Origin of the sequence: Exiguobacterium sp. s194 (assembly GCF_018618275.1) — a bacterium.
In the GTDB taxonomy this organism is placed as follows: Bacteria; Bacillota; Bacilli; order Exiguobacteriales; family Exiguobacteriaceae; genus Exiguobacterium; species Exiguobacterium chiriqhucha.
Map to the genome: position 1 here is coordinate 229,201 of NZ_JACSLT010000004.1, position 41,286 is coordinate 270,486.

45 protein-coding genes and 2 riboswitches (1 of these 47 only partly in view) are annotated in these 41,286 nt (G+C 54.7%); of the genes, 23 read left to right on the forward strand and 22 right to left on the reverse strand.

Translation table 11 applies throughout. The annotated features are described in order from the left end of the window. Window positions 1-459, reverse strand: the 5' portion of a protein-coding gene (ypfJ, locus tag KNP85_RS06790; RefSeq protein WP_021066055.1) for a KPN_02809 family neutral zinc metallopeptidase. The gene continues 399 nt to the left of window position 1, outside the view; only the first 459 of its 858 coding nucleotides appear in the window; it begins with the start codon at window positions 457-459; the stop codon falls past the left edge of the window. Window positions 460-623: 164 nt separating this feature from the next. Here ypfJ and KNP85_RS06795 point away from each other — a divergent pair, with 164 nt between their 5' ends. Then, on the forward strand, window positions 624-812 hold the full coding sequence (locus KNP85_RS06795) for a 2-hydroxymuconate tautomerase (protein WP_012727443.1): 189 nt from the start codon (window positions 624-626) through the stop codon (window positions 810-812). Window positions 813-852: 40 nt separating this feature from the next. Here the strand turns inward: KNP85_RS06795 and KNP85_RS06800 are convergent, their stop codons facing one another. Together KNP85_RS06800 and KNP85_RS06805 are read right to left on the reverse strand one after the other, a co-directional pair. Beyond that, window positions 853-2,439: a Na/Pi cotransporter family protein gene (locus tag KNP85_RS06800; protein ID WP_214802353.1), complete on the reverse strand. Its 1,587-nt coding sequence runs from the start codon at window positions 2,437-2,439 to the stop codon at window positions 853-855. 23 nt (window positions 2,440-2,462) lie between these two features. Next, the gene (locus tag KNP85_RS06805) at window positions 2,463-3,758 is read right to left on the reverse strand and encodes an HD domain-containing protein (protein WP_058764890.1); all 1,296 of its coding nucleotides are present in this window, start codon (window positions 3,756-3,758) and stop codon (window positions 2,463-2,465) included. A 100-nt stretch (window positions 3,759-3,858) separates the two neighbouring features. Here KNP85_RS06805 and KNP85_RS06810 point away from each other — a divergent pair, with 100 nt between their 5' ends. Together KNP85_RS06810 and KNP85_RS06815 are read left to right on the forward strand one after the other, a co-directional pair. Beyond that, the gene (locus KNP85_RS06810) at window positions 3,859-4,707 is read left to right on the forward strand and encodes a lipoate--protein ligase family protein (protein WP_031199988.1); all 849 of its coding nucleotides are present in this window, start codon (window positions 3,859-3,861) and stop codon (window positions 4,705-4,707) included. Between the two features lie 4 nt (window positions 4,708-4,711). Then, window positions 4,712-5,557 carry a DegV family protein gene (locus KNP85_RS06815; protein ID WP_021066051.1) on the forward strand — a complete coding sequence of 282 codons (846 nt, stop codon included), beginning with the start codon at window positions 4,712-4,714 and terminating at the stop codon, window positions 5,555-5,557. Between the two features lie 51 nt (window positions 5,558-5,608). Here KNP85_RS06815 and KNP85_RS06820 read toward each other — a convergent pair whose 3' ends face one another. Then, entirely contained in the window at window positions 5,609-7,558 is a 1,950-nt protein-coding gene (locus KNP85_RS06820) for a glycoside hydrolase family 3 protein (RefSeq protein WP_214802356.1), read from the reverse strand. Between the two features lie 325 nt (window positions 7,559-7,883). Between KNP85_RS06820 and lipA the strand changes: the two genes are divergently transcribed. Together lipA and KNP85_RS06830 are read left to right on the forward strand one after the other, a co-directional pair. Continuing rightward, window positions 7,884-8,783: a lipoyl synthase gene (lipA, locus tag KNP85_RS06825; protein ID WP_328585781.1), complete on the forward strand. Its 900-nt coding sequence runs from the start codon at window positions 7,884-7,886 to the stop codon at window positions 8,781-8,783. A gap of 18 nt (window positions 8,784-8,801) precedes the next feature. Further along, the gene (locus KNP85_RS06830) at window positions 8,802-9,632 is read left to right on the forward strand and encodes a lipoate--protein ligase family protein (RefSeq protein WP_214802358.1); all 831 of its coding nucleotides are present in this window, start codon (window positions 8,802-8,804) and stop codon (window positions 9,630-9,632) included. A gap of 56 nt (window positions 9,633-9,688) precedes the next feature. Here KNP85_RS06830 and amyS read toward each other — a convergent pair whose 3' ends face one another. The 5 genes from amyS to KNP85_RS06855 all read right to left on the reverse strand — a co-directional run bounded on the left by amyS (window position 9,689) and on the right by KNP85_RS06855 (window position 14,533). Beyond that, window positions 9,689-11,206 (reverse strand): alpha-amylase, encoded by a 1,518-nt coding sequence (gene amyS, locus KNP85_RS06835; RefSeq protein WP_236355757.1) that lies wholly within the window; start codon window positions 11,204-11,206, stop codon window positions 9,689-9,691. Between the two features lie 198 nt (window positions 11,207-11,404). After that, entirely contained in the window at window positions 11,405-11,932 is a 528-nt protein-coding gene (locus tag KNP85_RS06840; protein ID WP_214802362.1) for a DUF2812 domain-containing protein, read from the reverse strand. Beyond that, window positions 11,929-12,261 (reverse strand): PadR family transcriptional regulator, encoded by a 333-nt coding sequence (locus tag KNP85_RS06845; protein WP_214802366.1) that lies wholly within the window; start codon window positions 12,259-12,261, stop codon window positions 11,929-11,931. Before KNP85_RS06845 ends, KNP85_RS06840 begins: the two co-directional genes overlap by 4 nt. Window positions 12,262-12,374: 113 nt before the next feature. Beyond that, the gene (locus tag KNP85_RS06850; protein WP_021066044.1) at window positions 12,375-13,502 is read right to left on the reverse strand and encodes a YfbR-like 5'-deoxynucleotidase; all 1,128 of its coding nucleotides are present in this window, start codon (window positions 13,500-13,502) and stop codon (window positions 12,375-12,377) included. Next, window positions 13,502-14,533 carry an ion channel gene (locus KNP85_RS06855; RefSeq protein ID WP_214802369.1) on the reverse strand — a complete coding sequence of 344 codons (1,032 nt, stop codon included), beginning with the start codon at window positions 14,531-14,533 and terminating at the stop codon, window positions 13,502-13,504. Before KNP85_RS06855 ends, KNP85_RS06850 begins: the two co-directional genes overlap by 1 nt. 103 nt (window positions 14,534-14,636) lie before the next feature. Here KNP85_RS06855 and KNP85_RS06860 point away from each other — a divergent pair, with 103 nt between their 5' ends. The 5 genes from KNP85_RS06860 (at window position 14,637) to KNP85_RS06880 (ending at window position 17,658) form a co-directional block, all read left to right on the forward strand. Further along, on the forward strand, window positions 14,637-15,095 hold the full coding sequence (locus tag KNP85_RS06860; protein WP_214802372.1) for a hypothetical protein: 459 nt from the start codon (window positions 14,637-14,639) through the stop codon (window positions 15,093-15,095). Further along, a complete protein-coding gene (locus tag KNP85_RS06865; RefSeq protein WP_021066041.1) occupies window positions 15,092-15,457 on the forward strand; it encodes a hypothetical protein in 366 nt (121 codons plus the stop codon). Before KNP85_RS06860 ends, KNP85_RS06865 begins: the two co-directional genes overlap by 4 nt. Continuing rightward, window positions 15,454-16,677, forward strand: a complete 1,224-nt coding sequence (locus KNP85_RS06870) for a glutathionylspermidine synthase family protein (protein ID WP_214802375.1) — start codon at window positions 15,454-15,456, stop codon at window positions 16,675-16,677. Before KNP85_RS06865 ends, KNP85_RS06870 begins: the two co-directional genes overlap by 4 nt. Then, window positions 16,674-17,087: a DUF350 domain-containing protein gene (locus KNP85_RS06875; RefSeq protein ID WP_021066039.1), complete on the forward strand. Its 414-nt coding sequence runs from the start codon at window positions 16,674-16,676 to the stop codon at window positions 17,085-17,087. The genes KNP85_RS06870 and KNP85_RS06875 overlap by 4 nt, the downstream gene beginning before the upstream one ends. A 61-nt stretch (window positions 17,088-17,148) precedes the next feature. Then, window positions 17,149-17,658 carry a hypothetical protein gene (locus KNP85_RS06880; RefSeq protein WP_214802378.1) on the forward strand — a complete coding sequence of 170 codons (510 nt, stop codon included), beginning with the start codon at window positions 17,149-17,151 and terminating at the stop codon, window positions 17,656-17,658. Window positions 17,659-17,715: 57 nt separating this feature from the next. Here the strand turns inward: KNP85_RS06880 and KNP85_RS06885 are convergent, their stop codons facing one another. Then, a complete protein-coding gene (locus tag KNP85_RS06885) occupies window positions 17,716-18,816 on the reverse strand; it encodes a globin domain-containing protein (RefSeq protein ID WP_214802381.1) in 1,101 nt (366 codons plus the stop codon). A gap of 189 nt (window positions 18,817-19,005) precedes the next feature. Between KNP85_RS06885 and KNP85_RS06890 the strand changes: the two genes are divergently transcribed. After that, complete coding sequence (locus KNP85_RS06890) at window positions 19,006-19,446, forward strand: RrF2 family transcriptional regulator (RefSeq protein ID WP_021066036.1); 441 nt, start codon at window positions 19,006-19,008, stop codon at window positions 19,444-19,446. 22 nt (window positions 19,447-19,468) lie between these two features. Here KNP85_RS06890 and KNP85_RS06895 read toward each other — a convergent pair whose 3' ends face one another. After that, entirely contained in the window at window positions 19,469-20,401 is a 933-nt protein-coding gene (locus KNP85_RS06895) for a ring-cleaving dioxygenase (RefSeq protein WP_214802383.1), read from the reverse strand. Between the two features lie 119 nt (window positions 20,402-20,520). On the opposite strand from KNP85_RS06895, the gene KNP85_RS06900 reads away from it, so the two are divergent. From KNP85_RS06900 to KNP85_RS06920, 5 genes are all read left to right on the forward strand, one after another. After that, window positions 20,521-20,730: a helix-turn-helix transcriptional regulator gene (locus tag KNP85_RS06900; RefSeq protein WP_021066034.1), complete on the forward strand. Its 210-nt coding sequence runs from the start codon at window positions 20,521-20,523 to the stop codon at window positions 20,728-20,730. Next, window positions 20,727-21,191 carry a hypothetical protein gene (locus KNP85_RS06905; protein ID WP_214802386.1) on the forward strand — a complete coding sequence of 155 codons (465 nt, stop codon included), beginning with the start codon at window positions 20,727-20,729 and terminating at the stop codon, window positions 21,189-21,191. Before KNP85_RS06900 ends, KNP85_RS06905 begins: the two co-directional genes overlap by 4 nt. 133 nt (window positions 21,192-21,324) lie before the next feature. Beyond that, window positions 21,325-22,653, forward strand: a complete 1,329-nt coding sequence (locus KNP85_RS06910) for an MATE family efflux transporter (protein WP_214802388.1) — start codon at window positions 21,325-21,327, stop codon at window positions 22,651-22,653. Beyond that, window positions 22,637-24,928, forward strand: a complete 2,292-nt coding sequence (gene gshAB, locus KNP85_RS06915) for a bifunctional glutamate--cysteine ligase GshA/glutathione synthetase GshB (protein WP_214802391.1) — start codon at window positions 22,637-22,639, stop codon at window positions 24,926-24,928. Before KNP85_RS06910 ends, gshAB begins: the two co-directional genes overlap by 17 nt. 77 nt (window positions 24,929-25,005) lie before the next feature. Next, entirely contained in the window at window positions 25,006-25,506 is a 501-nt protein-coding gene (locus KNP85_RS06920) for an SRPBCC family protein (protein ID WP_214802394.1), read from the forward strand. A 44-nt stretch (window positions 25,507-25,550) separates the two neighbouring features. On the opposite strand, the gene KNP85_RS06925 is transcribed toward KNP85_RS06920, so the two are convergent. Genes KNP85_RS06925 through KNP85_RS06940 form a run of 4 tightly spaced genes read right to left on the reverse strand, consistent with a single transcriptional unit; the run spans window position 25,551 to window position 28,529 of the window. After that, on the reverse strand, window positions 25,551-25,922 hold the full coding sequence (locus KNP85_RS06925) for a YidH family protein (RefSeq protein ID WP_021066029.1): 372 nt from the start codon (window positions 25,920-25,922) through the stop codon (window positions 25,551-25,553). A 23-nt stretch (window positions 25,923-25,945) separates the two neighbouring features. Continuing rightward, window positions 25,946-27,004 (reverse strand): threonine aldolase family protein, encoded by a 1,059-nt coding sequence (locus KNP85_RS06930; RefSeq protein WP_214802397.1) that lies wholly within the window; start codon window positions 27,002-27,004, stop codon window positions 25,946-25,948. A 50-nt stretch (window positions 27,005-27,054) separates the two neighbouring features. Next, on the reverse strand, window positions 27,055-28,035 hold the full coding sequence (locus KNP85_RS06935; protein WP_214802400.1) for a zinc-binding dehydrogenase: 981 nt from the start codon (window positions 28,033-28,035) through the stop codon (window positions 27,055-27,057). A 2-nt stretch (window positions 28,036-28,037) separates the two neighbouring features. Further along, on the reverse strand, window positions 28,038-28,529 hold the full coding sequence (locus KNP85_RS06940) for a lactoylglutathione lyase family protein (protein WP_021066026.1): 492 nt from the start codon (window positions 28,527-28,529) through the stop codon (window positions 28,038-28,040). Between the two features lie 117 nt (window positions 28,530-28,646). On the opposite strand from KNP85_RS06940, the gene KNP85_RS06945 reads away from it, so the two are divergent. Next, window positions 28,647-28,952, forward strand: coding sequence for a winged helix-turn-helix transcriptional regulator (locus KNP85_RS06945; protein WP_214802403.1), 306 nt, complete (start codon window positions 28,647-28,649; stop codon window positions 28,950-28,952). A gap of 26 nt (window positions 28,953-28,978) precedes the next feature. Here the strand turns inward: KNP85_RS06945 and KNP85_RS06950 are convergent, their stop codons facing one another. Beyond that, a complete protein-coding gene (locus KNP85_RS06950) occupies window positions 28,979-29,359 on the reverse strand; it encodes a VOC family protein (protein ID WP_021066024.1) in 381 nt (126 codons plus the stop codon). A gap of 79 nt (window positions 29,360-29,438) precedes the next feature. Between KNP85_RS06950 and KNP85_RS06955 the strand changes: the two genes are divergently transcribed. After that, window positions 29,439-29,924, forward strand: coding sequence for a GNAT family N-acetyltransferase (locus KNP85_RS06955; protein ID WP_214802405.1), 486 nt, complete (start codon window positions 29,439-29,441; stop codon window positions 29,922-29,924). Between the two features lie 9 nt (window positions 29,925-29,933). Here the strand turns inward: KNP85_RS06955 and KNP85_RS06960 are convergent, their stop codons facing one another. Genes KNP85_RS06960 through mtnK form a run of 5 tightly spaced genes read right to left on the reverse strand, consistent with a single transcriptional unit; the run spans window position 29,934 to window position 35,561 of the window. Further along, on the reverse strand, window positions 29,934-30,935 hold the full coding sequence (locus tag KNP85_RS06960; protein WP_214802409.1) for an ABC transporter permease: 1,002 nt from the start codon (window positions 30,933-30,935) through the stop codon (window positions 29,934-29,936). Window position 30,936: 1 nt separating this feature from the next. After that, window positions 30,937-32,310 (reverse strand): sugar ABC transporter ATP-binding protein, encoded by a 1,374-nt coding sequence (locus tag KNP85_RS06965; protein WP_214802412.1) that lies wholly within the window; start codon window positions 32,308-32,310, stop codon window positions 30,937-30,939. After that, window positions 32,310-33,386, reverse strand: coding sequence for a sugar ABC transporter substrate-binding protein (locus KNP85_RS06970; protein ID WP_214802415.1), 1,077 nt, complete (start codon window positions 33,384-33,386; stop codon window positions 32,310-32,312). The genes KNP85_RS06965 and KNP85_RS06970 overlap by 1 nt, the downstream gene beginning before the upstream one ends. Further along, the gene (gene mtnA / locus KNP85_RS06975) at window positions 33,379-34,413 is read right to left on the reverse strand and encodes an S-methyl-5-thioribose-1-phosphate isomerase (protein ID WP_214802418.1); all 1,035 of its coding nucleotides are present in this window, start codon (window positions 34,411-34,413) and stop codon (window positions 33,379-33,381) included. The genes KNP85_RS06970 and mtnA overlap by 8 nt, the downstream gene beginning before the upstream one ends. Then, complete coding sequence (mtnK, locus tag KNP85_RS06980) at window positions 34,410-35,561, reverse strand: S-methyl-5-thioribose kinase (protein WP_058765092.1); 1,152 nt, start codon at window positions 35,559-35,561, stop codon at window positions 34,410-34,412. Before mtnK ends, mtnA begins: the two co-directional genes overlap by 4 nt. 81 nt (window positions 35,562-35,642) lie before the next feature. Next, window positions 35,643-35,745, reverse strand: a riboswitch (SAM riboswitch). 205 nt (window positions 35,746-35,950) lie between these two features. Next, a riboswitch (SAM riboswitch) is annotated at window positions 35,951-36,052 on the forward strand. A 69-nt stretch (window positions 36,053-36,121) separates the two neighbouring features. Here mtnK and KNP85_RS06985 point away from each other — a divergent pair. The 4 genes from KNP85_RS06985 to KNP85_RS07000 are packed head-to-tail and all read left to right on the forward strand — an operon-like array spanning window position 36,122 to window position 39,087. Then, the gene (locus KNP85_RS06985) at window positions 36,122-37,279 is read left to right on the forward strand and encodes a 2,3-diketo-5-methylthiopentyl-1-phosphate enolase (RefSeq protein WP_021066017.1); all 1,158 of its coding nucleotides are present in this window, start codon (window positions 36,122-36,124) and stop codon (window positions 37,277-37,279) included. Next, window positions 37,276-37,926, forward strand: a complete 651-nt coding sequence (locus KNP85_RS06990; protein ID WP_021066016.1) for a 2-hydroxy-3-keto-5-methylthiopentenyl-1-phosphate phosphatase — start codon at window positions 37,276-37,278, stop codon at window positions 37,924-37,926. Before KNP85_RS06985 ends, KNP85_RS06990 begins: the two co-directional genes overlap by 4 nt. After that, window positions 37,923-38,540: a methylthioribulose 1-phosphate dehydratase gene (locus KNP85_RS06995; protein WP_021066015.1), complete on the forward strand. Its 618-nt coding sequence runs from the start codon at window positions 37,923-37,925 to the stop codon at window positions 38,538-38,540. The genes KNP85_RS06990 and KNP85_RS06995 overlap by 4 nt, the downstream gene beginning before the upstream one ends. A 13-nt stretch (window positions 38,541-38,553) precedes the next feature. Further along, a complete protein-coding gene (locus KNP85_RS07000; RefSeq protein ID WP_021066014.1) occupies window positions 38,554-39,087 on the forward strand; it encodes a 1,2-dihydroxy-3-keto-5-methylthiopentene dioxygenase in 534 nt (177 codons plus the stop codon). Window positions 39,088-39,124: 37 nt separating this feature from the next. Here KNP85_RS07000 and KNP85_RS07005 read toward each other — a convergent pair whose 3' ends face one another. After that, window positions 39,125-39,958, reverse strand: a complete 834-nt coding sequence (locus KNP85_RS07005) for a TerC family protein (protein WP_021066013.1) — start codon at window positions 39,956-39,958, stop codon at window positions 39,125-39,127. Between the two features lie 267 nt (window positions 39,959-40,225). Here KNP85_RS07005 and folE2 point away from each other — a divergent pair, with 267 nt between their 5' ends. Next, window positions 40,226-41,134, forward strand: coding sequence for a GTP cyclohydrolase FolE2 (folE2, locus tag KNP85_RS07010; RefSeq protein ID WP_021066012.1), 909 nt, complete (start codon window positions 40,226-40,228; stop codon window positions 41,132-41,134). Window positions 41,135-41,286: the final 152 nt, after the last annotated feature.

A 41,286-nucleotide genomic window follows, 5' to 3' on the forward strand; every position in this document is an offset into this window, starting at 1 on the left:
CGGTGCATTGAACTGTTGACTCAGGTCATCATAGAAACTCAAATCGATATACAACTTCTGATCACCCGGACAGTAGAACGGTCCGACAGCCGATCCGGCAATCCCGCACGCCGATTCGACTTGATCTTTATAGATGACGAGCGTCGGCTCCCGATACGTCAATCCGTTCTCCGCAAAAATATCGGTCCACACTTCTTCGGTATCCCTTAGCACGACCGACACGAAGTCGGCCATCTCTTCTTCCCGCGCCGAGCCTTCATACGTTCCAGAGGACTGTTCCGGTTCTCCGAGTCCGATGTTGTTGACGATATCGCCCGGATTGCCCCCGTTGAGCAGTGTGAAGACGATGACTAAGATGAGACCAAAGCCCCCACCGATTCCTGCGATGCCTTTCCCTCCGACACGTTGCCCCCGTCGATCCTCGACGTTTCGACTTGCTTGTCTACCCTTCCATTTCATCCGCCTGTTCCTCCTACGACTAGTCTGTCTTGTTCCTTACCCCGTTTTCACATATTTCGCACCTGCATTTTTTATTTGTACCGTCCGCCCAATCGATTTTCTGCTTTCCACTTGCCTCACCTTTCACTAGAATGAAAGGGAACGAACTAAAAGGAGGAAATGTGATGCCATACGTAACGGTTAAAATGCTCCCAGGTCGCACGGTCGAACAAAAACGTGCGTTGATTGAAAAGGTGACAGACGCCGTCTCCGAGACGACGAACGCCCCGAAAGAAAACATCACCGTCTTCATCGAAGAGATGGACGCGACGCACTACGGCCAAGCCGGCGTCATGCACGCAGATAAGAAGTAAACACAGCGACCGCCCTTCCATCTTGGAGGGCGGTCGTTTTTCAATCTTCCAGATTCACTTCAAATCGCTCACTCGGGACGGTCGGTTTAATCAGATGACGCGTCGCGCGCCAAACGTGATAGCCGATCCGGTCGAGCCAGAGGAGCGCCTGGACTTTTTGAATCGTCTGGTCCATCTCGAGCTGATTCGCCGCCGTCTCCTCGAGCAGTTCGGCCCGATGCGCTTTTCGATATTCAGCGAGCTGTTTCGAGGCCGTCTTCCACTGCCGCGACTCTTCCGGGGGCGTGTGATGGTTAAGCGTCTCGACCATGTCGAGTTCATGCAAGACGAGCTGACGCGCGACCAGGAAGTCCGTATCGCGGAGCGCGTCGACCGGGTCGACTTCACGCATGACGAACAGCCACCGCTCCAAGTGGTCGATTGTATGGAGCAGCGACAGATGTTGGCCGTAGTCGTTGCGTCCTCGCCCTTCTTCCAATTGAATCGTGCTCAAAAAGACACGGACGTCGCCGAGCGTCTTCTCGACGAGTTGAAGCTCGTCGTCGCGTTTACGTGCCTCGTTCAGCAACAGTTGCGTCTCTTTGGCTAAATAGCGCTCAATCTCAATCAACGAGCGCCGGGCCGCCTCGAGCGCGACCGTCGGGATGCGGGCCATATTCGGGTCGAGGAACCGGGTCAGCTTTTCCGCCCGGCTCGGGATCCACTTGAGCAACTGACGACTGAACGCCTGATGGAACGGCAGGAACGTGAACACCCCGAGCAAATGGAACGAGGTGTGGAACAAGGCGAGCCGCAACAGTTCGTTCCAATTGAGGCGATCGGCCACACCGTTCACGACACCGAACAAGAGCGGGAACGTCAGCCAGCCGATGAGTAAAATCGAGCCGTGGACGAGCACGTGCGCCAAGACGATGCGGCGGGCCGACTTCCAGCCTCCGATCGACCCGATGGCGACGACGAGACTCGTCCCGGCGCTTTGTCCAAGCACGAGCAGACAGGCTTGGGCGAGCGTCACCGTATCGGTCGCGAGCGCCGTCATCGTCAAGACGAGACCAATGCTCGAAGACTGTAATAGGACGGTCATCAGTAATCCTGTCCCAAGCAGTGCGAGTTGATGCAACGGTGTGTCCGCTTCCCAACCGGCGAATGAGAACGTGACGACGTCGCGCATCGCCTCTTGAAGTGTCCCGATGCCAACGAAAATCAGACCGAGTCCGACCATGAGCATACCGATGCGCTTGACGCGCCGTCCGATCAAACGTAGCGCCATACCGACCCCGATGAGCGGGAGCAACAGTTCGCGAATATCCACGTTATAACCTAAGAGCGCCACAATCCATCCGGTCGTCGCGCTGCCCGCGTTCGCTCCGATGACGAGTGTGAGCGCTTGGGTGAACGTCAACAGACCGGCGCTGACGAAACTGATCGTCATGAGCGTCGTCACGGTCGACGACTGGAAGAGTGTCGTCATTGTAGCCCCGAGAAACGCACCTGAAACCGGTCCCTCTGCCAACAGGTTCAAGCGTTGCCGGAGCCTTTCCCCGGCCATGTTTTTCAACGTATCCGTCAACAGCATCATCCCGAGCAAGAAGATCCCGACCCCGCCGACCAATGTGCCAACTCCCATGGTGTCACTTCCTTTTCAACGATTCACTCTCCCCGTAACGTTGACAACATCCATGTTTTTTCTGACGCATAATCTTTCAAATTGAGGAGCACGTCCTCAGGATAATAGATTTTCTCGTCTGACTGGCGCGAGTTCAAAATCGATTGGACGAGCATCGATACTTCTGAGATTTCGCGACGGTCGCCGTCGTTCATTTGCAAGTAGATGCCTTCGTATTTGCCATGCCCTTTATACAAGTCGTACGGCAGTTGACTGAGCTGGTCCTCGAGTAAGTAGTAGCGGGTCGGCAACCCGATTGACTCCATCGTCGAACGCAAGCGGTCCATGTAGCGGACGCGGTTCGCTTCCGGGAAATTCTTATACTTCAACAGGCGGCGGTTGACGAACCGGCTCGCGAGATCGGCCAAAATCGGGTCCGCCTCGTCCATCCATTCTTGGAAATAGAAATAGACGATCGTCTCATCGAGCTTCAAGTAATGCTCGAGCGTCATGTCCTCATGATTGAAAATCGGCAAGAAATGCTTCGGCGTCATCTCGAAGGCGTAGCCCGACTCGTACAGCTCTTGCGCCCGCTCGAGCACGGCTTTGAGCAACAGGTCGCTCGACCGCGTCGCCGGGTGCAAATAGACTTGCCAATACATTTGATAGCGCCGCATGATATAGTCCTCAATCGTATGCATGCCCGACTGTTTGACGACGACTTGGTCCTCATCGGGACGCAACACCCGAAGCATGCGCTCAAGGTCGAACTTACCGTAACTGACACCGGCGAAATGGGCGTCACGGAGCAGATAGTCCATCCGATCGACGTCGAGTTGCGAACTGAGGATATTGACGAGCAGTCGGTTCGGGTGTGTCTTATTGATGATGGCCGCCACTTCTTCCGGGAAGCCGACCCCCATCTCGGACAGCACTTTGTTCACTTCCGTGTCCCCGAGGATGATGCGTTCGGTCCACACCTCGTGACGGACGGCGAAGACGTGCTCGAACGCGTGCGAGAACGGACCGTGTCCGACATCGTGCAGCAGCGCCGCCGCGAGCAACAACTCCCGGTTGCGGTCATCCCACTCCGGATACTCATGGAACTGATCGATTAGCTGTCGGGCGATTTCGTAGACGCCGAGCGAATGATGGAAACGCGTATGCTCGGCCCCGTGGAACGTCAAAAACGACGTCCCGAGCTGCTTGATGCGACGTAACCGTTGAAACTCTTTCGTATTGATCAATTCCCAGACGAGATGATCATAGACGTATATATATCGATGAACCGGATCTTTGAACACTTTCGATCCTGACAATTGACCTCGTGACGTATACATGACGTTGCCCCCTACGTTTCATTAATGATTGGATTCGACTTCTAGCGCGTGGTTCCTCCCATGTTATAATGGGAAGGAAATTATTTATTGAAAAGGAATTATGTATATGACCCATCCATTATTACGACAACCGACCTACCGTGTCATTGACCAGTCTTCGCTCGGTCCGGCGTTCCAAGCCGAGCAATCGTTCGCGACGGACGATACGCTCTGTGCCTCGACCGCGACGTCAGGTGCCGTCCTGCGGGCCTGGGTTCATCTAAACACGGTCGTGCTCGGGATTCAAGACGCCCGTCTGCCCCACTTGGCAGATGGCATCCGTTTGCTTCATGAACACGGCTTCCGTCCTGTCGTCCGCAATTCAGGAGGACTGGCCGTCGTCTTAGACGCGGACGTGTTGAACTTATCTTTGATTTTACCCGAGAAAGACGGGATTCAAATCGATAGCGGCTACGAGGCGATGACGTCACTCATCCAACTCATGTTCCAAGATGTGACGAACGAGATCGTGCCTGGCGAAATCGTCGGCTCATACTGCCCGGGCAGCTTCGATTTGTCGATTGACGGCAAGAAGTTCGCCGGCATTTCCCAGCGCCGCGTCCGTGGCGGCGTCGCCGTCCAGATTTACTTGAGCGTCCGCAAGAGCGGAAGTGAACGGGCCGCGCTCATCCGTGACTTTTATGCGCAAGCCATCCAAGGTGAAGCGACGCGCTTTACCTATCCGGCCATTGTCCCTGAGACGATGGCGTCACTCGAGGATTTGCTAGGAATCCCGCTCACTGTCGATGACGTGTTGCGTCGCGCCTACACCGTCCTCGGTGGCATGAGCCGGCTCATACCTGGCACGCTCGATGAGAACGAACAAACGACGCTCGCGACCCAACTCGACCGGATGTGGAAACGCAACGAACCGATTCGCGACATTGAACAACAATTAGCAGAGGAGTGACCGCATGTTTAAAATCATAACCGATACCGGAGCCGATTTGACCCAAGACCAAGTTATCGAGTACGGCCTCGAGGTATTGCCACTCGGCGTCATCATCGACAACGAGGAATTTTTAGACGGGGAAACGATTCAACCGAAAGACGTGTACGACGCGATGCGGAACGGCAAGACACCGAAGACGTTCCAAATCGAGGCGGCCCGACTTGAGCATTGTTTCCGCCAACATCTCGAATCAGAAATCCCGTTCCTGTATCTCGCTTTCTCGGGCGAGCTCTCGGGTACATACCAGACGGCCGTCATGGTCGGCAACCTACTTAAAGAAGAATACCCGAACAGCACGTTCCATATTCTCGATACGCGTGCCGCGTCCGTCGGCCAAGGGCTGTTCGTCAAGACGGTCGCCGAGTATGGCCAAGACCATACGTATGAAGAGACGGTCGCCTACGCGACGTCGCTCGTCGGCAAAATCCGGCATTTGTTCACGGTCGAATCGCTCGAGTATTTGATGCGCGGCGGCCGTGTCTCGAAAGCGAGCGCGTTCATCGGGGATTTGTTGACAATTTTACCGCTTTTGACAGTCGAAGACGGCAAACTCGTCCCAATCGAGAAGGTGCGCGGTCACAAGAAAGTGTTACGCCGCATCGTCGAGTGGATGACCGAGTCGAAACCGCTCGTCGAGGGTGGGCATATCTTCATCGGTCACGGGGACGACCCGGTCAAAGCCGATCAGTTCGAGGCGTTGTTACGGGAACATGTGAACCCGGCGAGCGTCACGAAGACGATCGTCGGTTCGGCCATCGGGGCGCACACAGGCCCAGGCCTTCTCGTCGTCGGCTATTTCGAGGCGTGACAATCAAACGAAAAACCGCGAGCACCCTCATGGGGCGCTCGCGGTTTTAGTTTACTTGTTCCAGTTACGGAATCCGTCACCAAACTCGAGGTGCAAGTCATCTCCGAACACGCCGTTCTCAAACGTCGGTACGTCGACCGGGAGTTTGCCCGTCGGTTTCACTTCACCAAAGATGGCGCGAATGCCGGCCGGGAGGTTCGGTCCTGCCGATTTGGCATTGCCCGCCTCTGAATCCGGTCCGTTCGGGTCACCTTTGAAGCCGTAGATGATGAGCTGGGCCGGTGCATCCGGCTGAACCGCCACATCGTACGGGTTACGCAGGCTGAGCAAGACTGACTTCTTGCCCGTCTCGTTGGCGTAACGGAACACTTCGGCCGGCACGTAGTTGTCAGCCGACGTCGATTTCAGCTTGGCGCTGTTGTTCACGTTCGAGCCGACGATGATATAGTCGGCCGCGTCGAGTTTTTCTTTCAATGCCGGGTTTTGATCCAAGTGCTTCGTCGATGCCGTATAGTTCGCGGCGATGACGTTCACGTCTTTCATGTTGCCGGCGTTCTTCTCGAGCGACTTGATCGTCTTGATCATGCTGTCCGTCTGGTCTTTCGCCGGTGACAAGACGAGGACCGTCTCACCTTTTTTCGGTTTGAACGGAAGCGTCTTGTCATCGTTTTTCACGAGCGTGACGGCCGCCTCGGCGATTTCACGTTCTTTCGCTTTATGTTCGGCACTGCCGACGACCGCATTCGCCTCAGCGAGTTTCGCCTCAAGCGTCGTCGTGTCGACCGATTCTTGCCAAATGCCGCGTTCCGCTTTGAGCGTCAAAATCCGCTCGACCGCTGCATCAATCTTCTCTTCTGACAGGCGTCCATCGTCGACGGCTGCTATGACGTCTTCAAAGATCGTCTCGAGCTTCACGACGTCCGCGTTCGACCGTAAAATCGTCGGCATGAGCGCGATATCCACGCCCGCATCGAACGTCTTGATGACCGCTTCGGCTTCCGTGAAGTTATCGGCAATCGCCTGCATGTTCAAAGCGTCCGTGATGACGATCCCGTCATATCCCATGTCTTCCCGTAACACGCCCGTGATGACGTCGTCCGAGAGCGTCGCCGGGAGCGGGAATGTGCCGCGCGGCGAGTTGACGACCTCATCCTCGATTTGTGGCATCCCGATGTGTGCCGTCATGATCATATCGATGCCTTCGGTGATGGCTCGTTTGAACGGCAACAGTTCGAGACCGCGCAAATCTTCGAGCGATTTGTCGACGATCGGAAGTCCGTAATGCGAGTCGACCGCCGTGTCACCATGACCTGGGAAATGCTTCGCCGTCGCGGCGACGCCCTGGTCTTGGATCCCTTGTGTCATCGCCGAGCCGAGCTCGCCGACGAGTTCTGGGTCGCTCGAGAACGAGCGTACGCCGATGACCGGGTTGGCCGGGTTGTTGTTGACGTCTAGCACCGGACCGAAGTTGACGTTCACCCCGAGAGCGTTCAACTCCGAACCGATAATATTCCCCGCGTCGTATGCGTACTGGCTGCTCCGTGTCGCCCCGAGCGCCATGTTACCCGGCAAGTTCGTGCCCGTTCCGAGACGTGTCACGATTCCACCCTCTTGGTCAATCGTGATGAAGAGCGGTACGTCGTTGCTTTCGTCTTGTTTGACGACTTCTTGGAGGTCGTGGACGAGTTTCGTCGTCTGTTCGGTCTCGGTCACGTTTTCCGCGAACAAGATGACACCCCCGAGGTCAAACCGATCGACGACGCGCGCCACATCTGTCGCGAGTGCCGTATGGTTCGCCCCGTTCCATAATCGGAAGTCTGGCATGATCATTTGACCGAGCTTTTGTTCAAGCGTCATCGACGCGAGCTTGGCGTCCACACGCTGCTCAATCGACGTTGCTGACGTCTCCTCCGCTACGACCGCAGTCGCCATCGGGACCGATGAGACGAGTAGCGCTGTCGTTAGCCCCAGTGTCGCCGTCCAGTTCAATGCTTTGTTCATGTTCCCCACTCCTTTTTGAAAGTTTCCCCGACCCCCAAACAAAAAGGCATGGAGGAAGAAGCGTTGCCTCACCAACGCTCGTTCACCCCATGCCTGATCGTATCAGTTACATATGGTCCTTATTCAGGTGGTCAACGTCAGTATAGCAATTCAAAAAATGGGAAACAACACTTCACATGAAAGCGTAACCATTTTGAAATATATATTCTGTTTTGACACACATCCAAGCTGTATTGGCAAAGCCAATAATTTCGCTGGTTCGAATTCGTCCTCATCTTTGGTAAACTCTTTTTGTTAGGGGTTAACTTTCAAAAAGGGGGAAATCATCTTGGCACGAGGGGAACTGAAACGAAAGCCGGAATGGTTAAAGATTAAACTGAACACGAACGAGACATACACCGGTCTCAAAAAGATGATGCGCGAGAAAAATCTACATACCGTCTGTGAAGAGGCGAAATGTCCGAACATCCATGAATGCTGGGCCGTCCGCCGCACCGCGACGTTCATGATTCTTGGAAGCATCTGCACCCGCGCCTGCCGCTTCTGCGCGGTTACGACGGGCAAGCCGAACGAACTCGACTGGGAAGAACCGAAACGCGTTGCCGAGTCGGTCCGCCTCATGAACCTGAAGCACGTCGTCATCACGGCCGTCGCCCGCGACGACTTGAACGACTACGGAGCGACGGTATTCGCCGAGACGGTCCGCGCCGTCCGTGCCATGAACCCGGAGACGTCAATCGAAGTGCTCCCGTCCGATATGATGGGTGACTTCTCGGCGCTCCAGACGCTCATCGATGCCGGCCCAGACATCATGAACCATAACTTGGAGACGGTCCGTCGTTTGACACCGAGAGTCCGCGCCAAAGCGACGTACGACCGGACGCTCGAATTTTTAAAACGGTCGAAAGAACTGAACCCGGACATCCCGACGAAGTCGTCCATCATGGTCGGACTCGGCGAGACGAAGGAAGAGTTGATTCAAGCGATGGACGACCTCCGGGCCCATCACGTTGACATCCTCACGCTCGGCCAATACTTGCAGCCGACGAAGAAGCACCTCGACGTCGAGCGCTACTACCATCCAGATGAGTTCGCCGAGCTGAAAGAGATCGCGTTGGCGAAAGGCTTCTCCCACTGTGAGGCCGGACCGCTTGTACGTTCCTCGTATCACGCGGACGAACAAGTCCACAAGGCACGTCGTCACACGATGTTGCCAATCGACTAAGAGAAAGAAGAGACGTTTATGATTGGAACGACATGGCATTTGCTTCATACCGCCCCGCTGTCCCCAGCCGAGAATATGGCTATCGATGAGGCCATCGCCGGCTGGGTCGCGCGCGGTGACGTAAAACCGACACTCCGTTTTTACGCCTGGGCCCCGCACGCCATCAGCGTCGGGCGCTTCCAACGGGCGACGCGCGATCTCGACCGCGACGCGCTCGCTTTAAATGGGATCCCGGTCGTCCGTCGTTTGACCGGCGGACGGGCCGTCTTGCACGCGGACGAGCTGACGTATAGCGTCATTCTCCCTGAGACGATGCCATCCTTGCCGACGAACGTCATCGAGAGCTATCGCCTCCTGACCGAAGGGGTGCGTCGCGGGTATCACGCACTCGGCGTCCCGGCCGAGTTCTCGGTGCCGTTGACCGAGGCCGACCGTGAGGCGCTTCGAAAACCGAAGTCGGCCGTCTGTTTTGACGCCGCCTCGTACTATGAGCTCGCCGTCGACGGGAAAAAGATTGCCGGGAGCGCCCAAGTGCGCCACCAAGGTGCCGTCCTGCAACACGGCTCAATCCCATTGTCGATTGACGATGACGTCTTGTTCGACTGCTTCAATCTCGAGGCCGATGCGAAGGCGGAGGCCAAAGCCCGCTTTGGTGACAAGGCCGTCTCCTTGAACGAGACGCTCGGTCGACCGGTCGCCTTCGACGAGGTCGCGGCGGCGTTCACGGACGGGTTCCGTGACGCGTTCGACTTGACGTTCGAACCGCTGACGTTCACCGAGGCGCAGCAACAAGAGATTCAGGAGCTCGTCGCCAAATATGAGAGTGACGAGTGGGTCTGGAAACGCTAAATTCAAACAACACCCGATCGAAGAGAGGATCACCTCACTTCGATCGGGTGTTTTCGTTATTGTTGCGTATAAATCGAGACCGAGCCTCCGTTGACGAAGAACTGACCCCAGCCGTCAGCATTGATCGTGACGAGACGGGCGTTGTTGTTCGTCATGTCTTTCCATACCTCGCCGGCGTTCTGTTTGCCGACGTACATCCACTTCGAGCCGCCCGGACCGTCCGATAGAATCGTCGCGAGACCCGATTTGGCACGGTCGGTCACACCTTCACGTGTCCAGCCGATGACGTCCTGATGATCGAGGTAGTCATGCTGCGTCCCGTAGGCGAAGTCTTTTCGTGCCTTCAAAATCGGTTGGAGCGTGCCCGACATGTTCGGGATTTCGCGGTTCGTCGTCCCTTTCGTGCCGTAATAGTCTCCATAGAAGAGGGCCGGATAACCCTGACCGCGCGTCATGATCGTCGCGTAGGCGAGCGGTTTGAACCAGTTGGCGACCGTCGACTCGAGCGACTGGCCCGGCTGTGAGTCGTGGTTATCGACAATCGTCACGGACAGCGACGGATGCTGTTCGGTGACGGTGCCTTTCAAGATGTTGCGCATATCGTAATACCCGCCGCCGTTACCGGCCGCTTGGAAGTTGTAATGGAGCGGCACATCGAAGACGGAGTGCGTGTAGCCCGTCTTATACAGATAGTCGTTGATGGCACCGAGGTCGTTCTTCCAATACTCGGCGACCGTGAACATCTCTTTCCCGGTCGTCTGGCGCACGCTCGTCACCCACTCCTTCAAGTACGAGTGGCTGATATGTTTGACCGCATCCAACCGGAAACCGTCGAGCCCGAGCGAGTCGGCGTACCATTTGCCCCAGTTCTTCATCTCTTGGCGGACCTCGGGATGCTCGAAGTCAACGTCCGCGTACATGAGGTAGTCGTAGTTGCCGTTCTCGTTCGACACGTCCGTGTCCCACGCCTTGCCCGTGCTCTTGAACTTATAGATGCGGCTCAAGCTGCGTGACTGATCCCAATCGGTACCGTCAAAATGGTACCAGCGCCATTTGAAAGGCGAGTATGTATTGTTGCGCCCCGCGAAGTTGAACCCGGTCCAGGCCGAGATGCCGTACTCGCCGGACGTCTCTTGGTTCCGGTTCGACGGATTGACCTCGATCGCCTGAACGGATTCGGTATAGTCGGCCCCGCCCTTATGATTCATGACGACGTCGCCGTACACGCCGATCCCTTTACCGCGCAAGTTCGAGATGGCGGTCTGGAGCTGCGCTTTCGTCCCGTACTTCGTCCGGGTCGTCCCTTTTTGGTTGAATTCGCCGAGATCGTATAAATCGTACGCCCCATACCCGACATCGTTCTGTGACGTGCCTTTGTACGCCGGCGGAATCCACACCGTCGTCACCCCGATGTCTTTCAAGTGCTGCGAGTCGTTCGATAGTCGGTTCCAATGCAGCCCGTCGTTCGGGACGTACCATTCAAAGTACTGCATCATCGTACCGTTTTGCGGCGTCGCCGCCTGTGCGACCGGTTGCCCGGCGAGCAGTGCAATCGCGGTGACACCAGCCGTCATCGCTAACCCTTTCCGTCTTTTACCCATGCCCGTTCCTCCTCTTCAAAATGAATGCAAGCGCTTTCATTAATTATCATGCCCGATTCTATTTTGGTTGAATAGAGGATTTCCATAAAACAGTTCTCTGCGCCTAACTATTTTTTTCTTGAATAGTTCAGTCGACCAAAACAAAACGGATGGCTTGTGCCATCCGCCTAGTCATTCATTCCGTTCCAAACGTTTTCGCTTCACGAGGAAACCGAGATACGGGAGTCCTGTGAAGACGAGCCCGATGACGACAAGCGTCTGTAACACCAAAATGATGGCTTCCGCCGTCTGCGGCCAATCCAATTGGAGCATGAACACAAATCCAAGTGATAACAGCAAGCAGATGAGCGCACCCCGCCCCATCGCACGCTCGACTTGCCCATATTTCTCTTGGGTCGTCTGGCGATCCGTATAAAGAGGCGTCGCGTCCGGACTGCCTTTGAACACATGAATCTCATCGCCGGTCGACGTGACATGTTCCCATCCGCTCGCGGCGAACAGCTCAAAGTAATCCTCGTCCGGTTGTTTGCGATAATCGAGACTATAGCGCACGTCCATCGGTTCCCCTTCGACGAGCGTATAGCCGAGTGGAGCGAACTTCTCTAAATGCCAGCCACGAGCTGCCATCTCCCCTAGCTTTTTCATTTCCCGCTCTTCGGCGAACGCCAATCCCCAACTCGACATATATTTCCGTTTCATCGGTGTCCCTCCCCGTCTAAAATGAAGCGTGCATCGTCAACGATCGCTTGCCGCCGTTTCAAGTCTTCCGCCACGAGGGCACGGCCTTGACGCGTAATCACATAGCGTTTCTGCTTTCCGTCCCCGTCAATCGGATCAATCAGTTGCGCGTTCACGAGCTTCTTGATGATGGTGTACATCGACGCCGGTCCGATTTTGATTCGTCCGTTCGTCAACTCCTCGACGAACTGCATAATCAAATAGCCGTGACGCGCCTCGGTCAAGGCGAGCAGGATATAGAGCATGCTGTCGGTCAATTCTCCGAGCTCGATTGTGTCGTTACGTGGCATCCCGCCACCTCCTATATCATTCATTGATATATCTTACTCTAAATATATATCGTTTAATGATATATGTCAATAAATGATATAAAAAAGCCGCAGACAGTTCGTCTGCGACCTTGTTAACTAGTGACGTAATCTAAATCGTGCAAGATATACGCCAAGAAGAACAACATGCTCGGGTTCTCGTAGCGCATCTGCACTTTACGAAGTTGTTCCCGATACGTGACCTCGTACTCAGCCCCGTTCATCTTCCGCTCCATGTTCATCTTGATGAGCGCATCGAGTTTGTCCATCATATCGACGAGCATCCCTTCATACGTGTCATCTTTCGAATCGGCCATATAGCGACGGAACGCCGGCTGCATATAGTCCGGGAGGAGCGACAAGAGCGCCTCGCTCTCGGCTCGTTCGTATGCCTCGAACGCCGCACCGGTCTCGGCGGTCGAATGTTTCACCGGGCCGAGCACGTCCCCGGTCACCCCTTCGACGAGGTCGTGACAGAGAAGGCGGGCCGTCAATTCGGCGACATCGACGTCGACGTCATATTTCTCGCGCTCCAACAAGCCGCTGAACAGCCCGAGCGCGGCCGCCCTGAATCCATGGATGGCGTCGTTATCGTCGATTGTATTGAAACGGCCTTTCCACCGTCTTACACTGTCCATCCGCATGACGTTCTCGATGAACGTCGCCACGTCGGTCTCGGCCTCGACTTGTTCATAGAGCCAGCGGACTGATTCGAGCGGATGATCGCGCAGGGCTGCTTTCATCTCTTCAAGCTTCGCGACGAAATGGGGCGAGCCGTGTCCGACTTCCCGGCGGACGAACAGCATCGCGTCGAACGAATCGATTCCATCGACGAGCCGTCCTTCGAATGAGTTGTCCTCCGCCTCGACGAGGAAACGATAAAAATGCGGCCGGAGCGACTGCGACAACAACTCGACGAGTCCGAGACTCGCCGTCCGCTCCATCCGTTCGATATGTTCTTTGAGCGTCGGTTCTTTTTTCGTCCGGTGCATGATTGGACCGGTCTGCACTTCGTTCATATCATGGAACAGCGCCTTGCCGAGCACGTCGAGCAAGTTGACGTCCCGTCCTTTGTTCTCTTCGTAATATGCCGCGATTAAGCTGAAGACAGCGACGCGGAAACTGTGGCTTGCCGCATTGTCATGATAATGCGGTGCATACTCGTCCCATCGTTGCACGTTCTGCATGCGTGTCATTTTGCGGATAAACGTTCCGTTATACATCAAATTCCTCCTTGGTTCAGTCGCTCCCACGAGTCATCGTGACAGACGATGTAAAGCATATCGCTCGCCTGAAGCGGTGTATCGAGCACCGTCGCGTAATCGAGACGGTCGTTGACGGCGATTAACGTGACGCCTTGATGCAACAAGCTTTCCGCAGCGTCCCGGATGGTCGTCCATTCCGGTTTCGGTGCGAGCGCCTGGATGTTGCCGCCTGACTGTTTACTAAGCAGCTGACGGAAAATCGATGTCGTCCCCGGCTGCAGCGTCGCTTTCGCCATGAGGAGTGACACCGAGTCGTTCGCGAGAATAAAGTCGTCGATTCGGACGTGTTTGAATTTCGAGATGTTCCGCTCTTCGCACACCTCGACGACCGTATGCAAATCGACGCCGCGTTCAGACGAGAGCGCTTCGACCGCTGACGCGATGAGCAATGATTTCCCGTCGGCGAGGAGTGTCTCCGTGATGCGGGCATCCGCGAAGATGGCGACCCGGCGCGCCTTTAAAATATTGGCCTGCAAGAGTACGGCCTCATCCGACGCGTCACCGTGGACGAAGTGGACGTTGTCGTGGTCGTACGGTTCTTCCTTCAACTGATCAATCAAGACGATCTCAGCCTTTGGCTCATAGACGAGCACTTCATCAATTGCCTTTTTCGTCTTCGGCGACCAGCCGATATAGACGTAATGCCCTTCTCCTCGATACACTAACTTCCCCTCCCGTTTTAACCGTTGAAACGTCGCACCGACTTCAACGAGTTTTCCAATCAACGCCCCGATAATCCCGATCCCGAACAGGAACAAGAAAATCCCGAGCCAACGTCCCGCGACCGATGTCGGGAAAAAGTCACCGTATCCGACGGTCGTGAGCGTCGTCATCGTCCACCAGAATGAGTCGAACATCGACGGGAACGTCTCCGGCTCGAGCACAAACCCGAGGACGGTACCCGTCAAGATGATGACGAGCGATGCCAGGACGACGTTCAAAAACGATAATTTCGATAACCCGCGCCAGACACGAAAAAAGATATGCACAGAAAAACCCCTCCTTTTCCTATATACTAGAGACAACTTACTTGATTTACGAAACCACCTTACGTTCGGTTCCGTATAGAAAGAAAAAAGAAAGGACGACGTCATGAACTCAATCGTTTTGGAATATCGACTTTATAAAAATGAACTTTCATTCGAGCCACTCTACCATTATACATCGCTCGGCCTCGATGAAGTACTCGCCCGCCGCGAATGCGAATTTTTCGTCAAGGACGGCATGACCTACAAACAGCGCTCATCGGCGCTTGAAGGCGAGCAATATTTCTTGATTTACATCGACCGCTACACGGAAGGCCCCGTCGACAAGCACGAGACGACCGACATTAAAGTCGAGATCCGGACGCTCGACGACCGGTTCGACAACCCGATGCTCGAGGCGTATTACGTCGATCGGCATCTCGACGCACTCGCCATGCTCGGCAGTCAGTATTTGTACGTCGCCGGCAAAGAATATGAGCGCGACTCGGCCGAGACGGACGAAGATCGTGGCGTCTATGTCATTTACGTCACCCCTACAGGTTATACATTGGAGGAATCAACATGAAGACAAGCAAAAAAATCTTGAGCGGTCTGTCGGCTGCTGTCTTGACCGCATCGTTAGCCGCTTGCGGCACCGACGAAACAGAACAAGCGACGTTACCGGAAGAACCGACCGGCTATGAATGCGACGATTGGGACTGGGATGATGAGACGGAGTCATATTACTGTGACGATGATCGCTCCCCTCACTTCGGGAGCTTCTTCTTACTCGGTAGCCTGTTCAATTCAAAGAGTGCATTGAAAAACTCCTCGGCATATAAAAATTACCGCTCGAACGGTGGCGCCAGCAGCATCACCCCGAACAAATCAAACTCAGGCTCCAACTCGGGACTCGGTAGCGGTTCAAAAGGCGGCTTTGGGGGATGAAGCGAGACGCACTGTTTGGCCAAATCCCTTTCTTTTGGCCTGACTTGAACGACGAGGAGTACGCCCTTTACGACTGTCTTACCATGTCTACGGACGCGGTGGGGCAGATTCGGAAAGCGACGCGTGACGTCGATGCGATTTTCCGTAAGACGAACCGCCTATTGCGCACCCTCCCGGACGATACTCTCCGCTTGCTCGGTTACCCTGAGACGAGCCTACCGTTCCTGCGCGACAAGGCGCTGCCGCAAGAGACGATTATCGGTCGCTATGACTGGATCGTAAAAGACGGCACCCTCAAGTTGATGGAATTCAATGCCGATACACCGACGTTCATCAAAGAACTGTTCGACGTGAACGGCTATGTGACGACAGAATTCGGGCTCGACGACCCGAACGCGGCGTCGACCGAAGAGCTCAAGGCCGAACTTCGAAAAGCCGTCATCGCAGCGTGGCAACGACTCGGTCGGGACGGGACACCGAAAATCGTCTTCACGGCCCATGACGACAATATCGAGGACAAATGGACGACGCGCTTCCTTCAAGAGACGCTCGATTTACCGTCCGAATTCGTCCCGCTCGACCGATTGCTCGTCAATGCGGACGGCGTCTTCACACCGTCCGGGGAAAAAGTCGACGTGTTATATCGTCAGACGTATCCAATCGAGTATCTGGTCGACGACCGGGCACCCAATGGTGATTTGATCGGCATCCGCCTGCTCGAACTGAACGCAGCCAAACACGTCTCGGTACTCAATCCGCTCTCGGCGTTTCTCATGCAGTCCAAAGGCGTCCAAGCGCTCATTTGGGAACTGTATGAGGCCGATACATATTTCGACGAAGCGGAACGTTCCATCATCGAGACATATTTTTTACCGACGTATCTCGAGCCTGATCCGTTTATCGGCCAGAGCGCGTACGTGCAAAAGCCCGCCTTCGGCCGGGAAGGCGACTCGGTCATCCTCTACGACCAAGCCGGCGTCCCGTTTCATAAAGAGACACTCCAGACGTACGCGGACGAGACGGCGGTGTATCAACAGTTCATCGAGCTGCCGACCCATCTGACGAACACGGTCAACGGTCCGCTCGAGACGCACTACATGGTCGGCTGTTTTTGCTTGAACGGCCATCCGTCCGCCCTCGGCGTCCGCGCCGGCAGCATGATTACGAATAACCAGTCTTACTACTTAGCCATCGGCACAACAAAGGAGAATAACTTATGACGTTCATCACGCTCGATTCCATCTTGAGCTTCCTCGCTCACCTCGGCACAGGGTTTGGCCTGATTTTAGCCGGACTCGTCGTCTTCGCCCTTACGACGAAGTATTCGGAACGTAAATTGATTAAAGAAGGTAACGTCGCCGTCGCCTTGAAACTTTGGGGGAAAGCAATCGGACTCGCCATCGTCATCTACACGGTGTGGGCGAACAGCGTCAACCTGCTCGACGCCTTCATCTGGGGACTCGTCGGGATACTTGCCCAAGTGCTCGCCTTCTGGACATTTGAATACGTCCTGACACCAGGCGTGAACTTAGAGAAAGAAGTTGAGAACGGCAACCTCGCCATCGGGATCAGCCTTTTCTCCGCCTCACTCGTCGTCGGCATCATCGTCGCCGCGAGCTTGACGTACTAATCAAACAGCCCATGCGCTCAGGATTGAGGCATGGGCTGTTTCTATAGAAAGGAAGAGACAAATGTTCAAACGAAAAATTATCGGAGTGTTGCTAGCTTGTATCGCACTTATCGCCTTGATACAAAACGGACCTACATTTTTAGAGAATCGAAAGCTTGATCGCTATTTGGCTGATGACGGGTTTCACGCCTACACATACGATCAATTTGATGAATCAAACCTCGCCCTGTTCACAAATGAGGACGAGACAATGCTTGGACTCGCCGAAATGAGTGGTGACGGGTATAGTGCCACAACTGTCGAGACAGTCGATGCAGCTCCGTTCGACTATATCGAGCTTGAACATGAAGGCACTTATTATTGGGGGGTGCGTCTCCACAACAACCCTCAAAAAGTGGCTTCTCTCCGCATCATCGGAGAGCGTATGCAAGGAGAACACGTCCTCAATCGTCCCGAAGAGGATACGTTTTCTAAATATCATATCTTGAAATTACATAACGTCCCTCAAGAAGATTGGACGATTCAAACGTTAGACCAAAATGAGCAAGTCATTGACTCGATCGACCTATGAAAAACCGCAGACCAGCCTTGGTCTGCGGTTTTTGTATTCTCTATTCCTAAACGGTAATTAAGCGCGTGAAAGTACGGCCGATGGACCGAAGAACTCGTAACGGGCTTGTGGAATCGTTTGGACGACCGTCTCCATCATCGCGGTCGGACCGCACGTGTAGACGTCGTGTCCCTCGACATCAAGTGCTTCGAGTTGTGTCGCACTCATGCAACCTGATACGTCATCGACGTGTGTGATGAGCTGGAGACCAGCGTTCACAAGTTCATCGAGCTCTTCACCGAGCGGACGGAGGTTCGTGCTGCGGACAGCATGGAGCAACGTGACCGAACGGCCTTGACCGAGTGCCGTTTTCGCCATGTTAAAGAGCGGTGTGATGCCAATCCCGCCAGCGACGAGTGTGAGCGGACGATCCGATGCTTCGAGCACGAATTCGCCAGCTGGGGCACTCACTGGAATCTCCGTACCGACCGTCTGCTCATGGAGCCAGTTTGAGACGAGACCTTCCGCCTTCGGAGCAATCCAGTAGCCGTCTTCTGTCGTCTCGACGACGCTATATTGGCGATGGTGCAAGATGTCTTCCCCAGCAATACGGGCTTGAACCGAGATGTATTGACCTGGGATGGCCATCCCGACGACGCCGTCGTTCGCTTTGATGTGGAATCGTTTCACTTCCGGTGTGTCTTCAATCACTTCAGCAACCGTGAACGGTTTGAAACCGATCCATGGTGCATCATCGTACATTTGTTTCTCAAGCGAGATGAAGACGTCGGCGATGACACCGTATGCTTTCGCCCAAGCGTCGATGATATCCGGCGTCGCTGCTTCACCGAGCACGTCTTGAATCGCGCCGAGTAAGTTTTGTCCGACAATCGGATAATGTTCTGGCCGGATGTTCAAGCTCTTATGTTTATGAAGTGCCGGTTGGATGGCCGGAAGGATCGCTTCGAGACGATCGATATGGACGGCTGCCGCATAGACAGCGTTGGCGAGCGCCTCTGGCTGACGACCGCGTTTTTGGTTCGTATGGTTGAAGAATTGACGGACTTCTGGGTTGTTTTCGAACATGCGCTTATAGAAGTGACTCGTGATAGCGACACCGTGGTCTTTCAAGACCGGTGCGGTTGCTTTGACGATATCCATGGTTTGTTGATCTAACATTTTGTTTCCCCCTTTTTGAAAGTTCATGTTCATTATGTGAGGTAAGTCACTTCAAAAGCAATATATAAAATACTTGTTTAAATATAAGTTCAAATTTCCGCCTTGAATCCGCCACGCTTTTTTCACATCTTCCATCATCGCGCTTTCAGACGATGTCTTGTACAATGAACGGATAAGAGGTGAAACAACATGCGGCTCACGCAAACGTGCGATTACGCACTCCGAACACTCATGTATAGCGCCACGTTCTCCCATCGTCTTGTGACGATTCAAGAAGTGGCGGACCAATATCAGATTTCAAAGAACCACGTCATGAAAGTCGTCTATGAGCTCGGCAAGCATGGGTATCTCGAATCGGTGCGCGGCCGTGGTGGCGGCTTCCGGCTCGCCCGACCGATGGAGGACATCAACGTCGGCGACGTCGTCCGGACGATGGAACCGTTCGAGCTCGTCGAATGTTTCGGCGAAGGACGATGTGTCATCGCACCCGCATGCGATTTGCGGAGCGTCTTGAACGAGGCGATGCTCGCGTTCCTGCATGTGCTCGATCGCTATACGATTGCCGACCTCGTCGCCAACCGGACGAACGAACTGGCTATGTTGCTAGGCATACAAAACCCGACGGACTGAAATAGTCCGTCGGGTTTGTCTGTTATAGCGGTTTTAATTTGGCCTCAATCTCGGCTCGTCGTGGCTCAAGAAACGGTGGTAGCGCCAAACGTTCTCCGAGCGTCTCGACTGGTTCGTCCGTCGCAAATCCAGGGCCATCCGTCGCGAGTTCCACCAAAATCCCGCTCGGTTCGCGGAAGTAAATCGATTTAAAATAATAACGGTCGATCAGGCCCGAATGACTGATGCCGAAAGAATCGAGCCGCTCGACCCAACGCGCCATCTCGTCGTCATCCTCGACGCGGATCGCGACGTGGTGAACACTGCCCCGGCCCGGTCGCTCCGACGGCAAATCGGGACGATCGACGAGATGAATCTCTGTCGCCACACCGCCATCCCCCGTCTCGAACACACGAACCGATTGACCGTTCCGTTCGAACTCAGACGCGAAGCGATAACCGAGCACGTCCGTCAGCACCCGCTCCGTCTTCTCAATTCGCCGCACCGTCCACTCGCTAAATCCGAGGCCGAAGACGGCGACGTCTGTCGGCACCAATCCGTTTTTCCACGGCGTCCCTGACCCGCCCTCGACGAGACAGAGCCGTTGCCCCTCCTCGTCCTCGAAGTAAAGCGTCGGACGACCGAGCACATCCTCTAACGGATCATGGAGTACACCGAATTCGGAAAATCGCTCAAGCCAGTACGACAATGCCCCGTCCGGCACCCGAAGCGCCGTCCGCGAGATGCTGCTCGACCCTTTATACGTTTGCCCGAGAAAAGGCAGCTCGAAGAACGTCAAATCCGTCCCCGGTGTCCCCGATTCATCTGCGTAAAACAAGTGATACATCGATGGATCGTCTTGGTTGACCGTCTTTTTGACAAGTCGCATCCCGAGTACCTCCGTATAGAATCGCAAGTTCTTCAACGCGTCCCCTGTCATCGCCGATACGTGATGTTGTCCTAAAATCGCCTTCATCCGACTTCTCTCCTTTCAACTTTGATTATATTGTACCATCCACAAATAAGTAAAGTTAGCTTTACATTAAGTAAAGTTTACTTTACACTAAAGATAGAAACAAGAAATGAGGTGGCGGCATGCCATTAATCAATCGCGTCAAAGAGTTGCGGGCCCGGCATCAATTGACCCAAGGTGACTTGGCGGCCAAAGTCGGTGTGACGAGACAGACGATCATCTCGCTCGAAAAAGGGAGCTACACGCCGTCGCTTCTGCTGGCGATGCAAATCGCCCGCGTATTCGAGGAACCGGTCGAATCTATTTTCACAATCGAGGAGGAAACAAATTGAAACACGTCGTCATCCAATCCATCTCCAGCATCATCTTGTACGTCCTGATGGCATTTCTGTTCAGCTCGTTCTTGTCTGACGTGTCGACCGTCATCGAGACCGACCGATTCGAAATTGAGTTTAACTTATTGCCGCTCTTGCTGTTAGTCGGCTTCTTTATCATTTGGACAATCTATTCGTTCAAGACACGCCCGAACCAAAACTTAAGCTTTGGCCAATGGTCGGTCCGGATGACGGAATTTAGCGAAATCGACGAACGCGAGCAGATCATCACGGCGAAAGCGACGAAAGCAGCCTACGTCTCGTTCGGGATTACTGTGCCGCTCCTCATGGCGTCATTCATGTTTTATCCGCTGTTCGAGAACGTGCTCCCCGCCTATCCGATTTATGCACTCGCCTCGACACTGATCATCTCGACACTCGTTTATATGATGACTTGGATCCGCGCCTATACCCATTAAGGAATTCACATCGAATTCCTTTTTTTGTGTCGATTTTTCGTCGAGTCATTCCCTACGATTGCGAATTCAGTCACGTCGTGCTTATATATAACTAAACGGTTATATACTAAATGTATTGAAGGGGTCTTTCATCGTGAAAACCATCGATTTGACGACCGGTCAGGTTCAACGCGTCATCGTGGCGCTCGCCCTCCCGCTCGTCGGCAGTTCGCTTTTACAGTTCACGTATAGTCTCGTCGATATGCTCTGGGTCGGTGCGCTCGGTAGCGACGCCGTCGCCAGCATCGGCGCGGCCAGCTTTTATATCATGCTCGGTCAGGCGATTCAATCCCTTATCGTCGTCGGCGCCGGCATCAAAGTGTCGCAAGCCGTCGGACGGCGGGATCAGGCGTTGATTCAGCGCTACGTCCGGGCCGGGAGGCGGATGAACCTTGGTCTCGGCCTGTTATTCGTCACCGTCCTCGCCGCATTCGGCCAGTCGCTTATCGGCTTTTTGAACATGGACGCACCGGCTGTCGAGCAGTTGGCGTACAGTTATTTGCTCGTCAGTGCACCGATGCTCATCTTCTCGTTCTTCAACTTGTTGTTCGCCCGATTGTTCAGCGCTTATGGCAATACGACGACGGCGATGCGCATCAACGCGACCGGGGTCACGCTCAATATGATTCTGTCGCCGCTCTTCATCTATCCACTCGGACTCGGCGTCGTCGGAGCCGGTCTGGCGACGCTCGTCGCGAACGTCGTCATGTTCGGCTTCTTCTGGCATCGGGCCCGCGTCTTGTTCGATTGGGAGGAGACGGTCGAACCGAATCGCACAGACTATAGAGAAATTCTTCGCCTCGGCTTCCCGATGGCGACCCAACGTGTCTTGTTCACCGTCATCAGTATTTTCCTCGCCCGCATGATCGGTTCATACGGGACCGAGGCAATCGCGGCCCAGCGCATCGGGCTTCAAATCGAGTCGATCGCCTATATGATGATCGGCGGATTGAACGGTGCCATCGCGAGTTACACAGGGCAAAATCTCGGCGCCCGCAAAGTGGACCGGGTCCATGAGGGGTATCGGGTGACGACACGGCTCGGCATCTTGTATACCGGGTTGATCACACTCGTCTTCCTCTTCGTCCCAGACGTCCTGATTGGACTGTTCGTCGATGACCCGACAACGATTGACATCGGTGCGAACTATTTACGGATCATCGGGATTTCGCTCATCTTCGCCTCACTTGAGATGATTGGGAACGGCTACTTCTCGGGACTCGGGCTACCGAAAATTCCGGCGACGATTTCAATCGTCTTCACCTTCGCCCGCATTCCGCTCGCGCTTGCCCTCGAGCCTTATCTCGGTATCGATGCCATCTGGTGGAGCATCGCCCTCTCGAGCATCATCAAAGGGCTCGTCTCTGCCCTCTATGTCCGACTAATGAAAAAGGAAGTGAGTTCTCTTGCAGAAGCGATTTAATCAACTAACTAAACAATTGTTGCACGGGCGCTTCGCCATCGAGCGTGAAATGCTCCGCGTGACACCCGATGGCACGCTCGCCGTTACGAAGCACCCGAAAGCACTCGGAGACAAGGCGACGCACCCATATATTACGACCGACTTCTCGGAAAGTCAGATCGAGCTGATCACCCCGACGTTCCCTACCGTCGAGGCGGCGCACGACTTCTTACAGACGCTGTACGATATCACGGCACTGAATATCGGTGACGAACGGCTTTGGCCGCAATCGATGCCGTGCGCGCTTCCGGACGGCGGGGTCATCCCGCTCGCAGATTTTGGAAGTTCAGGCCTTGAGGCCGGTCGCTATCGAGAGCATTTGCTCCAAAAATACGGGGCGAAAAAACAGCTCATCTCGGGCATCCATTTCAACTTTTCGTTCGCAGACGAGTTGATTGCCTCCCTCTATGAAGGATCACCCGAACGATACGACCGTTTCAAGAACGACCTGTATTTAAAACTCGTCCGCAACTATTTACGGACACGCTGGCTCGTCGTCTACCTGTTAGGCGGGACTCCGGCCGTCCACACGAGCTATGAAGAACGCTGCGTCAGTCAAATGCAGGCGCTCAGCGAAGATGTGTATTCAAATACGACGGCGTTGTCGTACCGGAATAGTGACTGCGGCTACACGAATGTCGAGCCGCTCTATCCGGACTATTCAACGCTCTCGGACTACACCGCGAGCGTGCGCCGCTTCATCGCCCAAGGTGACATCGCCAACCCGAGCGAGCTCTACTCTCCGATTCGGCTGAAGACGTCACGAGGGGGCAATGACTTGGAACGACTCGAGACGAACGGCATCGATTACATCGAGATTCGCAATATCGATTTGAACCCGTTCGAGAAGACCGGTATCGCCCTGTCCGATTTGAAGTTCTTGCACGTCTTCTTGCTCTACTTGACGTTGAAAGACGAGACACGATTTGCGGAGTGGCAGGCTGAGGCGTTCCACAACCAGCAACGCGTCGCGAAAGAAGGTCTATCGCCAACACTCATGCTGTACCGCGATGGCGAGGCGTTGGCGCTCCAGACGTACGCTCGCGATTTGCTCGACGAGATTGAAGCGTTCAATGACCAATACGCACTCGGGTTCGACGACGTCTTTGCCTCTGTCCGGGATCGGATCGACCATGTCGAGGCGACTTACGCGTCACGCCTCACCTCCGCCATGATGACGGACGGCTATACAAAGTGGTCGCTCCGACAAGCGGAACTATTCTATCAAGATGCCTACGCCAATCGGTTCCGGATGCACGGCTACACGGACATGGAGCTGTCGACACAGATTTTGATGAAGGCGGCCCTGAAGCGTGGGTATGCGGTCGAGGTCATCGACCGTGATGACCAATTTCTACGCATTCGTCACGGCAACCAGACCGAGTACGTCAAACAGGCGACGAAAACGTCGAAAGACAACTATGTGTCGGTACTCATGATGGAAAACAAGACGGTGACGAAACACGTGCTCGCCGAACATGGCATCCGCGTCCCGGCAGGAATCGAACTCCGCAGTGAAGCCGATTTACAGGACGCGTGGACTATGTTCGCGAATAAGCCGATTGTCTTGAAACCAAAATCGACGAACTTCGGCATCGGCATTCACATCTTCAAGGACGGGACGACGTTCGAGGAGGCGCTCGAGGCGTTTCGTCACGCTCTTACGTTTGACGATGTCGTCCTGCTCGAGACGTTCCTGCCCGGGAAAGAATATCGTTTCCTCGTCATCGGTGACGAGGTCGCGGGCATTTTACACCGCGTCCCGGCGAACGTGACCGGGGACGGCGTATCGACGATTCGTGAGCTCGTCGCCAAAAAGAATGGGGATCCGCTCCGCGGGAAAGGCTATAAGACACCGCTCGAAAAAATTGACATCGATGACATCGTCGTGGCGTTCCTGCGTCCACAAGGCAAGACGCCGGACAGTGTCCTCGCCGATGGCGAACTCGTCTTCCTTCGCGAGAACTCGAACATCAGCACGGGCGGTGACAGTATCGACTATACGGACCAGATCACCGATTCATACAAACGAATCGCGGTCGAGTCAGCCCGAGCGATTGGCGCGACGATTTGCGGCGTCGACATGATGATTCCGTCGCTCGAGCGTGAAGGTGACTATGGCATCATCGAGCTGAACTTCAATCCGGCCATCCATATCCACTCCTTCCCTTACGAAGGCAAGGAACGGCCGATTGGCGAGACCGTGCTCGATTTGTTATTTGACGGAAAAGGTTGAACAGATCCCTGAATCGGGAATAGAGACTACATTGATTAGATATATGTATCTTCTTTCTCGAGAAAGGGGTCTTTCCAATGGAAAAAGTAAAGTCTCAAATCGAAGGCAACACATTAGTCGTCGAACGCAGTTTTAACGCGCCGCGTGCGCTCGTGTTCGAGGCATTCTCGACACCGGCCCACCTCGAAGCATGGTGGGGACCGGCCGGATGGAAGACAGAGGTTCGTACGTTCGAGTTCGAACCAGGTGGCACATGGCATTACAAAATGACGTGTGTCGACAAGGAGCAGGGTGACTATTACGGTATGGAGTCATGGGGGAAATCGACGTTCCTCGAAATCGACCCGCACCGAAAAATCGTCTATACGGACGCATTCTCGGACGCGGACGGACACGTCAATCCTGAACTTCCCGTCATGACGATCACGAACGAGTTTGTCGACATCCCGAACGGCACACTGTTCATCAGCCGCTCCGAATTCACGGACGCCGAGTCGCTCCAGCAAGTCGTCGAGATGGGGGCCGTCGAAGGCTTCTCTTCGCAACTCGAACGGCTCGACGCCATCGTCTCCAGATAACAACAAGCACCGCGCCTCATCCGAGGAGCAGTGCTTGTTTGTCGTCAAAATAAAAAGTAACTGACAATCAAAATCAACGTGAAAATGAACACCATCCCGATGGCGAGCGCGACAAGGCTCATCTTCGCTGACTTGAACTGCTGAGAGTTGATTGTATGGACCTTTTTCAAATACGACCGGGTCCCGACGAGAATCGTCGCGATCCCGAAAATAATTGACAAGATGCCGATTGCCGTAATCAATTGGTGCTCGGCCCCGCTCAAATTTTCACTTCGATAGTAGTGGAAGTTCGTCACGAGAAAGCCGATTCCGATGACCGTGATGGCCGTCCGAATCCAGGCGAGGAACGTCCGCTCGTTGGCGAGATGTTGCTGGATGTACTGCGAATCGACCGTCTTTTCTAAATCTAGTTTCACCGATATCCCTTCTTTCTAGCTCATCATTGCTCTAATTGTTCGAATAATCGATTGAGTTGATGTTCATCAATCTCTCCATACGCATCCCCGATACTGATCTCGGTCGAACAATAGTCGTCATGTGGTACGAGATAGCCCGTGACGCCGACCCCTGTCGTCTCTTGAACGGATTGAATCCGTGCCGCGACCGCTTCGTCGTCCCCTTCGAGATGAAGATGGAACATGTTCGTCACCGGGACTTCCGGTGTCGTCCACACTCCGTCGATCGCATTGAAGCGGCGCGCCAGTTCCTTCGCCTGCTCGACATACGTCCCCATTCGGTCTTTCCGTAGCTCGTAGTAATAGTCGGCCGGGATGATGTAAGGGTACAGTCCAATCAAATCGCCACCGTACCGCCGTTTCCAAACTCTCGCTTCGGCACAGAATGGTTTCGGTCCCGCTAAGATGGCACCTGCAATACCGCCGATGCCTTTATAGAATGAGACGTAGACGCTATCGAACAACGCACATACTTCCTCCGCTGTCTTCTCATAATATGGGAGCGTCTCGAGGAGGCGCGCTCCATCTAGATGCAGACGAATCCCTCTCTCCCGGCACAAATGACTAATCGCCTCAAGTTCAGCAAATGACGGTAAGTAACCGCCGAGTTCCCGTTGTGGCAACTCAATCAACAGGCAGGCGACATCCGGTAACGCCTTCACTTCGTCGAGCGTCATCAACCGGTCGTCATCCCCAAGCAAAATCGCTTCGAGGTGATGCAACTCCTTCACCCCGTCCTGTTCGTGAATCTCCAAGTGACAGAGCGGATGATAGGCGACGTTTCGATTTCCGGTCTCGTCCGCCCAAATCCGTAAGGCGATCTGTTGTGCCATCGTGCCGCTCGGGAAGAAAATTGCATCCTCCATGCCCAGTTCTTGCGCCATTTTTTGCTCGAACCGCATGATGACCTCGCCCGTCCCATAGTGGTCGCTCACCTGATTCGGGTCGACCTCAGTGAACGCCTGCTGCAAGACGCCGACAGTTCGTTTCCCGTGACCGCTCAGTTGATGCGACGTCTGTTGATATGATGTGCGTAAATCCATGTCATCCCCTCCACAACAAGCCCCCTGTCCGTAGACAGGAGGCTCCCAAGTTAGTCGCGCATGCGGACGATTAATTTGCCGCGCACTTTGCGTGTTTGTAGCTGTTCCAAACCATCTTTTAACCGTTCGAACGGCAAGACGTCCGTGACGAGGTCGTTCAATTCATCCGCCTCGAGCAGCTTCATCATCTCTTCGGCCATATAGGACAAGTTACGGATGGCCCGCTCGTTCTCACTCGCATGGGCCGCACCGAGGGCGACTTCATGAATCGAAGGCGACAGCGTGAACCCTTTCATGTTCGACATGTCAGGTGGACCGGCGATATAAGCGAGCTGTCCGCTGAATGCGAGTCGATCCAAATCGGCCGTCGCCACGTCGCGTCCGACCGTGTTCAAAATCAAGTCGACACCGCGACCGTCTGTCAGTTCCATGATTTTCTCCGTCACATCCTCGACGTTGTAGTCGATGGCGACATCGGCACCGAGCGATGTGACCCAGTCAAAGTTTTCCGGCGATGCGGTTGTGAACACTTTGAGCCCAAGTTTTTTGGCAAGTTGAATCGCGTAACCACCGACTCCGCCCGCTCCGGCGTGGACGAGAATCGTCTCTTTGTCGCGTGTGTTCAACTTCTGCATAATGGCCTCATACGCTGTCATGCCGGCACAGAGGATGGCCGCAGCGGCCTCGTCGCTCACTTCCGGCGGGACGACGGCGCAAGCACGCGCATCGACGACCGCATACTCGGCGAAGCCGCCGTTGTTTCCAAGACTCGTGTGGACGGCGACACGTGAACCGGTAATGATATTGGCGATGCTCGAACCGACTTCGACGACTTCCCCGACCAGGTCGACGCCGAGAATGTGTGGATAGGACCAGTTCGGGTTGCCGTTCGTGCCGACTTTATAGTCGACCGGGTTCAAGGCGACCGCTTCGACTTTGATGAGCAGTTCGCCCGCATCTGGTGTCGGTCGCTCCACCTCACCGATGTGCAGATGTTCTAATCCAGGTTGATCAAGTAGCCAAGCCTTCATGCTCAATACGCTCCTTCCGAATACGTCAGTTCATAGGAATGCGAGTAGATTTCGACGAGGTTGCCGAACGGGTCTTCACAATACACCATCCGGTACGGTTTATCGCCCGGGTAATATTCCCGGATTGGCATCCGTTGTTTTCCGCCATGGGCGACGATTTTCTCGACGAGTCCTTCGATGTCCGGGTCTTGGACGCAATAGTGGAAAATACCCGTCTTCCAAAACTCGAAATTGTTCTCCGGCTTCTCATTGTTCGGGAACTCGAACAGCTCGATGCCAATCTTATCGCCGGTCGACATGTGGGCGATTCTGAAGCTGCCCCAGCCCGGTCCGAACACGTCCGTGCACATGACACCGATCGGCGAGTCGTCTTCGACGACGTCTGATGGTTGCATGATGGTGTACCAGCCCATCACGTCCTCATAAAATTTAACTGCTTCCGTCACACTCGGGACCGATAGTCCGATATGTGAGAATGTACGTGGATATGTCACTGTCATCCGCTCCTTTTTGTTTGCTCAATTTGATGGATAACGATACGATACCTTCATCGCAGCAATAAAAAAAGTACGCACATTCAAGTAACTACCCGAAAGCGAGGCGAATTGAACATGACGACCCCGTTCCCTGTCAATAAGGCGCTCGACATCATCGGCGGTAAATGGCGGCCTCAGGTGTACTGTACGCTCGAGAACGGCCCGCGCCGCTTCTCAGAGATTCAACGCGCCATCCCTGACGTCAGCCGTAAAGTGTTGACCGACCAACTCCGTGAACTCGAACAACTTGGCATGGTCCGCCGCATCGACTATTCGACCGAGAAACAGCTTCACGTCGCATACTCGCTCACCGATGATGCACTCAGCCTACAACCAGCCATGAAGGCGCTCTGCTCTTGGGGCGAGACACACGACGAATAAACCCTCGCCATCCGGCGAGGGTTTTGTCATGCGGCGAATAGACTGATGAGGTTTCCGTCCGGGTCGATGACGATGGCATAACGTTGCCCCCAGAACGCATCCCACGGTTCGCGATGTGAGGCATAGCCGTGCCCGACAATCGCTTCATAGCACGCGTCTAGCTCATTTCGACTATCGCACAAGAAGGCGAGTTCGATCCGGTGCCCCGTCGCCGGTTTCCATTCCCCATACACCGATTCGGCCACTTCGACCGCATCAAAGGCGAGCCGGACACCGCCGTCATCGACCTCAACGTGCGCTTCCCCATCCATCGCTTCCGGAATCGACAGGCCGAGCAGCCGATAAAAATCGAGCGCCCGTTTCATGTCTTCGACGACGATGCCAATCATATCTAGCTTGATTCCCATGTAATCACCTCATTTTCCAAGTTGGTGGTGCTATGATGAGTGTAGCACTACATCTTGCTTGTGAAACGAGGAAATTCAAATGACCCATCAATTCGCTGTCCTGACCCAGCCACAGGCGGAAACAATCGCCTACACGTGGCACTATGAAGGGGATTATTCCTTTTACAAAATGGAGGCCGATCAGGACGATTTGGCCGAATTTTTAGACGTCGAACAGCGTGGACAGTCGGTGTTCGCCATCACGTCTGACGGTGAACTCGTCGGGTTCGTGAGCGTCGCGCAAACGGATGCTGAAACGGTCGATATCGGCCTCGGCATGAAACCCGATTTGACCGGGAACGGGAGCGGACGGACGTTCGTCACATCGATTCTAGACTTCGTCAAAGCGACATACTCGCCTCATCGCATCACCTTGTCCGTCGCCGCCTTCAACGTACGGGCGATCCGTGTCTATGAGACGTGCGGTTTCAAACAGACCGGTTCGTTTCAACAATCGACGAACGGGAGCACGTTCGCCTTCATCCAGATGGAACGTCAAGAAAGTCCTCAGAACCAACCGTTCTGAGGACTTTCCCTATGTGAGCTGTTTCTTTTGGATGTATGACAAACCGAGCGCCGCAATCAAAATCGCCCCTTTGACGATATCTTGGGCATAATACGGCACGTCCCACATCGTCAGTCCGTTCAACAAAATCCCAATCAAGATGGCACCGATCAACGTACCGACGACGTTCGGTCGTCCGGTCCCGAAGACGGCGTAGCCGATGTAGGCGGCTGCGACGGCGTCCATCAAGAGTGGTGCGCCGGCCGATACTTGTCCGGTGCCGATGCGCGACGCCAAAATGATGCCGCCGATGGCCGCGAACAGACCACTCAACACGTAAGCGTACAGCTTAATCCGTGTGACGGCGATGCCGGAGCGGCGGGCCGCCTCGACGTTCGAGCCGACGTAATAAAACTCACGTCCCGTCTTCGAATACGTCAAAAACAGATGGGCCCCGGCGAAGAACAGAAGCATCAAAATGGCGACGAATGGGATTGGGCCGATCGAGCCTTGGCCGATGAAGAGGAACGACGGGATAAAACGTCCCGGTGCCGTCCCTCCTTCAATCGGCATATTGTCGTAAATCGAGAATCCTTTCGTATACGTCAATTGGACCCCGTTGATGACGTACATGATGGCGAGCGTCGCGAGCAAGTCCGGTAACCGGAACTTGATTGTCACGAGTGCGTTCAAGAGCCCGACGAGCACACCGAGCGCAATCGGGACGAGCAAAGCGACGAGCAGTTCTTGACTATGTAACACGAGGCTTGACGCCGCCCCGATTGTTGCAAGGCTCGCCGTCGAGCCGACCGATAAGTCGAATCCGCCGACGATAAGCGAGAACGTCACCCCGAGGGCGAGCAAGGAGACGATTGATACGGATTTGATGATGTCGCTAAAGTTCGCGTACGTCAAAAACTGGTCGTTCGTCACACCGAAGACGGCGATGAGTGCGAGAATCGCGAACAGCGTCCCATATTGACCGATGCCACTGAAGCGTTTCGTGCGTTGTTTTAAGACGAGTTGGGCCATGTTAGACGCCTCCTTTCTGTTGCCAACGGCCGCGGTCGAGCCAGAGCGTCCGGTTGGCGACCAATTCTAATTCATGCGGTTCGCTCGATGTGAAGATGACGGTTTTCCCGTCTTTGGCGAGGCGGGTGACGAGTTCATAAATGTCCCGTTTCGCCGTCACGTCGACGCCTTTCGTCGGTTCGTCGAGCAGATAGACGTCCCGGTCCTCGAGAAGCCATTTGCTGAGGACGATCTTCTGTTGATTCCCCCCGCTCAGCTCCCGGACCGGTTGCCCGACCTGGTCGTATTTCACTCGCAGCGAGGCCAATACATGTGTGATCGCGTTCGCCTTCCCTTCAATCGCGAGGACGTTCCGTTCAATCGAATCGTCGAGGAAAAGCCCCTGTTTCCGGCGTTCTTCTGGTACGAGGGCAAATCCGGACCGGACCGCCTGACGCGGTTCACGAATCTTGAGCGGTTTCCCGTCCAACGTCACTTGTTGTTCGACACCAGAGAGACCGAATAGCGCCTCAATCAACTCCGTCTTCCCGCTCCCGGTGACGCCGCCGATGCCGACGACTTCGCCTTTATACGCCGTGAACGAAAGCCTCGTCCCGAACGTCGGTAACGTGAGGTCTGCCTGAATCCGGATCTCGGTTTCAGGAACGGCTTTCTCTACCGCCTCTGCCATGTCGGATCCGCTCAAATACGTATGGATATCCCGTTCTGACAACGCCTGAAACGGCCCTTCGTAAGCGATGCGCCCATCCCGGAGGAACGTCGTCGTCGTGGTGATAAGCGACAGTTCGTCCGATCGATGGGTGATGAGAAGAATGCCGACGTCCTCTGCTGCGAGCGACTGCAGTAATGTGAGCAGTGCCGCCGCATCATCCGTCGACAAGGCGGCCGTCGGTTCGTCGAGCAAGAGGTAGGCCGCATCACTCGCGAGCGAACGGGCAATCAAGACACGTTGTTTGACACTGAGCGGGAAACGCCCGACCGGTTCGGTCACGTCAATCTCTAGCCCGACACGTTCCAAGTAGGCAGCCGCTCGCTGTTTTAGTTCGCGAGGACGAATCCGCTCGACCGCCTGCCACGGCACGACGTTCTCATAAATCGGTAAATCGAGATAGAGCGCGTCATCGACTTCTTGCGACACCGTGATGACCCCGCGGCGAATCGCCTCGGCCGGTGTGAATGTGACCGCCGTTTCGTCGAGCTCGACCGTCCCGGACGTCGGGATGATGGCGCCACTCAACAGCTTCACGAGCGTACTCTTTCCGGCCCCGTTCAATCCAAGCAATCCATGAATCTCGCCACGTCGGAGCGTGAAGCTGACATCGTCGAGCACGGTGACGTCGCCATAGCGTTTCGTGACGCGTTCGAGCCGTAACATCAGTCCGTCCCTTTCATCCAGTCCGACCAGGCCGCGTCTGATGCGCCCCAGTTCGGGACGTATTGGCCGAGGTCGTCCATCGTCACTTTCTCGTCCGGCAAGACGTCACGGTCGACGAGATATGGGTCGACCGAATGAATCGACGGCGTCTCTTCACCCGCTAATTTTTGATACGCGTAACGGACTTGGATGCGTCCGATTTCAGCCGGGTCGGTCGCCGCCGTCACTTTCCACGGGCTGCCGTCCTCTTGCATGAGTTGAAGGTCTTCGTCACTCAAATCGATGCCATAGACGTCGATTTCATCGCGTCCGGCCTGTTTGATGGCACGGCTCGCCCCTTTGGCGAACTCGTCCCACATCGCGAATACGGCATCAATCTCGCCTTCCGGATATTTCTTCAAAATTGCTTCCATCTGGCTCTGTGTGTCGAGCGCCGTATTGTTCGTCGCCGAACCGAACTTGGCGACTTCCGTAATGCCCGGATAGCGTTTCAAGAACGCATCGTAAATCGTGTGGCGTCGTTCCATCGGTGTGAAGCCACCGACCCAAATCGTGACGATGTTGCCTTCGCCGTCCAAATCTTCAGCGAGTGCCTTGAGCGAACGCCAGGCGAGCGAATAGTCGTCCTGGTCGATGACCGTTACGCCTTCGTTCGTCAAATCGTTGTCGAACGCGACGACTTGGATGCCTTTGTCGAGTGCGCGTTGGACCGGTTCTTTCAATGCATCGGCGCGGCCATGGTCAATCAAGATGACATCGACGCCTTGCGTCGTCGCCGTGTCGACGTAGCTCGCCATCTTCGACAGATCGTTGTCAGCGTTGTACACTTTCACGTTGCCGCCGAACGATTCGACTTGTTCCGTCACCCCATTGATATACTGCGACGAGAACGTCCCAATCGACATTTGCATAATCAAGGCGACGTCGATTTCTTTCGGCAACGTCCCGTTCGAGACCGAGACGGGCTTGGTCTCTGCCGTCTTCTCGACCGGCTTCGATGGGGCCGCTTGCTCGTTCGTGCAACCGACGAGCGCCAAGACGAATGTGAATAACAAAATCAATAGTTTTTTAGACATGAATCGTTCCCCCTACATGATGTGTGATGGTGGCTTCTGTCGGTCCGAACACCCCCGCCTCGGTGATGAGTCCGGTGATGAGGTCGGGCGTCGTGACGTCGAACGCCGGATTGAAGACGGTGATACCGACAGGCGCCGTCGGTTGACCGCCGATATGTGTCACTTCTGACGGATTCCGCTCCTCGATTTCAATCGTGTCATCCGCCGTCAAATCGAACGTCGAATGCGGCGCCGCGACATAGAACGGAATGCCGTAATGTTTGGCGAGGACGGCGAGCTGCAACGTCCCGATTTTATTGGCGACGTGACCCGTCCGTGTGATACGGTCGGCTCCGACGATGATGGCGTCGACTCGTTTTGACTGAATCGTCCAAGCCGCCATATTGTCCGTGATGAGCGTCACGTCGATATCGGCCCGATCGAGCTCCCAGACGGTGAGGCGTGCCCCTTGCAGGAGCGGTCGCGTCTCACAGGCGAAGACGTTGAAGGATACGCCACGTTCTTTTCCGACGTAAAACGGTGCGAGCGCCGTGCCGTAACGCGATGTCGCGATGGCACCGGCGTTGCAAATCGTCAATACGTTCCCCCCGGCCGGCAACACCGTCAGTGCATGCTCGCCGATGGCCCGGTACGTATCGACGTCCCGGTCGTACAAAGCGATGGCGCGGCGTTTGATTTCCTCGGCAATCGCCTCAAAATCATCCCCGACATTTAAATCAAGGAGCGATTCAATCACGTTTTGCAGATTGACCGCTGTCGGCCGGGTCGCAATCAAGCGGCGTCCGACGAGGTCGAGCCGACGCGTGAAGTCCGGGTCATCGACTAACCGTCCCGCTTCTTTGGCGAGGACGAACGCCCCGAAGTAAGCGATGGCCGGTGCGCCGCGGACTTGGAGCGTCTCGATGGCATGTTCGGCCTGTTCAAGCGTCTCGATTGTCACGTAACGCTCTTCATGCGGCAACAACGTCTGGTCCAATACGATGAGTTCGTCTGTCTGTGAATGGAAACGGATGTTTTGGACCGTCATACGCGCACCCCCGACAGGAGTGTCACCAAGTCGTCAATCGATTCGACGCTGTGTCGTTCTTTAATGAGCGCCGTCCCGAGGGCGAGCGCGTCACGTTTTCGTTCGAGCCGCGTCGCTTCCGGCAATGTCTCGAGATCGGCGACACCGGCCAGTCCGACGGCACGGCGAATGAGTTCGCAACCGGCGTAGCCGATCGTGTCGCTGAAGACCGTCCGCAACAACTCGTCGACGAAACCATCCGTATTGAATGGCTCGACGGCGCGCTCAAAATTAGCCCGAAACGTCTTCTCGAACGTCTCCCACACCGTCAAGACGTCCGTGAAACGCTCGAAGCGTTTGAGCGGGTCATAGAACGTCGACAGCGTCAAATGGGCGATGATTTGGCCGAGGTCGAAGCCGAACGGTCCGTAAAATGCGAACTCTGGATCGATGATTTTCGTCTCTTGTTGAGTCGCGAAGATGCTGCCCGTATGTAAGTCTCCATGCAGGAGTGCCTCATGTTTCGTGACAAACCCGACTTTCAATTTCGTCACCTCGATCTTGAGCGCCTGGTCTTGCCAAAGGCGTTCGACATCTGCTCGCAGCGCCGTCTCGATGTTGTTCGACTCCGCGTCTTTGAACGGATCGGTGAAGATGAGCTTCTCGGTGATGTCACACAGTTCCGGGTTGTAATAGTCACGTTCAATCCGCTTCTTCGCGATCGGTCCAGCTGCGTAATCCGACGTCGCAAACAGCGTCTCGCCCAAAAATTCACCGACATGACGGGCGAGTTCCGGGTAGCTCTCCCCGTTCAAATAGCCGGTGCGGACAATCTCATAATCAGATAGATCTTCTATAATCGTGTAAGCGAGTGTCCGGTCGCTGCCAAGGACAGCCGGGACGAACCGAGGCGCGACAGTCGCAAACTCACGGAGTGCCAACTGTTCAATCCATGCCCGCTCGAGCGTGAGCGGCCAGCTCTCACCGACGACTTTGGCGTATGGGAGCGCTTGTTTGACGATCAGGCGCTGTTCGCCTTGGCGAATCCGAAACACGAGATTCAAGTTGCCGTCCCCGATCTCCTCGCACTCGGCGATTCCTTCTTGCAAGTATCCTAATTGACGGACGTGCTCGACGACGGTCTGTTCTGTAAATGGTTGATATGACATGATGTTTTCCCCTTCCTGTACGTTGCCCACAAAAAAAGCCCCTTTCTCCGCGAGAAAGAGGCACAGCCAAAATGGTTGTTCCTCTCATCTGTCAGACATTCGTCTGGTGGATGTAGCACCGTGCCTAGTGGTCGGTTGCTGCGGCGTCATCGGGCCAATTCCCTCTGCCAACTCGCGATAAGAGTGTGTTATTCGATTCGGTGAACTTATGTGATGAATATTACGGACTCGACGTCACGATTGTCAACGTCATTTTCTCGACGCAACTCCGTCTTTTTTTGTGCATATATGGAAACAACTTCCCAAAATATTTTTTTTGGAAAAAAAGGAATTGACGACGTGATGATTCTGTGCAAAAATTCAATTAAATTTCACAACTTCAAATCACATTCTTATCAAGAGCAGACGGAGGGACGAGCCCGATGATGTCGCAGCAACCGACCAGAGATGGCACGGTGCTAATTCTTGCAGCGAAAGCTGAGAGATAAGAGTTCATTTTTTATGATGACCTCTTGCCTCGGCATGGGGTCATTTTTTGTTTGCCTGGAAGGAGGAACCATATGAGTATCACTGCCACATATGAAATCAAACGAACGGACGCGGTCGCGACCGTCGCCGACAAAATCGCCCTCGAGCTGACGGTCGGTACTTGGACGGAGCTGCCTCACTTAGAGCAAGAGCAGTTACAGGCGTACCGGGGTGAGGTCGTGTCGACCACACATACGGATACGACGAGCCGCTTCACAATCCGCTACCCGTTACATAATGTCAGCCCTGACTTTTCATCCATCTTGACGACGACGTTCGGGAAACTGTCCCTCGACGATTCGATTCGGTTAATCGATTTGACGTTGCCCGAGACGCTCGCCCCTCATTTCAAAGGCGCCAAGTTCGGGGTCACTGGAATTCGCGAGTTACTCGGTGTTCATGATCGCCCGCTCGTCATGAGCATCTTCAAAGGTGTCATCGGCCGTGACCTCGCGTTTCTCGAGCAGCAACTCCGCGATCAGTTCGCCGGAGGCATCGATATCGTCAAAGACGACGAGATTTTATACGACAACCCGCTCACCCCATCGCTCGAACGGGCCCGGATCGGAGCGGACGTCATTCAAGCCCACTTCGAGGCGACCGGGAAACGTGTCCTCTACGCCATCACGCTGAGCGGCCCCGTGTTCGGTCTACGTGACCAGGCGCTCCGTCTTATCGAGGCAGGTGCGACAGCGCTCCTGTTCAACGTCTATACGTACGGTCTCGACGCACTGCGCGAACTTGCGAACGATTCAGACATACGCGTCCCCATCTTGGCACATCCGGCCTTTGCCGGCGCCTTGACCGGATCAATCAGTCATTCGCTCTTACTCGGTAAACTCCCACGCCTCGCCGGGGCCGATTTAACGCTCTTCCCGTCTCCGTACGGCTCCCTCGCGACACCGCGTGACGAGGCGTTCACGATTCGTGACCAGAGCGCCGAACCGCATTGGTCGAAACCGATTTTACCGGTCCCGTCAGCCGGGATTCATCCAGGACTCGTCGCCGATATCATTCGTGATTTCGGGACGGATGTCGTCATCAACGCCGGCGGTGGCATTCACGGACACCCGGACGGCGCAGCCGCCGGGGCTCGTGCTTTCCGACAAGCGATCGCTCACGTTCTCGGCCAAACCGAAGGACAGACGGACGAGCTCGATACCGCGTTGAAGGCGTGGGCGTCACGATGACGGTCCATATCCTCTGCGACTTCGACGGGACGATCACGGCGGAAGACAATATTATCGCGTTGATGAAGGCGTTCGCCCCGCCGGCTTGGGTCGAGTTGAAAGATGCGGTCCTCGAGCAACGGATTTCGATTCGCTCCGGTGTCGGTCAACTGTTTCAACTATTGCCGAGCGCAGATGCCCCGGCCTACCGTGATTATTTGTTGGAGCGCATCACGCTCCGCCAAGGGTTCCCGGCATTTTTAGAAGAAGTTCGGGCCCATGGCTGGAAGTTTGACGTCGTCAGCGGCGGGATGGACTTCTTCGTGCAGCCGGTCTTGGACGGGCATGTCGCCCCCGAGCATATCTACTGCAACGTCGCCGACTTCTCCGCTGAGACGGTCACCGTCGCTTGGCCACACGCTTGCGATGAACAATGTACGAACGATTGCGGCTGTTGCAAGCCGACGCTCGCTCGTCGCATCGTCAATCCCGCCGACCGCTTGATCGTCATCGGCGACTCAGTGACCGACTTCGAGGTCGCGAAGCGTGCCGACTTCGTCTACGCACGAGGTCAACTCATCACGCTCTGCGAAGCGGCAGGCATCCGTTACGCACCGTTCGAGACGTTTGACGACATCACCCATCACTTGAAGGAGGTGGTCGTATGAGCCTTGCGACACGTTGGCTTGAACTCGCCGACATTAAAGACGAACTCGCCGCCCGCGACTGGTTCCCCGGAACGAGTGGGAATTTGGCGATTCGCGTTTCCGACGATCCGCTCGAATTTCTCGTCACGGCGAGCGGACGCGATAAACGAAAACGAACACCGGAAGACTTTGTTCACGTCGATGCGGCCGGACGCTTGATCGGCGAACAGACAGGAAAACCATCCGCCGAGACGCTGCTCCACGTTGAAGTGTTCAATCGGACGGACGCGACGTGTTCGCTCCATGTCCATACGGTCGACAATAACGTCATCTCCGAGCTCCATGCTGCCACCGGCGAAGTCGTCTTCACCGGCCAAGAGATCATCAAGGCGCTCGGCTACTGGGACGAGGACGCGGTCGTTCGCGTGCCAATCATCGAAAACCATGCGGACATCCCGACGCTCGCGGCCGCCTTCGCCCCTCACATCCACGCAAGCGCCGGTGCCGTTCTCATCCGCAATCATGGTATCACCGTCTGGGGCGAGACCCCGGACGCGGCCAAACGCTATTTAGAGGCTTACGAATTTTTGTTCAGCTATACATTAAAACTACGCGCCCTAGGCGTCCATTCATAAGGAGGAACCAACCATGGCAACTGTCTATTTCCAACAAACCGAAGAGCGTTACGTCGATCAAACTGAAGTGAGTGCCTTTTTAGAGTCTCGCGGGATTCTGTACGAACAGTGGGACATCACAAAGCTCCCGGAAAACCTGCAAGAGAACTATCAGTTGACGGACGAGGACAAACAAGCGATTTTGTCGACGTTCCGTGACGAGATTCGCGACGTGTCGGAGCGACGTGGCTATGAGACGGCAGACGTCATCTCGTTGTCGGATGCGACGCCGAACTTGGACGAACTGCTCGTCAACTTCCAAAAGGAACATCACCACACAGATGACGAGGTCCGCTTCATCGTCAGCGGCCATGGCATCTTCGCCATCGATGACGCCGAACGTGGCTATTTCAACATCGAGCTCAACCCAGGCGACCTCATCTCGGTGCCGGTGAACACACGCCACTACTTCACGCTCCAAGACGACCGCAAAGTCGTCGCCGTCCGGATTTTCGTGACGACCGAAGGCTGGGTGCCGATTTACGAGAAGCAAGACGTGACAGCATGAAAAATGGTCTCTCGCCCAAAGGTGAGAGACCATTTTTTTAATGTTTGGCAGCGGCTGTCGGTTTTGAAGAGAACCAACCCCATACCGCGATACCGACCATGACCGACCAGAAGAACACGGTCCACGCCGTCGAGTGGACGAATCCGTCCGGAAGACCCATGAATTCGAACGGTGTGCCGGCAATCAATTTCTTGAAGCCAGGGTGTTCAAGCACGAGCACCGTCAACTTCACACCGACCCAGCCGACGATGATGAAAGCAGCTGTTTCGAGTGATGGGCGTTGATGCAACAGTTTGACGAAAATTCGAGCAGCGAAACGCATCAAGATGACCCCGATGAGTCCACCTGTCAAGACGACGAAGAACTGACCAGAGTCGATCCCACCGATTTCACCGAGACCGAGTGGCGGCAAGCTGACCGCGAGCGCGACCGCTGCGAGAATCGAATCGACCGCGAAGGCGATGTCGGCAAACTCGACTTTAGCAACCGTCCACCAGAATTCTTTCTTCGTGACCGGCTTCTCTGTGACAGCCGTCTCTTCTTTCGCCTCAGCAGCGAGATCTTGTTTCGGCTCTAGCTTGCGGGCCTTATAGGTCATATACAGATGTCGTGCACTCATTCCGATCAAGTAAAGCGCACCGAGCGCCTGGACTTGCCAGACGTTGATCAAGAATGAGATTAGGAACAATGCGATGAAGCGGAAAACGAACGCTCCAAGCAAGCCGTAAAATAGTGCCTTCTTCTGTTCCGTCCGCGGCAAGTGCTTGACCATAACCGCCAAGACGAGTGCGTTGTCTGCAGAAAGTAGCCCTTCTAGACCGACGAGTACGACAATGATCCAGGCGTACTGCAGGATTAACTGCCAATCCATTAAAACATCCCCTTTTTCTGTTGTGTTCCTTCATATTTAACAGTGATCTATTTTTTAAGTTCACAGGAACATTTTATTCCCGATTTAACACGAAATCAATCTTCTTTTCTTCAATTGCTGAAGTTTTTTTATTTATGAGGACATGCAAAGCACGTTCAAAGCATGTTCAGAGAGCAAAATGGTACCCGGTCGATGTACATTTCGTGATAAAATCCTAACAAGAACGAGTGGCAGTCATTTGCCCTCTCAAAAAAGGAGAATCCGATTATGTCTACAAGCCATGTCGCTTTACCTACTAAAGCAGAACGACATAAATTATTCGGTTCGGTCCCGCCCATCAAAGGCACGAAACCAACTGAAAAAGATAAAATGGTCGATCTACAAAACACACCAAAAAACTTCTTGTTCGCGCTTGACAGCGTCGGCATCTCAAACGTCAAACACCCAGTCAACATCGAGACGCCAGACGGCATCCAAGCGACGGTCGCCACGTTCGAGTTGACGACTTCGCTCGTCCAAGACCGTAAAGGCATCAACATGTCACGTCTGACAGAACAGCTCGACGCGTACCACACGCAAGGCTGGACGTTATCGAACCGCTCGCTCATCGAGTTCGCGCAAGAACTCGCCGAGCGCATGGAACAGACGGAAGGTCAATTGACGGTCCGTTACCCATGGTTCTTCAGCCGGAAAGCCCCGGCCACAGGTCTCAGCGGTCTCATGAATGCGGACGTCATGCACAACGTGACGTACAACCTCGAGACAGGGATGGCAAGCGTGACGGTCGGTCTCGTCATCAACGTGACAACGCTCTGCCCATGCTCGAAAGAAATCAGCGAGTACAGCGCCCACAACCAACGCGGCTACATCACGATTGAAGCCGGTCTCGATGAAGCATCGCTCGACGGTTTCGACTGGCGTCTCGCGCTTCTTGAGGCAGCTGAGTCGAACGCATCGGCCCCGCTTCACCCTGTCTTGAAACGTCCGGATGAGAAGCGTGCCACGGAAATCGCGTACGAGAACCCGCGTTTCGTCGAAGACATGGTCCGCTTGATCGCGGCTGACTTGTATGAAATGAAACAAGTCGTCAACTTCTTCGTCGAATGCCGCAACGAAGAGTCGATTCATCAGCACGATGCGATTGCCTCAATCACATTCGATAAGCGCGATAACTAAAAACGAGTGAAGCCTGTGCGGGCTTCTGGGCTAACCTAAATTTTTGAGACAATATAAAAACACCTTCGCAGTGGTACACTTTAAAAAAGTGCTAGCATCGGAGGTGTTTTTGCGTGGGCAAAAACGTATATTCAAGTGAAGTGAAATGGGCA

Coding starts and splice junctions, on each gene's coding strand:
- KNP85_RS07000 (WP_021066014.1), top strand. CDS start 38,554: ATGGCAACTGTCTATTTCCAACAAACCGAAGAGCGTTACGTCGATCAA.
- KNP85_RS06880 (WP_214802378.1), top strand. CDS start 17,149: ATGTTCAAACGAAAAATTATCGGAGTGTTGCTAGCTTGTATCGCACTT.
- KNP85_RS06920 (WP_214802394.1), top strand. CDS start 25,006: ATGGAAAAAGTAAAGTCTCAAATCGAAGGCAACACATTAGTCGTCGAA.
- KNP85_RS06965 (WP_214802412.1), bottom strand. CDS start 32,310: ATGTTACGGCTCGAACGCGTCACGAAACGCTATGGCGACGTCACCGTG.
- KNP85_RS06995 (WP_021066015.1), top strand. CDS start 37,923: ATGAGCCTTGCGACACGTTGGCTTGAACTCGCCGACATTAAAGACGAA.
- KNP85_RS06970 (WP_214802415.1), bottom strand. CDS start 33,386: ATGTCTAAAAAACTATTGATTTTGTTATTCACATTCGTCTTGGCGCTC.
- KNP85_RS06860 (WP_214802372.1), top strand. CDS start 14,637: ATGAACTCAATCGTTTTGGAATATCGACTTTATAAAAATGAACTTTCA.
- KNP85_RS06830 (WP_214802358.1), top strand. CDS start 8,802: ATGATTGGAACGACATGGCATTTGCTTCATACCGCCCCGCTGTCCCCA.
- mtnA (WP_214802418.1), bottom strand. CDS start 34,413: ATGACGGTCCAAAACATCCGTTTCCATTCACAGACAGACGAACTCATC.
- KNP85_RS06990 (WP_021066016.1), top strand. CDS start 37,276: ATGACGGTCCATATCCTCTGCGACTTCGACGGGACGATCACGGCGGAA.
- KNP85_RS06935 (WP_214802400.1), bottom strand. CDS start 28,035: ATGAAGGCTTGGCTACTTGATCAACCTGGATTAGAACATCTGCACATC.
- KNP85_RS06945 (WP_214802403.1), top strand. CDS start 28,647: ATGACGACCCCGTTCCCTGTCAATAAGGCGCTCGACATCATCGGCGGT.
- KNP85_RS06800 (WP_214802353.1), bottom strand. CDS start 2,439: ATGGGAGTTGGCACATTGGTCGGCGGGGTCGGGATCTTCTTGCTCGGG.
- mtnK (WP_058765092.1), bottom strand. CDS start 35,561: ATGTCATATCAACCATTTACAGAACAGACCGTCGTCGAGCACGTCCGT.
- KNP85_RS06890 (WP_021066036.1), top strand. CDS start 19,006: ATGCGGCTCACGCAAACGTGCGATTACGCACTCCGAACACTCATGTAT.
- KNP85_RS06955 (WP_214802405.1), top strand. CDS start 29,439: ATGACCCATCAATTCGCTGTCCTGACCCAGCCACAGGCGGAAACAATC.
- KNP85_RS06850 (WP_021066044.1), bottom strand. CDS start 13,502: ATGTATAACGGAACGTTTATCCGCAAAATGACACGCATGCAGAACGTG.
- KNP85_RS06795 (WP_012727443.1), top strand. CDS start 624: ATGCCATACGTAACGGTTAAAATGCTCCCAGGTCGCACGGTCGAACAA.
- KNP85_RS06805 (WP_058764890.1), bottom strand. CDS start 3,758: ATGTATACGTCACGAGGTCAATTGTCAGGATCGAAAGTGTTCAAAGAT.
- KNP85_RS06985 (WP_021066017.1), top strand. CDS start 36,122: ATGAGTATCACTGCCACATATGAAATCAAACGAACGGACGCGGTCGCG.
- KNP85_RS06875 (WP_021066039.1), top strand. CDS start 16,674: ATGACGTTCATCACGCTCGATTCCATCTTGAGCTTCCTCGCTCACCTC.
- KNP85_RS06810 (WP_031199988.1), top strand. CDS start 3,859: ATGTATATGACCCATCCATTATTACGACAACCGACCTACCGTGTCATT.
- KNP85_RS07005 (WP_021066013.1), bottom strand. CDS start 39,958: ATGGATTGGCAGTTAATCCTGCAGTACGCCTGGATCATTGTCGTACTC.
- KNP85_RS06840 (WP_214802362.1), bottom strand. CDS start 11,932: ATGAAACGGAAATATATGTCGAGTTGGGGATTGGCGTTCGCCGAAGAG.
- KNP85_RS06820 (WP_214802356.1), bottom strand. CDS start 7,558: ATGAACAAAGCATTGAACTGGACGGCGACACTGGGGCTAACGACAGCG.
- folE2 (WP_021066012.1), top strand. CDS start 40,226: ATGTCTACAAGCCATGTCGCTTTACCTACTAAAGCAGAACGACATAAA.
- amyS (WP_236355757.1), bottom strand. CDS start 11,206: ATGACGGCTGGTGTCACCGCGATTGCACTGCTCGCCGGGCAACCGGTC.
- KNP85_RS06870 (WP_214802375.1), top strand. CDS start 15,454: ATGAAGCGAGACGCACTGTTTGGCCAAATCCCTTTCTTTTGGCCTGAC.
- KNP85_RS06930 (WP_214802397.1), bottom strand. CDS start 27,004: ATGGATTTACGCACATCATATCAACAGACGTCGCATCAACTGAGCGGT.
- KNP85_RS06815 (WP_021066051.1), top strand. CDS start 4,712: ATGTTTAAAATCATAACCGATACCGGAGCCGATTTGACCCAAGACCAA.
- KNP85_RS06885 (WP_214802381.1), bottom strand. CDS start 18,816: ATGTTAGATCAACAAACCATGGATATCGTCAAAGCAACCGCACCGGTC.
- KNP85_RS06960 (WP_214802409.1), bottom strand. CDS start 30,935: ATGGCCCAACTCGTCTTAAAACAACGCACGAAACGCTTCAGTGGCATC.
- KNP85_RS06845 (WP_214802366.1), bottom strand. CDS start 12,261: ATGCCACGTAACGACACAATCGAGCTCGGAGAATTGACCGACAGCATG.
- KNP85_RS06865 (WP_021066041.1), top strand. CDS start 15,092: ATGAAGACAAGCAAAAAAATCTTGAGCGGTCTGTCGGCTGCTGTCTTG.
- KNP85_RS06950 (WP_021066024.1), bottom strand. CDS start 29,359: ATGGGAATCAAGCTAGATATGATTGGCATCGTCGTCGAAGACATGAAA.
- KNP85_RS06895 (WP_214802383.1), bottom strand. CDS start 20,401: ATGAAGGCGATTTTAGGACAACATCACGTATCGGCGATGACAGGGGAC.
- KNP85_RS06900 (WP_021066034.1), top strand. CDS start 20,521: ATGCCATTAATCAATCGCGTCAAAGAGTTGCGGGCCCGGCATCAATTG.